The organism is Fretibacterium sp. OH1220_COT-178, from assembly GCF_003860125.1.
Taxonomy (GTDB): domain Bacteria; phylum Synergistota; class Synergistia; order Synergistales; family Aminobacteriaceae; genus CAJPSE01.
On record NZ_RQYL01000023.1, the window covers coordinates 1 to 50,072 of the forward strand.

Consider the following 50,072-nt stretch of genomic DNA (forward strand, 5'->3'; position numbering starts at 1 on the left):
CGGGGTATTGCTACACGGTATGCAAAAAATGCCGCATCCTTTGTTGCCGCGGTACAAATTCGCTGCATTGCTCTTTGGGCTAACATCTTGTGACGACAATATCTAAGGGAAATTAGGAGGCGGATGGCGTCGGTACGCGTTTGGGGAGAGAAAATGTAAGGCGGCCGGGCGACGTCTCGCTCCTTCCTCTCCATTTTACTGCAATGAAATGGTATATTTGAACGTATCACGAGCGGCGGACAGCCGAGAGGGGTTGATAGGAAGTGGGCTTTGTCGATCGGTACTTCAAGCTTTCCGAGCGGGGCAGCAACTTCAGGACGGAGCTGGTGGCGGGGGTGACCACCTTCATGACCATGTCCTACATCCTGATCGTCCACCCGACCTTCATGTCGGTGGGGGCGGGGATGGACAAGACGGCCTGCGTCGTGGCGGTAGCCTTCGTCTGCGGGCTGGTGACGCTGGCCATGGGGCTCTACGCCAACCTGCCCTTCGCCCTGGCGCCGGGCATGGGCGGCAACGCGTTCTTCGCTTTCACGCTGGTGAAGGGCGGCATCGTCCCCTGGCAGGTGGGGATGGGAATGGTCTTCATCTCCGGCGCGGTGTTCATCCTCCTGACGGTGTTCGGGGTCCGGGAGGTCGTCGTCCGGCTCATGCCGCGGTCGATCAAGCTGGCGATCGGCGCGGCGGTCGGCATCTTCATCGCGCAGCTGGGCCTGAAGAGCGCGGGCATCCTGGTCATCGACAAGAGCCTGAGGTTCGGAAACCTGCACGACGCCAAGACGCTGCTCTCGATCATCGGGCTCTTCGTCACGGCCGGCTTCATCATCTTCCGGGTCCGGGGCGCGCTGCTGTGGGGCATCGTCCTGACCTCCATCATCGGCATTCCCATGGGCATCACCAAGGTGCCGTCGACCCTCCTGTCCACCCCCGCCTCCATCGAGCCCATCTTCCTGAAGCTCGACATCCTGGGTGCGCTCAAGTGGACCTATATCCCGTTCATGTTCACGTTCTTCGTGGGCGACTTCTTCTCGACGCTCGGCACGGTCCTGGGCGTGGGGGGCAAGGCGGGGCTGCTGGACGAGAACGGCGACATGCCGGACATCGGCAAGCCGTTTCTGGTGGACGCCATCGGCACGCTCGTCGGCTCGCTGTTCGGCCTGACGACGGTCACGACGTTCGTGGAGTCCGCCTCGGGCGTCGAGGAGGGCGGCAGGACGGGGCTCACCGCTGTCGTCACGGCCGTGTGCTTCTTCCTCATGCTGCTGCTCGTTCCCCTGGCCTCCTGCGTTCCGGAGCAGGCCACCGCTCCCGTGCTGGTGATCATCGGCCTGATGATGATGCCGGCGGTGCAGAACATCGACTTCAACGACTTTACGGAGTCGTTCCCCGCGTTCATGACCATCCTGATGGCGGCCTACCTGGGGCTGGCCAACGGGATCAGCTCGGGCATCCTGTGCTACACCGCGGCCAAGGTCCTGGCGGGGCGCGGGCGCGAGCTGCACTGGGGCACCTACGTCCTGTGCGTCCCGATCATCGGGTACTTCCTGAACCTGTAGCGGGGAGGACGAGACGATGCAGCTGCATCCCCGGGACCGGGCGCGATTGGTGGACGCGGCGATGGGACGCGTGCCCTGCGACCTCGCCATCCGCAACGTGAGGCTGTTCAATGTTCTGACGTGGGAGACCTACGAGGCGGAGGTCGGGATCGTCGACGGGTTCGTGGCCTGTGTGTCCGCGGACCCCGACGGGACGGGCGGCCGCTTTCCCATCGAGGCGGCGGAGAGCTTCGACGGCGGGGGAGGGCTTTTGATCCCCGGCTTCATCGACAGCCATCTGCACATCGAGAGCAGCATGCTGACCCCGGCGCATATGGCCGAGGCCGTGCTGCCGCAGGGGACGACGACGCTCATCACGGACCCCCACGAGGTGGCGAACGTCGGGGGCGTCGAGGCAGTGGAGTACATGCTGGAGGCCAGCGAGGGCCTGCCGATGCGGCAGTTCGTGCTGGTCCCGTCCTGCGTCCCGGCCGTCCCCGAGCTGGGGAACGCGGGCGCGAGCTTCGGCCGGGACGAGGTGGAGCGGCTGCTGGACCATCCCCGGGTCCTGGGGCTGGCCGAGCTGATGGACTACCCCGGCATCCTCGCCAACAGCGCGCGGATGCGCGCGATCATGGACGCCTGCGAGCGGCGCGGGGGGTTCATGCAGGGGCACGCTCCGTTTCTCGCGGACCGGGATCTGAACGCCTACGCCGCGTCGGGCGTGCGCAGCGATCACGAGACGCGCACGGGGCGCGAGGCGCGCGACAAGCTGAGGCTCGGGATGCACGTCGACATGCGGGAGAGCTCCATGTCGCTGAACGCTGCGGCCATCGCCCCCGCGGTGAAGGACTTCCGCAACCTGTCGACCCTGTCGCTCTGCACGGACGACCTGGAGCCGGAGGACATCCTGACGACGGGGCACGTCAGCCGCGTCGTGGCGCGCGCCGTGGAGTGCGGACTGTCGCCGGAGCAGGCGATCACCTGTGCGACGCTGAACGCGGCGCGGGAGATCGGCATCACGAACCTCGGGGCCGTCGCTCCGGGTTTCGCCGCGGACCTTCAGATCGTGTCCGACCTGGCGCGCCCGCGCCCCTCGGCCGTCTTCGCGATGGGGCGTCTGGTGGCCAGGGACGGGCGGATGCTGGCCGCTGTCCCGAGGCGCAGCTTTCCGCAGGAGGAGCGCAACACGGTGCGGCTGGAGATCCCCTCCGAGGAGGCGCTTCGGATCCCGGCGGAGGGGACGTCGGCCCGAGTGCGGGTGGTGAAGTACGACTCCCTGAACGGCTCGACGACCTCCTTCTCCATGGAGGACCTGCCTGTGGAGGACGGGTACCTGAGCCTGGGCGGGGACCGGGACCTCAAGTTCGTCGCGGTCCTGAACCGCCACGGCGGGGGGACGCGGTTCGTCGGGGTCGTGCGCAATTTCGGAACGGCGCGGGGCGCCTACGGGGCCACGGTCTCGCACGACAGTCACAACCTGGTCGTGGTCTACGACCGGCCCTCCGACGCGCTGGCCGTGATCCGGGCCCTGAAAGAGTGCGGCGGGGGCAAGATCGCCGCGGTGGACGGGGCGGTGGTCGGCAGGCTGGAGCTCCCGATCTACGGCCTGATCTCCCGTCTGGATGCCGACGGGCTGGCCCGCGAGATATCGGGAATGAAAAAAATTCTGCGCAGCGCGCTGGGCCTGGAGGTCCCGAACCCCCTGATGCGCATCGTGTCCCTGGCCCTGCCCGTCATCCCCAAGGCCAAGTTCTCGGACATCGGACTGGTCGACGTGCTGGCACAGAAAATCGTACCGCTGATGGAGTGAGGTGGGAGGGGTTTAGGTGCCCCAGAGAGGACCTCCATCGGTCTCCGGTCCCAACAGGAAAACGGCCTTCTTGTGTGCTGCAGCCCTCGGGGTTTGGCCCGAGGGCTGTCTTATGGGATCATCATTTCAACTTGGCCTTTGAACCGGGATCCAGAAGGGCCCCCACCTGTTCTTCGAGTGACTCTGGCTGTGACTCTGGCTGTAAAGCTGAGGGGGGCGCGACGTTGCGATACTTTTGCAAGCGGCTCTGAGGCTTGTCGGGCAGGGTTCGTTCAATCCTGCGCGCTTCCAGAAGTTTACGGACAACCTTGTTGAGCTGACCGGACACCTTTTGCTGGCCCAGGGCTGCCGCAAGTTCGGCTTTGGCCTTTGGACCGGAGTTCAGAAGGGCCAAAACCTGTTCTTCGAGCGACCCCGGTTCTGGTTTTGGGCCCAGAGGAGCCGCGGTGGTGTGGATGGGAAACTCCAGCCAGAGGCCGTTTCCCTCGTAGCGCAAAGTGGGCGGAGAACCTCCTGCCGCCTTGCAGGATGTGAAGATATGCTCTATGCCGCGTCCCCAGGCCTCAATCATTCCCGCCCGAAACAAGGTATTGGCGATGTCGGGATTGGGCGGTTGGGACGCATGCTTGCCGGTCAACGTCTCGACCGTCCAGTTCGGGGCGAGCTCGCCGTTGTTCCAAAAGAGGAGCCGGTCCTCATAAACGCTGATCTGTATTGGTATGCCACTGGCATAGTCCTTGTGGGCAATGGCATTGAGCAAGGCTTCGCGCAGGGCGTCCTCGGGGATGGGATAGCGTTCCAGCCTCTGAAGCCCGTCATAGCTCACGATGGCTTTCAAATATTTGGTCAAGAGCAGGTCCATCGTCCTGTCGATCTGAGCAAAGAGGGAGCCTCGGATTTCGTCGTGGAAGAGAAGGTCGCTGTTGGTCCGGAAATAGGCGATTTTGACGAAAGCTCCCGTGATGAAGCGCTCCGGGTCCGGATGGAAAAGAAGAACGGCTGCGCGCTTTAAATGATTGCCTTGTCTCAGGTGCAACTTGTCGATAAGATTGGAGTCGCTCTCCTTCAGAACCTCGGCCGTCAGCCGTTTGCTCAGAGATGCCCGATCATCGGCCACGGCGTGGCCTATCAGGAATCCTCCGGCAGGAAGTCTAGTTTCTGAACAGGAGGATATGTAGACCGGCACATCCTATCAAGGGGGCTGTGGTCCGTCCTTGACAAACGCTCCCTCGGCTGTCACCATAGGGTGCACATCGGGGGAGCTGTCGCTGAGAGGGGGCCGAAATCGGGCCTCGACCCTGGAACCTGAACCGGATAATGCCGGCGTAGGAAGATGTCCGTCTCGCCGCTTCAGCCCTTTCTCTCGGCTCGTGGTTTAACCGCTCCCTCCTCCGTGCAGGGGTGCTGCCTGCAGTATTTTTCGAGGAGGTTTTTTGTATGTCCCGTTCGTCGCGTACCGTGATTTTGGTGGAGGGCGCCCTGTGCATCGCCCTCTCCGTGGTGCTGTCCTACATCCGCCTGTTTCGTCTGCCCCAGGGCGGTTCCGTGAACCTGGAACTGGTTCCGTTGATCCTGTTCGCCTGGCGGCGGGGCCTGTTCTGGGGCTGCGGCGCCGGGGTGCTCGCCGGGGTGCTGAACCTCCTGCTGGGCGGCTACGTGACGCATCCCGTCCAGGCGGTCCTGGACTACCCCGCGGCCTACGGAGCCATGGGGCTGGCTGCGCTGTTTCCCCGCCAGAAGCTCTCCGGGCTGCTCGTGGCGGCCCTGGCGCAGTTTGCGTGCCATTTGCTCTCCGGCGCCATCTTCTTCGCCAGCTATGCCCCGGAGGGGACCAACCCCTGGGTCTATTCCGCGGTCTACAACGGGTCGTTCCTGGCGCCCAAGGTGATCCTCTCGGCGGTCGTCACTTGGTTTCTGCTGCGGAAGCTGGAGCGGATCCATCCCGCCCGGGGTCAGTGAGGAGAGGGGCTGCGCCCCGAATGGAAACGCTCCGTCCATCCCAAACGCCCGTCCTTCCAGCCTCTGGAGGATGGGCGTTCGCTTATGTACGGTTACCGTGGGCCGCAGGGCAGCCCTTCGCCCAAGGGCACTCCCGGCAGTGCTCGGTCCGGGGCGGCCAGTCCCCCAGTGCGGCGCTCTGGGCCGCCGCCAGCACCCTCGCCCTCAGACCGTCCCATCCAAAGTTTCGGGGGAAGGCCTGCCGGTGCCCCATGCGACCGCCCTCCCGCAGGAACACCAGCCCCACGTCGACCTCCTCGAAGGGCTCGCCGCGGCGATCGGCCAGCTCCCGAACCACCAGCGCGTAGAAGGCCAGCTGCGCCCGGTAGAGCTCCGAGGGCGCATCCTCCGGCAGGGTGATCTTGTAGTCCAGCACGCGCCAGCGTCCGGGTCCGTCCGGGGAGCGCCACGCCACGTCCATGGCCCCGACCAGCGGCAGGCCGCCGACCCGGACCCGAAAGGGCGCCTCGCGCCGTGCCCTGTCCATCCGGAGCGCACGCCGGATCTCCATTCCCGCCTCGGAGCCCTCGAACCGGCCCAGCCAGTCGGCCAGGGTCTCCCTGGCGGCCGGATCGCGCCACACGTCCCGAAGGCCGGCGGGCAGCCGCGCCGGAACGCGCGGGTCCGACAGCCAGTAGGACAGCGTGTCCCGCTCGCCGGGCCGCACCCGTTCCGAGGGCCAGCGTGCCAGAATCCAGTGGGCCAGGGTCCCCAGCTCCGCGCCTCCGCTCCCCGCGGGGGGCGGTGCGCCCGACGGGTCCGGCACGCCCTCGTCGGGCACCTCCCAGCGGAGGTCCAGGCCCTGCCTATAGCGCCTTCGCCAGGCCAGCGGGCACCACTCGAACAGGGCGAACGACGTCGCCGAGAAGGACGCCAGCGTCGTCCCGCTGCGGTCCGGTGCCGGGATCGCCGTGGGGACCGGCGCCGCGGCGGGGGGGGCGTCCCGCAGCCCGGGAGCGCTCGGCGCCGCCGCGTGCGCCCCATCCTCGCCCACGTACCGGACCTCGGGGTCGACCAGGTCCGGCCAGCCGCAGCCCTCCTCGTCGGCCAGCCAGGCGAGGGCCAGGGACGTCCAGCGGCCCCGGGGCAGGGTACGGTTTCCCTGAGCGTCCTCACCGACGACCCCGCAGAGCCACAGGGCGTCCTGGGCCCGGGTGGCCGCGACGTAGAAGAGCCGCATGTCCTCCTCCCGGTCCCCCTGCGAGGAGAGCAGCCGCTCCCACCGCATCGTACGGGGCTCCTCCCCGGCGTCGTCGTGGGGTTCCCCGGGGCCGGGCAGGAACTCGGGGAGCCCGGAGAAGGCCAGGCCCAGCTTGCGGGAGGGGACCAGGGAGGCGGGGCGCTCGCGCCTGGCGGTGTCGAATATGGCGACGACGGGGTACTCCAGTCCCTTGGAGGCATGGACGGTGGCGATCAGGACGGCGTCCGCATCCCGGTCCATCCAGCGCGGCTCCTCCAGCCGGGTCCCGCCTCGAAGGGAGCGCTCCATCCATCGGGCGCAACCGGTCAGGCTGAGGGCGAGCCCCCTCTGATAGGCGCGGGCCAGGGAGAGGGCGCGCCGGACGTTCCGGAGCGCGCGCAGCCGGTAGCGTGGGTCGTAGCCCGAAAGCCAGCGGCGGTCGCGCACCAGGTCCTCCAGAAGCGCTGCCGGGCCCTTGTGGCGTCCCAACAGCTCCAGCCGCGAGAGCCGGGAGGCCGCCTCGGGGAGCCGCTCGCGCAGCAAGTCGGCCAGCGCTGTCGGGCTTCCGCCCCGAGGGGGATCGGCACGAGCCTCGAGACACCGAAGCGCCTCCGCCTCCGGCACGCCGGAGAGCGGGGAGAGCAGCCAGCCCGCCAGGGCCGTCTCGTCGCCCGGGTCCGCGGCGGTGCGCATCAGGGCGATGACGTCGCCCACCTCGCCGCGGGCGAAATAGTCCGTGCTCCGGTCCGGGAGCACCGGGACGCCCTCCTCCGCAAAGATGTGCTCCAGGAGGTCGTGGTTGTTTCGGTTCCGCAGCAGCACGGCGAAGTCCCTCCACCGTACGGGCCTCAGCGCCCCCTGCGCCTTGTCCCACACCGTCTGCCCGGATCGGACGGCGCCGGCGATGTGGGCGGCGAGCGCTCGCGCCAGGCGTTCGCGGGCCGGGCGCTCGCCGCGCCCCCGGCGAACGGAGAGCAGGACCGAGAAGGGGGACAGGGTCCCCGCGTCGCGCTCCGGTGGAGCCTCGACCGGGGAGAGGGGGTCGAAGGCCAGCCCCTCCATCCCCTCCGCAGCGCCGAGCCCGGAGGCCCAGATATGGGCGAACAGGGCGTTGACGCGTTTCAGCAGGGCGGCCCGGGTCCGGAAGCTGACGTTCAGCTCGACCCGCACGTCGGCCTCCGCGATGGTGCGGGCGAAAAGCGCCGGGTCCGCGTGGCGGAAGCGGTAGATGGACTGCTTGGGATCCCCGACGGCGAAGAGCCCGGCCCCTTCGTGCTCGCGCAGGGTCTCCAGCATGGAGAACTGCAGGGGGTCCGTGTCCTGGAACTCGTCCACCAGGATGTGCCGGAACTCCCGGGAGACGCGTGCGTCCTCCACCGCTTCGCGGGCGTGGAGGATCATGTCGGAGAACGACAAGAGCCCCCGGCGCCGCTTCATCCCGTCCCAGAGCCCCCAGGCCGTGCCGCAGAACCGGAGGAGCGCGGCGCGCAGGCGCCGCTCCGGCTCCGCCAGCGGCTCGTCCGGTGCGAAGGCGGAGAGCCCGGTCCGGTCGCCGTCGCGGTCCTGCTCCTTCTGCCAGTCCCCGACCGTCATGCCCAGGATCTCCTTGACGGCCCCGAACAGGGGGCCGGAGGCGCCCTTGACGTTGTGCGCGACGTCGACGTAGAAGAGGCGCAGCGCCTCGTCGTCGGGCCCTTCCGGGGCCGCCATCCGCCGTGTCCAGCGGTCCGCACAGGCGGCGAGCAGGGCGGCGGCCCCCTCGCTCTTTCCCTCCTCGCGGGCCTTTTGCCCCCTCGCGGCGATCTCGTCCCCAAGGGCCCGGAACACCAGGCTCCAGACCTCCCAGGCCGCGGTCCAGTGCGGCCGCAGAAGCGCCGTCACGGCCGCCTGGGCAGCGCGCACCTGCGGGGCGTCGGGGCGTGGCGCATCGTCGGCCCAGTCCAGCATGAGCGTCCAGGTATGACCCAGGGAAGCGTGCAGTTCCGTCGCCTCCCGGGCCAGGGTGCGGAGCCCGTCGGCGCCCCAGCGGCCCAGTGCCGCGCCGAGCGTCGGGTCGGCGTCCAGGGCCTCGGCGGCCCGTCGAAGCCGATCGTCCCCGTAGATCTGGGCCAGGGCACGGAGCTCTGCGGCCTCCAGGGCGTCCTCGAGCTCGTTCCAGAACTCCTCCTCCTGGGGGCTGCTGACGAGAGAGGCGCGGGGGTCGACGTTCAGCGAGAGGCCGGACTCCCGGATCAGGCGGGCCGCAAAAGCGTGGATGGTCGAGATCCAGCCCTCCCCGAACCCGTCGAGCAGGGCCTGGACGCGCTCCGTCGAGACGGGGGCGCCGGGCGCCGAGAGGAGCTCACGGACGCGCCGCTCGATACGCTCGCGCATCTCGGCGGCCGCGGCCTCGGTGTAGGTCAGGGTCAGGATGTCGCGCGGCAGGCGGTCCGGGTCGGTAAGAAGCAGACGGGCGTAGCGGCTGGAGAGGACCCAGGTCTTGCCCGTACCGGCCCCGGCCCCGACCGTCACCCGGCCGCCCTCGGCCGTCACGGCCGCCCTCTGCCCGCCGGGCGTGCCCGGGGGCAGCAGAAGCCGGTCCCAGAAGTCCGTCGTCCTGCTCATGCGGTTGGTCCTCCCTCCTCGTTGCCGAGGGTATCTTACCGCATGGGGGCGCAGGAGACAAAGGGGAGGGGAAAGGGGGGAGAAAAACGGAAGGGGCGGACCCGAGGTCCGCCCCCAATTTTTGTTTGAAACCGATCCGCCGTTACGGCTGGATGGCGTCGTCCATCTCCTGCGCGATCGTCACCGCGGCGTCCGGGACGGGGGGCGCGTAGAACTCCGGCGCGCTCTCCACCTCGGGAATCGCCTCCGGCGCGTCCTCGCCCGGCAGGGGCAGATCGCCGCCGCCCAGGTCCAAAACGTCGTCCGCCGTCAGGCCGCCCAGCTCCGGAGCCCCTTCGTCCGCCGCGTCGGACCCCATGTCCGCGACGCCATTCAGGTCCAGCGCGTCCTCTGCGGGGGCGTTGCCCAGATCCGGCGCATCCTCGCCGGCCGTTTCCGCAGGGGCCACCTCGGCCGCGTCCACCGACGGCACATCGTCCAAGTCCGGCCCGGGCTCGGACACGGCGTCGGCCGCGTCCGCCAGCGGTGCGTCGTCCAGGTCCGGAAGGTTGTCCGCCGGTACACCGGCCTCCGTCCCCGTGTCGACCGGGTCGATGGGATCCGGGGCGGGAAGGTCCGCCGTTCCAGCAGGCTCCCCGACCGCGGCTGACGTATCCGCCGCTCCGTCCGCGAGGTCCGGAAGGGCCGTTCCCTCCGCCGGCTCGCTCGTCCCGGAGTCCGCCGTGTCCGGAAGGTCCGGGATGTCGGTGTTCGTCGCGTCGGCGCCCACCGGAAGCAGCGCCGCGGCCTCGTCGATCGCCGCCTCGGCCTCCGCATCGGTCCCCTCCGGAAGGTTGTTGGCCTCCCCGAGCAGCGAGGCGCCAAGGGCCGCTGCCGCCGGGTCCAGGGTTGGGTCGATCGGGTTCCCGTCCGCGTCGAGGATCGGCTCCATCCCCTCCGCACCCTCCGGGAGCGCGGAGAAGAAGGCCGAACGCCCCGTGATTCCCGACGGCGCAGTCCCCGGCTTGATGTCCACCTGGAAGCTGCTGCTGACAGCGGCGGACGTGTCGCCGTTGGAGGTCTCCACGGTCTTGGCCGTGACGTTCACCGTTCCGCTCATGGGGGCGTTCCTGGTGAAGGCCAGCTCGGGAACCTTATTGTAGGCGATGCCCGAGACCGTGTAGGTGTCGGTGTGCACATCGTAGGATGCGGAGCCGTTGTTGAAGGTGACCCCCGCTCCCAGGCCCTTCAGGGCCACGGTCACGGTCTCGGAGCCGTCCGTGTCCCTCACCGTCGCGTTCAGGTGGATGGGGATGCTCTCGCCCGCCTTGCCGAAGGTCTGGGTGGGGTTGATCGTCAGGCCGTCGGCCACCGCTTCGACCTTCACGTCGAACACGGCCTCGTTGGCCTTGACGGTGGTCTGCCCCTTCTCGCCGGAGTAGACCGTCAGCTTGACGGCCGCTGCGGTCTCGCTGATGTTCTGGGGCGCCTGGACGGCGATGTAGCCGGGCAGCTTGCCGTCCGGGGTCAGCGTGAGGGCCCAGGTGCCGCCGCCCACGTTCTTGGCCTCCTGAGCGGACCCCGCATCGGCCCCGACGAAGACCTTGTAGTCGTCCGGGACGTTGGTCAGCGTCGCCGAGACGACCTGCTCCGACCCGTCGGCATCCACCAGGCCCGTGCCGCCGACCTGGATCTGTATCCTCGTGTCCTCCTGACCGGCAGCGTTGCCCACCGTAAGGTCGTAGCCGCTGTTGACGGCGTTGACGTGCACGGTCTGCTCGACCGTACTTGCCACGGTATTCGCCGCGCCGGTCTCCTGCGAGACGACGTGGGCCGTGACCTTGAAGTCGCCCGAGGCGTGCGCCGCCGGCCTGTAGGTGAGCGACACGGTGCCGCTGCCCTGGTCGCCGCCGACGTTGACGCCCTCCACGACGTAGTACCGGCCGTTGTCCACGCCCGGGACGCCGTTCACGTTCGTCTGGGCGATCGCCGTCCCCTGGTACTCCAGCGTACCCCCGGTTCCGTGGGCGGGCTCCTGGATCTGGACGTACATCTTGCCGCCGACGATCGTCGCGCTGGCGCCGTCGGCCTCGTTGGTCAGATCGATGGTGATGGGCACGCCTCCCGCGGCCCCCTCGTCCACGACCGGGGCGTCGAGCGTCATCGTCGCTTCGTCCGTCACGGGGGTGACCCCCGCCGGCCTGATGTCCGTCACGTCGGCCGAAGCGTAGGTATCCGGCCTATTCGGATTGCTGGCCACGGTGTAGCCCCTGACGGACGCGTCGAACTGGATGTCGAGGCCGTCGCCGGCCTTGTTGTCGTTCCAGTGTTCGGGCAGCTTCAGCTTGATGCTGTCCAGCAGGTGATCCATTCCGTTTTGCGTGGCGGGCACGGTAGTGTCCCCCGGAGCGGATGCCGTCCAGACCGTTTCGCCGTCGATCGTGGTCTTGGTCATCCCCTCCACCTCGATCCGGGGGTCCAAGCCCTTGAGGGAGATGACGTAGCTCGCGGCGGGGTCGTTGCCGATGTTGGTGATTTCGACCTTCAGCAGCTCCTTCAGGGCGATCTCCAGGTCCTCCGTCGCCGTGGGGCTCAGTTTTTGGGCCGTCAGGGTCGGGGGCTCGTAGTTCACGTCCCCCTGGTTGAGGATGGCCGTCTCCAGCTTCCATTCCGCGTCGGACTCCGCGAGCTCGATGGCCTTTCCGTCCTTGCTGAAGGCCGTGGCCCGCATCGTGTAGCTTCGGAACGCGTTGTCGAAGCTGCCGCTGTTGTTGTCGAGCGTGAACTCCAAGGTCTTGGAGAAGGTTCCGCCCGTAAAGGCGCCCGTCCCCTCCGGGACCTCGACCACCCAGCGGTTGACCGGGAAGTCCCCGCTGAGGTCCCCCGCCTCCGGCGTGCCCTTCCCCACCAGGGTGCCGCCCTTGATGCTGACGCCGTAGGGCACGTTGTCCACGACGAAGTAGGCCAGCTGCTCGCTGCCGTCCGTGTCCGCCGTGTTCCCGGCATTCGGGTCCGGCTGCTGGTCCACCTTGATGTCGACCGAAAAGGTCGCCTGCCCCTTGTTGGGGCCCGCGTCGGCGACGTCGGTGATCTTGAGCCCCGCCGTGCCATTGAGCGTCATCGTCCCGACTCCCTGACTGATGGCGGTCACGTCCGAATCGGTCGCGTCCGTCACGGGGGCCAGCTTCAGGGTGTAGCTGCCGTCGAACTGCTGGGTCTCCATGCCCAGGGTCCCGTCCGCCGGGGCGTCGCCCACCGTATATTTGACGCCGAAGCTGAAGTCGCCGTCCTTATTCGCCGGGCCCTTGGCGAAGACGTTCTCCAGGTCGGCCTTCTGGATCTTGTACCAGCCGTCGGCGTCCGCCGCGAGAGCGGCCCCGGCCGCGCCCAGCGTCAGGGTGATGTTCTGGCTGTCGACGTCCGCAGCCTTGATCCAGACGGCCTCGAGCGTCTCGTCCGCGTCGTCGTTCTGGGGCTGGATGGTGAAGTCGAGCTTCGCCGGAGCGTCCTCCTTCCCGGAGGCCTCGAGGTTCATCTTCGCCTCCGGGGTCGCGGCCACCTCGATTTGGACGTTTTTCTCGGCGGCGTTGGGGTTGGCGTTGCCGTCGTTCTCCACGGTGACGGCCGTCGCCTTCAGGTTGATCGTCCCGCTGTAGTTTTTCTTCACTACCACGGACGCGCTCTCGTCGTCGAGGGCTTCCTTGGTGACCAGCCACCTGCGCCCCTCTCCCGAGCCGCCCAGGAATTTGGCGCCGGCCATGTCGAACTGCTCCGCGAGGCCGGAGATGACCAGGGACACGGTCTCCGACCCGTCCGCATCCTTCGGGGCGATCGTCTGGAAGGCGTTCTTGAGGGCGATCTTGCCGTCGTTGGCCTCGGCGGTCCCCTCCGTCGTCGCCAGAGGCGCGGTGACGAGCGTCGCGGGGTCGGCCACGCCCTTGACCTCGACAAGAAGGTCGAGCGTCGTGGCGACAGGGTTTGTGCTGGTAATTGTCTCGGTCTGGCCGGGGATGGGGTTGCCCGAACCGTCCAGCTTCGGGACCGTGACCGTGTCCACGCTCACCGCGCTGACCTGCAGGGTGAAATTCGTGTTGTCGTTGAGCGGCGGCTTGACCGAGAAATCCGCGTTCTTGTCGAAGCCGTCGATCTTGTACGAGCCGTCGGGCTGGGCCGTCAGGACGGCCCCCTTGTAGGTCAGCACGGCGCCCGCCGGGACGTTCCGGATCGTGATGTTGAAGGTCTCGTCCGGGTCCGGGCTGATGGGGTTGATCTTCCCCTTCAGGTCGATGTTCGAGTCCTCGAAGCCCTTCACCTGGGCGGACGCGAAGGTTACGTCGTCCGCCTTGGGAGCGACGATCAGGTTCTTCAGCCACGCCTCGCCGGACAGCTGAGTATTGGCCTGGCTGTTGTCCCCGGGGGCATCCGCGTCGAAGTCCTTCGTATAGGCCTGAACCTTGATCTGGAAGGCACCGGCCGCGTTCTTCGGCGCCTCGAACTTGACCGAGTCGAGCTTGTCCATCGGGATGTTCACGCCCGAGCCGCGGTAGGTCCCCGACCCGCCGTCCCACGTGAACTTGGCCCCGACCGCATCGACGAACTTGCCCGCCTTGGCGTCCCAGATCTGCGGGGTCAGCCGGGCGAAGGTCTGTTCGTCGGCGTCCTGGTTGGCCCAGCCCTGGCTGAAGACGAATCCGTCCTGGTTGATGGTGAAGGGCGTGTCCTCCAGGGCCCGGGTCGTGTAGATCTTGCCGCCGCCCATCGTCAGATCGGAGGTGCCGTCCCCGTCGAGGTCCTGCGTCACCCAGCTGTCTCCGACCTTCTTCAGGGCCTCCGCTCTGGGCGTGACCTTGATCGTGACGTCCACGGCCTGGGTGCCGGTGGCCGGGCCGAATCCGGGGGCCGTGTCCGTGGTCGTGACGGTGACCCGGACGACCTCGTCCTTGCTGGAGTGGTTCGGGGCCACTGCGGTGTAGTTTTTGTATTGGGCCATATCGACCGTATGCCCCGCATTGACGGTCTGGCCGTTGTGGTCCTTGAGCACCCAGCCCGCGGGGATCGCGTCGATCGTGATGCCGGTGATCGTCTCGCTGCCGTCGTTGTCCGTCAGGGCGATGTTCGCCAGGAACTTCGCGCCGCTCGTCTCTGCGGTGCGCCCCGCGTCCTCGACCATTTGGGCCGATGCGTTGGGGGCAACGTCGCCCGCAATGGGCGCCACCTTCAGGTTCAGCGTGACCTCGGCCACCTTGGACTCGGCCCGGTCCTCCGCCTCCGTGACGCCCGCCAAGCCGTGATGGGGATCCTGCGTGGTCCCCCCGGGGTTCAGGGTCGAGTCGCCGTCCCGGTCCTGCGCCACGAGCTTCAGCTTGATCCCGTCCAGGTTGCCGCTGACGTTTCCGGCCGCGCCGAGCTCGATGGCCGGAAGCGCCGTGCCGGTGCTGAGCGACGGGACGGGGATCTTGACCTGCTCCCCGGCTGCCGCAACGTAGTCCACACCGCCGATGCGGACCCGGACGCCGCCGCCCGCCGGAGCCTCGAGGACCAGCCAGCGGTCCTCGCTGCCGTCCAGATCGTCGAACTGGGCGGTCAGGCGATCAGTAACGTTGATCAGTCCGTCCTCGTTCTGCTGGCCCAGGTCCGGGTTGGTGACCGTCAGGGACACGTCGTCCGTCACGGCCTTGACCTCGACGTGGGCGGTCGTCGTACTGGTCGCGCCGGGCACGCCTGGAAGCACGTTTCCGGCGTCGTCCACCTCGTACTCGGTCACCGAGACCTTGATGTCGATGTCCTCGTGCCGGTGCGCGGGTGGGGTGATCGTCAGGGCCTCGTACTGGGCCTTGGTCATGGCCACGACCCCGGGCGTCGCGCCGGCGCCGGCGACGTGATCGTTCGGGTCGTCGGTGAGGACGATCTTGAGGACGCCGCCTGCCGGGACCAGTTCGTCCGCGCCGTTGAAGATCTTCGCGCCCGCGGGGATGGCGGAGAGCGTGATGACGCCCAGGCGCTCGGGGTTGTCGTGGTTGTCCGCGCCGCCCGTCAGGTCCGTCCTGTCCGTGATGGTCGGAGCCTTCAGCCCCAGCGCCACGGTATTGTCCTCCAGCACGTCCTTCGACGAGGCCGTGAGCCCCGGTGCGTCGGACACGGGGTTGACGGTGATGTCCAGCGTGCGCGTGTCGGTACCGACGCCGTGGATGTTTGCCGTGAACGTGACCTGCGGTACGGGGCCGCTGTAATTGGTCTTCGGCTCGAAGGTGTAGGCACCGTCGGACTGGATGGTCAGCGTGCCGATGACCTCGTTCGCCGCGTTGGTGACGTTGACGGGGGTCCCCACGGCATGCGTCCCCGCCATGCCGTCGATCGTGAAGTCCCGGACCGCCAGCGACTCGCCTTGGTCCGGGTCCTGAACGAATCCGGCGCCGTCGGTGAGGACGTTTCCGCTCGTTATGTTCGTGTCCTCGTTGGTATTTCTGACGATGTTGCCGCCCAGAGTACCGGTGTCGTTGATGCCCGTGATGACGATCTTGACCACCTGCGTGTCCGAGGCGTTGTGGGGGTCCGTGGCCTTCACGGTGTAGTCGAGCACCAGCGTCTGATCTTTGGGCAGGAACTTGAAGGCCTCGACCTCCGCCGGAAGGTCCGCGTCGCCCGAGTTGAAGCTCCACCGGATCACGTTAGGCACGCTGCTTTGGGTGCCGTCCAGGCCGCCGGCGACGGTGAACATCTTCAGGAGCTCCGCCTCGGTGAGCCCGGCGGGCAGCGGGCCCGTGTAGGTGCTCTCGCCCGTGTTGACCGATACGCCCGTCTTGGCCACCGCCACGACGTCGTGGGTGTCCACGTCCTCCAGCGAAAGGGTGCCGTCCGCGGTCAAAGGGGCGTTGGTCTCCGTCAGGTTTGCCCGGTCGCTGTCCCCGGCGTCGACCGTGATGTCCGGCACGTCGTTCGTCCCGTTGATGGTGATGGTCAGCGTAGTGTGCTTCATTGCTCCGCTTGGGTCGACGACCGTGTAGGTAAATTTTTCCGTCAGGGTCTCCCCGACGGCCAGGGCCTGGACCTCGGGCTTGCCGTTGTCCAGCGTGTAGGTGTAGTTGCCGTATCGGTCGATCTTTATGGTGCCGTGGTCCCCGGCGATGTTGCTTCCGATCGTGGCGGGGGCATCAAGGTCGGTGCCGGTGTCGCCCTTGGCCAGGCCGACGACGGTGAGGTCGTCCCCGACCGGCGTGCTGTCGTTCCGCAGCACGTTGTCGGCGGCGACCGGTTTGCTGTCCTCGGTGACGGTGTTGGCGTCGGGGGTGACGCCGAACTCGGTGTCGGCGCCGTTGATGGTGATGGTGACGGTGGTGGTGGCGGTGCCGCCCTTGCCGTCCGAGATCGTGTAGGTGAAGGTGTCGGTGAGGGTGTTGCCGCCGGCCAGGCTCTGCACGTCCGGATTGGTGTTGTCCAGCTTGTAGGTATAGGTTCCGTCGGGGTTGATGACGATGGTGCCGTAGTCGCCGGACACCCCGCCGCCGACGTTGCCGCTGGCCGAGGGCTGGTTCCCCGCGACGACGCCGACAACGCTGAGGGGATTGCCCTCCGGGTCGCTGTCGTTGGGGATCACGTTGCCGGCCACGACCGTGGTCGCGGCGCTACCGTCCTCGTAGCCGGGCTGGTCCGCGGCGTTCTTCGTCACCGTGTTGACGTCGGGCTGAGCCTCGGGCGCATCGTTGGTGCCGTTGATGGTGATGGTGACGGTGGTGGTGGCGGTGCCGCCCTTCCCGTCCGAGATCGTGTAGGTGAAGGTGTCGGTGAGGGTGTCGCCCTCACCCAGCTTCTGCACGTCCGGGTTGCTGTTGTCCGGCGTGTAGGTGTAGCTGCCGTCCGGGTTGATCTTAATGGTACCGTAGTCGCCCGGCACGTTCGTCCCCACGTTGCCGGTGGCCGTGCCCGTGTCGCCCTTGGCCACGCCGACGACCGTCAGCGGGTCGTTCTCCGGGTCGCTGTCGGCCCGATCCCCCGGGCTCTGGGGCACGATGACGTTGCCCGTCACCGCGGGCCCGTCCTCCGTCGCCGTGTTGGTGTCGGGGACCGCCGTGGGCGGGGTGTTCGCCGTGGCGCCGATGGTGATGGTGACGGTGGTGGTGGCGGTGCCGCCCTTCCCGTCCGAGATGGTGTAGGTGAAGGTGTCGGTCAGGGTGTTCGTGCCGGTCAGCCCCTGCACGGCCGGGTTGGTGTTGTCCAGCGCGTAGGTGTAAGTGCCGTCGGGGTTGACGACGATGGTGCCGTAGGTGCCCGGCACCCCTGTGCCGACGCCGACGTCGCCCGTGGGCGGCGTCCCCGGGGTGCCTGCGGCGACGCCGACGACCGTCAGCGGGTCGCCCTCCGGGTCGGTGTCGTTGGGGATCACGTTGCCGGCCACGACGGACGTGTTCGGGTTGCCGTCGTCGTGGCCCGACGCGTCGTCCGCGCCCCGCACCGCCAGGTTGACGTCGGGCCGCGCCACGGGCGCGTCGTTGGCGCCGTTGATGGTGATGGTGACGGTGGTGGTGTCGGTGCCGCCGTGTCCGTCCGAGATGGTGTAGGTGAAGGTGTCGGTGAGGGTTTCGCCGCCGCCCAGGCCCTGCACGTCCGGGTTGTTCGGGTCCGGTGTGTAGGTGTAGCTGCCGTCGGGATTGATGACGATGGTGCCGTACTCGCCCGGCACGTTCGACCCCACGTTGCCGGTGGCCGAGGGCTGGTTGCCCGGGACGACGCCCACCACCGTCAGGGTGTCGCCGTCCGGGTCGCTGTCGTTCGGGATGACGTTGCCCGTGGCCGCGGGCCCGTCCTCCGGCACCGTGTTGGTGTCGGGGTCCGCCGTGGGCGGGGTGTTCGCCGTGGCGCCGATGGTGATGGTGACGGTGGTGGTGGCGGTGCCGCCCTTCCCGTCCGAGACCGTGTAGGTGAAGGTGTCCGTCAGACGGTCCGTTCCGGTCAGGGCCTGCACGGCCGGGTTGGTGTTGTCCAGCGTGTAGGTGTAGGTTCCATCGGGGTTGATCTTGATGCTGCCGTAGGCGCCTCCCACACCGCCGCCCACGCCGCCGCTGGCCGAGGGCTGGGTGCCGGGGACGACGCCGACCACCGTCAGCGTATCGCCGTCCGGGTCGTTGTCGTTGGGGATCACGTTGCCCGCCACGATCGTCGTTGCGTTGCTGCCGTCGTCATGTCCCGGCGCGTCGGGCCCGCCGCGCACGACCGTGTTGACGTCGGGCTGCGCCGTGGGGGGCGTGTTGAGGCCGGGCGGAGGCGGGGGCGGGGTCGGCCCGCCGGGGCCTCCGGGGGTACCGGGGTCGGGCTGTGGCCCGGGCTGAGGACCGGGCTGCGGTTCGGGTCCCGGCTGGGGACCGGGGGCGGGCTGCGGTCCCGGCTGAGGGCCGGGTTGGGGCCCAGGCTGAGGTCCCGGTTGAGGGCCGGGCTGCGGCCCGGGCGCAGGCGGCAGCGGCTTCACCGGGGGGACGTCGGTGAACTGGTCGCGGGGATGGTTCGGCAGGTAGCTGTCCGGACGCCCGGCCTGGGGGTAGTCGATCTCCACCCCGTAGAGCGGGAACTTGACGCGGTCCAGGTCGAACTCGTACGCGATGCGCGGGTTCTCGGTGTGCCGGTCCGAGAACCGGAAGATTTCGTTGACGTCGCGGCCCAGGTTCCCCTGGTCGAAGAAACGCATGTCCTGCAGGTAGTCCACGCGGGGCGCGCGGAACGACCCGAAACCGCCCATGTTGTGGGACGGGGAGGACTCCACGTCCTCCTCGGGCGTCGGCAGCGCGGTGCTCGCCGATGCGCGCGGGGCCCCCGCATCTATGTCCTCCTCGGGCTGGGGAGCCAGGTTCTCCGGCTGGATGGAGAACGACCGGTACGGCGGGATCCCGAAGACGTCGCCCTCGGGCCCCTCGAAATAGACGCTTCCGCCCCGGGTGACCAGGACGTCGCCCTTGTGAAGGACGTCCCCCTCCCTGATGGGGACCAGCGAGCCGTTCGGCCGGCGGACGAACGCCTCGCCCTCCACCCTCAGTACTTTCACTGCCAAAATCGTCTGTGCCATAGAATGACCTCCTGAAATTTTTGAAAACGGGGCGGCAGCCCCATCGTTTCCCCTTGCGCTTATGGCTTGTGCGGCCTGCGCCCCCGGCTCGTTGCGGGGGTCCCCCGGCCTGTTCGGCTCGGCGGTGCATCCACGATCTATATCAAACAAGCCCCTCCAGGATATCGGTCCCGGAGAGGCGGTTCTTTATCGAACAAACCGTCCCTTACCTCTCCCTGAGGGCGCTGGATTTGGCGCGAAGAAGCGGCCGGAGCAGATAGCTCAGGATCGTCCTCCTGCCCGTCTTGATGTCCACCTGGGCGACCATGCCCGGGAGGATGGGAAGGTCCTTGCCGAAGTCGCTCTTGCCGATCCGCACGCGGCCCCGGTAGTAGGTGTTTCCCCTCTCGTCCGTGATGGTGTCCGGAGTGATCGAGTCGATCGTTCCGTCGATGCCCCCGTAGACGGCGTACTCGTAGGCCGTGAACTTCACCACCGCCTCCTGGCCGGGCCGGATGAACGCCCGGTCCTTGGGGGAGAGCTGGGCCTCGACGAACAGGGTCTGCTCGTCCGGGACGATCTCCGCGACCAATCCGCCGGGCATGATGACGGCCCCCGTCGAGTTGACGGACAGACGCTTCACCGTGCCCGCTATGGGGGACCGGACCTCGGAGTGGACGATGCGGTCCGAAAGGGCCCTGTTGCCCTCGGCCAGCCCCTCCATCTCGCCCAGCGTTTCGCTGAGCTGGTTCCTCCACTGCGCCTGAGAACGAAATTCCAGCTCCTTGAGCTGCCCCTCCCCCTCCTGGATGGAGGCCTTGATGCGGGAGATCTGGGCGCTTGCCTGGCTCCGGTCCGCCCGGGCCTGGGCCGCGGCCTTCTCGAGGCGCATGACCTCCAGCTTGGGGACGGCGCCGCTCGCGAGAAGGGGCCGCGTTATGTCCAGTTCCTGCGCCGCCAGGCTGTAGGAGTGGTTGGCGTGGGAGTACCGTGCGCTGGCGTCCGCCAGCTCCTGCTGGCGCTGGCGGTTCTGGTCCCGGATGACGCTCATCCGGGAGGCGATCTCCTGACGGCTCGTCTCGTAGAGCTTGCGCTCGCTCGCCACGATATCGGGGATCGCCTGGATCAGGTCCTCGGAGACCGCAAACGGGGTCCCCGAGCTCAGGGCCTCCAGCCGGGCGGCCCTGACCCGAAGGGTCAGCAGCTTGACCTGCTGCTGGCCGAGCATCGAACCGACCCGCACGGGGTCCAGGCGCAGCAGAACCGTGCCCTTCTCCACCCGCTCGGCCTCCTTCACCAGAATGGCCTCGACCACCCCGCCGTCCACGGACTGCACGGGCTGGGTCCCCGAAGGGGCCACGGCCTTCCCGGTGCCGCTCACGACCTCGTCGATGGGGGCCACCCCGGCCCAGACCAGGAGGGCGATCAGGGTCGCCGCTATGGCGTAGATCAGCCCGCGGCCCTTCGCGGGGTTCTGTTCCTCGAAGGCCCACGCGCTGTCGACCGTCCAGTTGTCGGGGGTCCCGGAGGAGCCGGGGGCGGAAAGACGGGCGGCGAGGTTCCCCGTGGCCTTCCTGCCGCAGCGCTCCATGCCCTCAACCAGATCTCCGATACGCTCGAATCCCTTCTTGTCCACGGGTTGGAACACGTCAGGCCCCCCTTTCGAGCTTGGGTCTGGACCTGTAAAGTGCGTTCAGGACCTCTCCCTTGGGTCCGTCGGCGACCACCCTTCCCTCGTCGAGGACGATGATCCGGTCCACCAGCTCCAGCAGGGCCGTGCGGTGGGTGACGAGGAGCAGGGTCCGATCGGCCACGAACGAGGCCAGGTGGGCCCGCACGTGGTCCTCGGTCGCGTTGTCCATCGAGGCCGTCGGCTCGTCCAGAAGCAGGATGGGCGCACGCTTCAGCAGTGCCCTGGCGACGGCGATCGTCTGGCGCTGGCCGGAGGAAAGGCATTCCCCGCGCTCCCCGACCTGCATGTCGAAGCCGCGCGGGTGCAGGTTGGCGAAGCGGTCGACCCCGGCGGCCTCCGCGGCCCTGAGGATCTCGTCGTCGCCGCGCGGGGGGTTGCCGAACATCAGGTTCTCCTTGAGGGTTCCGAAGAAGAGCGTCACATCCTGGGGCACGGACGCCACGTTGCGCCGGATCTCCGCGGGATCGATGGAGCGGATGTCCGCCCCGTCCAGGAGCACGGTGCCCTCCTGAGGCTGGTAGAGCCCCAGGATCAGCTTGCTGACGGTGCTCTTTCCCGATCCGACCCGGCCGACCAGCGCCACCCGCTCCCCCCGGGCGATCCTGAAGGAGACCCCGGAGAGTGCGGCCCGCTCCTGCCCCGGATAGGTGAAGGTCACCCCCCGAAGCTCCACGTCGCCCTCCAGATGGGGGCGGGTGAGAAAGGCGGACTCCGACGGGCGCTCCGTCTCCTTCCGCATGATGCCGTCCAGGGCGGCCAGGGAGCGGGAGGCCGAGTGATACTGCATCATCAGGCCCGCGGCCTTGCCGACGGGCGCGATGCAGCGGGACGAGAGCATGGAGACCGCGATGAGGGCGCCCATGCTCAGATTGTTGCTCACCACAAGATAGACTCCCACCACCATGGTGATCACGGATACCGACTGCTGCACCCACTGGATTCCGCTGATGACGGAACCGGAGAGCAGCCGGAGGCGGGTGTTGGTCAGCTCCAGGAACGAGACCGCGCGCTCCCAGCGCATCTGCACGTGCGATTCGGCCCCCTGGGACTTCACGGTCTCCATCCCCACCAGGCTCTCGATGAGCGTGGCGTTCTTCAGGGCGCTGGCGCGGTTCGTCGTCTCCGCGAGGTCGCGCATGGTCCCCTGGATCAGGGCCGCGTGGAGCAGGATCAGAAGCGAGCCGACCGCCAGAGGAATCGCGAGCGGCCAGGCGATGATCGCGATGACCACAAGGAAGAAGATCGAGAAGGGCAGGTCGACGTAGGCGAACAGGGTCGCCGAGGAGATGAAGTTGCGCACCGACTCGAAGCCCTGGATGACGTTGGCGAAGGACCCCACCGACGGGGGGCGGTCCGCCGCCCTCAGCGCCAGGATCTGCTCCATCAGCAGGGCCGAGAGCTTGGCGTTCGTCCTCGCCGCCGCGTTGTCGACCAGCCGGCTCCGCGTCGCGTTCAGCAGAAAATCCGCGGCGACCATGATGAGCACCCCGATGGCGGTGACCCACAGGGAGTTCATCGCCCGATTTGGGATGATCCGGTTGTAGACGTTCATCGTGAAAAGCGGCATCGCCAGGGCGAAGATGTTTCCGACCGCCGAGGCGGTGATGACGTCCCGATAGAGGGCGCGGTTCTCGGATATGGAGCTCCAGAACCAATTGGCGCTCCGGTCCCTCTTGTACGAGGGGGCGCGCTCGTCGAACCGGAACACCGGCTTGACGTAGAAGGCGTACCCGGAGTACCGCGCCTCCAGCTCCTCCAGCGAAAGCGCCGCCTCGCCCTCCCCCAGCTCGGGAAAGAGCACCCGGGCCGTTCCGGCCCTGGAGTCGAGGGAGAGCAGCACGCAGGCGCTGTTCTCGGAGAGGATCAGAATCATGGGCGCCAGCGCCGCGTTCAGCTTCCCCAGGGGGGCGCGGACGGCGCGGGCGACCATCCCGGCCCGAGCTGCGGCACGGTCCAGGCACGAGGGCACAAGCACATCGTTCTCCAGCGGGAGCCCCGCGAGCAGCCTGTCGGCCGAGACCGACAGGCCGTGCATCGAGGCCACCCGAAGCAGACAGAAGGCCAGAGGACCGCCCCTTTCCGCATCCCGATCGGACTCGAATCGGACGTCCTGTCCCTGCGGCGTCTCGGGGGAGGGCATCGCTATTTTTTAGGCGCCTTGTCGGGTTTTCCCCCGGCCTTTGCCTCGGCGACCTTGAGTCCCAGCTCCTCCGGGGTCGGTACGCCCTCGCGCACGATGTTGTAGGCCGAGATCAGCGCCCCCACCTCGTGAAGGTAGCTGGCCTTGGCCCCCTCGTAGCCGAAGAGCGCATTGACGTAGGCCCTCTTGGCCTGGAAGGCCTCGTTCTGGGCGTCCAGAAGGTCGAGCAGGCTGCGCCGGCCCACCGCGAACTGCTGCCGGTAGGCGGCCTCCATGGCCTCGGCGGACTTCTGGTGCTGCTCCAGATGTTCCAGCTGCTTGTAGATGGTGTCGATGTCGTTGTAGGCGACCAGAAGGGCCTGGGCGACCTCCCGCTCCGTCTCCTTCAGGATCTCCTCGGACTGCTTGTAGAGCTCCACGAAGCGGCGGATCGTGGCCTCGTCGGTGCCCCCGTTGTAGAGGTTGTAACGGATGACGAGCTCGATCATGGCCTTGTCCTTGCGGCCCTTGGTCCCGTCGGTGTCGTTCTCGAGGTTCAAGCCGCCGCGGAGGTCGATGCGGGGGCGGAGCTTGGCCTTCTGCTCCTCCAGGGCGAACAGGGTGGAGCGCACGCTCTGGGAGACGCTGTTCCAGCGCGGGCTCGTCTTCATCCCGAGATTCAGCGCGGTCTCCGGCGTCTCGGGCCGCTTGAGCTCCAGGGCCCCCCGCTCCAGATCCTCGCCCGGCATCTCCCCCACGGTGCGGAGGTACTGGGTGGACGCATCGTGAAGGTTGCCCTCCTCGGTGAGCAGGTTGACGCGGGCCAGGGCCAGGCGCCCCTTGACGACCTCCATGTTGGCGGAGCTCTCGAGTCCGGCGCGGGAACGGGCCTGAACCAGCTTCATGATCTCCTCGTGCCGCTCGAGATTCTGCTGGGCCAGCCGGATCATCTCCCGGTAGCGGTTGACGTCGTCATGGCTGCGGAAGGCCAGCAGGGCGATCTTCTCCATCGAGGCCCGAAGGTCGTAGTACTTGGCGTTCTTGGCGGCCCCGAATTTCTTCACCTGGCTCCGCGTCAGGCCGCCGTCGTAGAGCATCTGGCTGAGCGTGAGGTAGGCGCCCTGGCGGAAGTAGTCGTGGTCGTCCCGGCCGTCGTAGCCCGAGCCGCCGAGGCGTTCCCAGCCCGCGGAGGCGGAGAGGTCCACCCGGGGACGATAGCCGCCCCGTGCGGCCTCCTGCTCCTCGTCCGAGGCGCGGAAGGCGTGCCAGGCGGCCTGCACGTCGGGATGGGTAAGGACCGCCTGGTTGACGCTGTCCCTCATGCTCTTGGCCAGAGCGGGCGAAGCCAGAACCATGGATGCGAAAAGCATGGCGCAGGTACTCTTAAACGTAGCTTTCAAGGTGTTCCCTCCTGATGGTAGTCCCTGTCGGGGGTCCTGCCGTAGTGCGAGTACCTCTTCGTAACCCGGATACGGCCCGAAAACAAAAGGCATGCAGCAGCCTCGTAATCCGCATATGTCTTGCCTGGGCCTCCGCGACGGGCAAACAGCCATGGGCCCCGCAGGGGCCGGCCCGTTCGTCGGCCTTTCACGTGGAACCGCTCTGCAACTGAAAACCGGCTACGCCCCTCCTTTTCATTGGGAATTGTTTTGAAATCTTAGCGTGTTAGTATAGATTAAGTGGCCTGGACAAAAATCCGTAAATACCACGATAGGGGAGGCGAAGGCAACGCTTTTTCGCCTCCTCGGCCTTTGACCGGTTCCCTGGGCATTGGCGGCAAGGACCGAGTCCATGCTTCTTCTCTTCTTAATTATCAGTCTTTTTTCGTTTTGTCAATAGGTCCTGAGGCTTTTCTCGGCTGGGGCTCCGGTTGCGGTCCCCGAAACGTTCCCTTCGTGTCCGGCGGAGGAGCGTGCTATCATGGCAACAGGAAAATAGGGGGCTCCGGCGGCCCCGGAAGGGAGTATCGACTTGGTCATGGATGAGAGAGAGCGCGTTCTGGCAAAGCTCGACGAGCTGGGGGTCTCCTACGAACTGGACGTCCACGAGCCGGTTTACACCATAGACGCCATGGTGGCCCTGGGCCTCGACAAGAAGGGTGAGGTCGTCAAGAACCTTTTTTTGAGGGATGCGAAGGGAAAGCGGCATTTCCTGGTCGTGTTGCCCGGCGACAGGCAGGGGGACCTGAAGGCGATCCGGGCCCGGCTGGGGAGCACGGCGCTCAGTTTCGGCTCGGAGGAGCGCCTGATGCGGTGCCTGAAGCTGAGCAAGGGGGCCGTGTCGCCTTTGGGGGTCCTCAACGACGCGGATCGTGCCGTGGAGGTGGTGTTCGACCGGGCGCTGGCGGGCGCGCCGCGCCTGGGCGTCCATCCCAACGACAACACCGCCACGGTCTGGATCTCCTACGAGGGGCTCCGAAAGATCGTGGAGCACTGCGGCAATGCGATTCACGTCATCGATATGGAGTGAATCAGATTCTCTTCACTCGGATGTCGGGGAAAAAATCAAGACTTGATTTTTGGAGCCTCTTGGGTTCTTCCACACGGTCCACTTATCCACAATATCGCTTGAAATGGGGCGTTCATAGGGAATTTGGGAAATTTGTCCACGGTTTTATCCACTTATCCACAGGGAGATTTTTTTAAGGTCATTCGAGTGGGCAAAGTGGAGGAAAACAACGCACGCACTGTATAATGGTCGGCATCCGACGGCGGGTGCCCTTTTGCGTCCCGGCCCGTTCCGGGGCGTTTTTATTTCGGGTGGGGGATAGACAGTCCGGAACGAAACGAGGTTGCAGCGTGGTTAAAAAAATTCTGTATCGTACGACGCAGTTCCTTCTCGTGCTGACCGCGGCGGCGGCCGGGCTCGTCTGGCTGCCGACCGGCTCGTGGCTGGTCCTGCCCCTGGCCCGTCACCTCGGGGGATCGGGCGTGCCCTCCCTGAGGCTGGAGGACGTTCAGGGGTCCCTGTACGGGGGGTACTCCCTGACGGGCGTGGAGGTCGTCTCGGGGGACGCCGTGCTGCTTTCCCTGCACCGGCTTGCCGTGCGGCCCGATTGGCCGTCGGTCCTGAACGGAGTCCCCTGGCTGGAGTTCCTGGAGGCGGAGGGCCTGAGCGGCGACCTGCAAAGCCTTCAGTCCCTGGCCGAACGCTTCGGGGGGGGGGAGTCCTCGTCCGAACCCCTCCGGCTCCTGCCGATGCGCGTCTCGGTTCGGGATGCGACGGTCGCCTCCCCGCAGGGGCCCCTGCACCTGGCGTCGCTCGAGCTCTCTGAGCAGGGACACCTGGCTCTGCGCTCGACCCTGGCGGGACTGCCCCTCGACGTCGACGCGCTCGTCGGCTTCTCACCCCTCTCCGTGGTCTCGGGCGATCTGCGGCTCGGGGAGGGAAAGGGCTCGTTCAAGGGGCGGCTGGCGGCGCCCTTCGACTTTCGCGGGGATCTGGCGGCCCTGCCGCTGAAATCCGTTCTGCCCTTCGTCCCCGGCGCTCCCCTCCGGGGATCGGGCCGCGTCGACGGCCGTTTCACCCTCACGGGACCGGCGGAGGCGCCCGAGCTGAGGGGCGTGATTGCGTTGACGCGCGGCGTCGTGATGGACGTGCCCGTGGACCTGCGGGTGCCCTGGAGCTGGTCCGGGGGCGTCTTTGCCGTTCAGGACGCGAAGCTCCGGAGCCTGTCCGCCGAGATGGCGCTGGCCCTCTCCGCGGACCTGAGCGGGGAGGCGTGGCGCCTGTCCGCGCGGGGCTCCGCGAAGGACGTCTCCGTCGGGAACATCGGACGCATCCTTGCGCCGCAGGCTCGACTGGCTGGGGAGCGGGGGCGGCTGCGGTTCGACCTCACCGCCGATGCCGCGGGCACCGTGGCCGGCGAGCTCTCCGTCAGCCTGCCCGAGGTGGCTGCGGCGGGGAAACGGGTGGTCCGGAACCTGAATGCGGACATTCGCCTGGTCCCCGGGGAGGCGCCCCAGATCGTCTGCGACGGCGAGGTCTTCGGCGGGCGGGTTCTGGGCAAGGGGGAGGTCGTCCGTAAGGACGGAGCCCTGCGTCCGGAGATGGTCTTCACGGCTACCGATGTCGACACCGCCCTGATGGCCGCGGCCCTTCCCGCACTGTCGGCCGCCGCCCCCTCCGGAAAGCTGGCCCTGACCGTACGGGTCGACGGGGCGCTGGAGGCCTCGAGCACCCTGAGCTCCTCCAAATTGACGGTCGGAGGGGTGACGGTCCAGGACCTGAGGGCCTCGGCACGCTACATCGGGGGACAGGCGATCCTGGAGCGGCTGGACGGACGCATCGGAAAGGCCCCGCTGTTCCTCTCGGGGGCTGCGGACGTCCGGCGCTCGACGCTGGCCTTCGAGGGGAGCGTCCAGGGGCTCGACCCCAGATCCGTGCCGCAGATCGCGACTCGGATCAAGGGGACCTGCGACGTCAGGGCCTTTGTCGGCGGCACGTTTTCGGACCCGCGCGTGACGGTTCGCGTGAGCGGAAAGGACAACCGGGTGGCGGGGGTCCCCCTGCGCAACCTGGGGCTCTCGGTCACCTACTCCGACGATCGGATCACCCTGCCCGAGACCGTGCTGCCCCTGCCCGGCGGGACGCTGACCCTTCGGGGGACCGTAGCCCTGCCTGGGGGATCCGAGCCGCGCCTGGACCTGTCCGGGAAGCTGACGAGCCTGAGCCTCGCCCCCCTGGCCAAGGCCCTCGGGCTGCGACAGCCCCTGAAGGGCGAGGTGCGGGGCTCCTTCAAGGTCTCGGGGCCTCTCGGGACGGCAGCCGTGTCCGCCTCCCTCCACGGGTCCGGCATCCGGGCCGCCGGCGTCTCCATCCCGAAGTTCGAACTGGATGCACGGGGGACCGCCAGGGAGGTTCGGGTCGACCGGCTGTCGGCCACGGTCGGCGAGGGGACCGTCGAGGGGCGGGGGGTCGTCTCCCTTTCGGCCGGGAACCCCATGCACAGCAAGACCGACGTCAAGCTGGCCGTGAAGGGGCTGGAGGTCCGTCCGATCCTGAGTCCGTTCGTCCCCGACGTCCCCGTGGGCGGGATCCTCAACGGCTCCCTGACGCTTCAGGGGTCGCCCGCAAAGCCCTCGGTCACCCTGAGGGTCGATTCGCCGCTGACGATCCGGGAGACGATCGTCGACCGGATGGCCCTGTCCGTGCAGGGGAGGGGCAAGGACCGATTTGCGCTGCACGCCAGCGGCCAGCTGGGCGACTTTCGCCTTGCGGCCAAGGGGGACGTCCGGCGCGAGGGGAACGGCTGGCGCTATGCCATGACGACGGAGCCGCTGGATCTGGACCGGATGCTCTCGGCAAAATCCCCCTCGATGAGGGGCAAGCTCGCCGGCCAGGTGACGGTGAAGCTGACGGGGTCCACGCACTCGGGCAAGAAGGGGGACCTGCGCCCCGTGGCGATGCACCTGTCCATCCCCAAGCTGTCGGCTTCTGGCCTCACCGTGACGGACATCTTCCTGCCGCTCCAGGTCGCCGGGGGGAGGGCCCAGCTCACCGGGGGCAGGGCGATGCTCTACAAGGGGGCCGTCCGGGCCAACGCGGAGGTGTTTCTGGCGGATTCGAAATGGCAGGGGACCGTCAGCGTGCGGGGGCTGGACATGGGGGAGATGGCCCGGCCCTTCCTGCCCCAGGGGGAGCTCGTCGGCAGCGCGGACGCCAACGTGAGGCTGAAGGGGAACTTCGGGACCCTGATGATGGTGTTCGCCAACGGCGACTTCTCGACGGGCAAGGGGTACCTGCACAAGATGAAGGTCATCGACGCCGTGTCCCCCATCAAGCGCATCACCTTCGAGACGATCCGGGGGACGTTCTTCTGGGACGGATCCGACCTGCGTCTGAACCCCGGCACCCAGGCCACGGCCGGCCCGCGGGACCCGCTCTATCGCTATTTTTCGGTCAGCGGGCCTCTGGGGATCCCCGGCGAAGGGCTGAAGCTGATCTGCAAGGGGCGCTTCGACGTCCAGATGCTGGACAAGGTCCTGGGGGCGCTGAAGGGCGTGTTTCAGTACTTCACCGGCGGGCTCTCCGGCGGCGGCAGCGGCCTGATCAAGGGGGCCGTGGGCAAATTGCTGGGCATCGAGAAGCGGGACTTTCAGGATGTCTCCTTCGTGCTGGCGGGCAGCTGGTCGGCGCCTCAGCTGCTGAACCTCAGGATAGACAAGCCCATCCAGAACTATCTTCCCCTGGACAAGCTGAACAAGACCGAGGAACAGAAAGCGGAGGACAAGAAGTTCCGTCTGAACCTGAAGATACCGACCGGCCCCGGCGCAAAGGACAGGGAAAACCGGACCGAGGACCAGCTCAAGGAACAGATGCTGGACAACCTGTTCAACATCGGGGTGGATTAGTCCCACAAGAAATTGAGACTGTTGGTGCGTATGTTGACACGACGGAGGAAACCTCTATAATGAATATGCCCTGAAGGGGCACACAAGTAAGTTGTATTCCGGTGCGGGAGAGGGCTTCAAGCCCTCTCCCGCAAAAATTTGGGGACAGAGGTGGGGGGCGTGTCGCAGGAAATGGTGGGCATTTTTGTAGATTGGCAAAATCTTTATAACGACATCAGAACGGCTCTGAAAAAATGCGCTCCCCCTCCAATATTCAATCCCAACGATACTGTGCAATTGAGCTATCTTTTTCATTCCTTCCTTCTTCCTGAGGAAAAGTTGTTCCGCATCTATCTTTATACGGCATTGCCGATGGCTTCGGAGGAGGTGGAACGCTATGTGAACACCACTCCGCGCTTCAGCAGCCAGCGGGAGATGTTCAGGAAATATTGGGAGAGCCCTGCCGTGGATGGCCGGTCCCCCAAGGAGCGACAGGATCTTACGCATCGTGAAGCCGGAAAATTTCAGGAGCGTCTCATGCGTAGCAACTGTTACGCCTTGCGGTTGGGGCAACAGCGATGCCAGAATCTTGAGGCAAACGGACGTCCCAACCTCGTGCAAAAGCAGGTGGATATGCTGATTGGCATAGATATTTCGCACGCCTCGTTTTACAGACAGGTCGACAAGGTGATGATCTTCTCCAAGGATACGGATATCGCTCCAGCCCTGAAGGTTGCAAGGATACATGGCCTTCAAACGATCGTCGCGACGATAGATTCCGTCGATTATCCCGATATCCGCTTGCAAAAACACGCTGATTATCGGAGATCGCTCGACCTGTCGCAGATTGCGGCGGAGGGATCGGAACATGGATGGGACTCCACGAAAATCGACAGGAAAGGGAACGATTTTCGATAAGCCGACCTCCTGTCGGCCTGACTGCCGCTTTCCGCAGCTCGCCCTCAAATATTGGGAGGTGTGGACACCGTTCTCGAGGGCGGTGGTTTTCTCGCTACTCCCGATGACGCCTCCTCAATCTTCCTTCGTCATTTGACCCTGCCTTTTCTCCAACTCGGATTCAGAGCCCGTCCCGCAGCCTCGTGTAGAGCCTTTCCCGCGCGTCCCAGCCCAGGGCCGAGGCGGCGTGGTCCGCCATGTCCGCCAGGGCGCCGGGGGCCCCCATGCGTGCCCGGCCCGCCGAGCTCATCCTCTCGTAGAGCCCGGGGTCGGCGAGCACCCGCAGCGCGCATTCCGCCAGGGCCTCGGGCGTCGCCTCCACGAGGATCTCCGCGTCCCCCAGCAGCTTCTTCTGGACCCTTTTGCCCTTCTCGTCGATCGAGACCACGGGGATCCCGAGCCCCGCGCAGAGCTGGTTGGCCGTCCCCCCGAGTCCGATCAGCAGGTCCGCGCCCCGCGCCGCCGTCGAGACGGGCTCCGTCGTGAGGTCGAGGCGAAGCGTCCCCCGCCTCAGGGCACGGGGCTTCTCCTCCGGCCCCTCGGGCGTCCAGCCCGCGCAGGAGGCGATCAGCCGGCTCGCCGACAGGGTCGGGGCCAGGACCATGCGAAAGCGGCAGGGCCGGGCCCCGTTCAGGCGTCCGGCGGCGTCCAGCAGGAGCCGGACGTCCTCGTAGGCCCGAAGACGGCTGCCCGGGAGCAGCAGGACCAGCGGCACGTCGCCCGGCCCCGGGGGCCCGGGCGGGGGGGCGGGCGGCGCGTCGCCCAGGAGGTCCATGATGGGGCTGCCGGCGTAGACCGCATCGGCCCCGGAGCGTTGCAGCTGTTCGGCGCTCTCGGGGTCCCGCGTCCAGGTCCGGAGCACGAAGCGGCGGATCAGGGCGCGCTCCAGGCGCCAGTGCCCGCTCAGGTGGACGGTCTTGGCGGTCGCGACGAAGAGGGGCCGGACGCCGCAGCCCCAGAGCGTGTGGAGGAGCAGATAGACGTCCCCCACGCACAGCGGTGTGCGCACGGAGTCGCGCAGCGCCGCCCAGGCCCGGAGCTGATCGCGCACGTGGCGCAGCAGGCCGGCGCGCATGTCGCCCCACAGGTCGCGGAGCCGATATTTCACCACCCCCCCCGACGGCGTGACCGACGGGGCGGAACGGACCGGAAAGCCGGAGGCGCGATAGGCGTCGCCGCGCCCCACCAGGGGAAAGGCCAGAACCTCGGAGGCGGGAAAACGGGTGCGGAGCCGCTCCGCCAGGAGCACGCCGATCGCGTCCTCCCCGTAGCCGTTCGAGGCCACGACCAGGCGCGGCCTCAGCGCCTCGGTCAGGAGGGCGAAGAAACGCTCGGGCTCGTCCAGGACCGAAGCCACCCGGGGAACCCGGAGCGGCAGCGGGGGGCGCCAGGACGCGGGGAGGTTGTAGAGGTCCTTCTCGGTACAGGCCAGGAAGGAGGCCCCGGCCCCGGTCCCCTCGGCGAGAAGCGCCTCCAGGTCGTGCGGCCGGTAGCGGTGATGGTCCTTGAAGCGGTGCTCCCCGACGATCCGGAGCCCCTCGTCCCTCAGGGACCGGGCGAAGCTCTCCGGATTGCCGATCGCCGAGAAGGCCAGGACGGGGCTCCCGGGCGCGGGCGGATCGCAGGGGCGCAGAGCGCCGTCCCATTCGCCCCAGCCGTCGATCCGCAGGCGGGAGGTGAAGATGCGCTCCGCGGGGACGTGGCGCTCCACCGCCGTGCGGAGCGCGCTCAGGGCTTCGGGGCCGGCCTGGTCGACCTTCGTCAGGACGACGACGTGGGCCCGCGCCAGGGCGGAGGGGGGTTCCCGAAGGATGCCCGAGGGGATCAGGGTTCCGTTTCCGAAAGGGCAGGCCGCGTCGATGAGGACCACGTCGACGTCGCGGCCCAGCCGACGGTGCTGGAAGGCGTCGTCGGCGATCGTCAGCTCGACGCCGCGCCGGCGCAGCTCGCGGACTCCCTCGATGCGGCGCCGCGCGATGGCGACGGGCACGTCGGCCAGCCGCTCGGAGAGGAGCAGGGGCTCGTCGCCCGCCGCGGCCCGGTCCCCGTCCCCGCCCTCGACGACCAGGACCGACCCGGACCGGGAGCGGCCCCCGCCGTACCCGCGGCTGACGATTCCGACCCGGACGCCGCGGTCCCGCATGGTGCGGGCCAGCATCTCGACGAAGGGGGTCTTGTTCGTCCCTCCGTAGGTCAGGTTTCCCACGCTGATCAGGGGCAGGGGCGGCTCGTCCGAGCGTTTCAGCCCGTGGCGGTGGAGAAAGCCCCAGGAGCCGACGATCAGCCGGTTCAGCCAGGACGCGGGCGTCAGGAGCGCCCAGAGGGGCGAGAAGCGCTCTCCCCGGACGTGGGCCATGTAGTTTCGGACGATCGCTCCGCCCAGGCGCGTCATGTCCGCTCCCCGGCGGTGTCCTCGAACTGCAGGCGATGGAGCCGGGCGTAGAGCCCGCCCTCCCGGACCAGGGCGTCGTGCGTGCCCTCCTGGACGATCCGGCCGTCCTCCAGCACCAGGATGCGGTCGGCCGAGCGTACGGTGGAGAGCCGATGCGCGATGACGAAGGCGGTCCGGCCCGCCATAGCGCGGTTCATCGCCTCCTGGACCTGCCGTTCCACGGCCAGGTCCAGGGACGAGGTCGCCTCGTCCAGGATCAGGATGCGGGGGTCGCGGACGACGGCCCGCGCGATGGCGATGCGCTGCCTCTGCCCTCCGGACAGGGTGACGCCGCGCTCGCCGACCTCCGTGGCGTAGCCCTCGGGCAGGCCCTCGATGAAGCCGTCGATGTCGGCCACGTGCGCCGCCCTCCGGATCGCCGACATGAGTTCCGGGTCGGACAGGGGGTCGTGGCCCGGCGCCGGAAGCCCGTAGGCGATGTTGAAGGCGATGGAGCCCTTCATCAGGACGGACTCCTGCGGGACGATGCCGATCTGCCGGCGGAGCCGGGGCAGAAGCAGGGTGGCCGCATCGTGCCCGTCGATGAGGACGCGGCCCGACGTGGGGTCGTAGAAGCGCGGGATGAGGTCCACCAGGGTCGACTTGCCCGAGCCGGTGGGGCCGACGACGGCGATCCGCTCGCCCGGTCGGACGGAGAGGCTGATCCCCTTCAGGATCTCCCGCCCCTCGGTATAGGAGAACCGGACGTCCTCGAAGGTGACCTCGCCGCGGAGCCGTCCGGGGTCGGTCCGGGAGCGGTCCGTCGGCTCCGTGGGGGTGTCCAGCATGGCGAAGATGCGCTCCGCCGCGGCCAGGCCGGTCTGGAGCGCTCCCATGCGGCTCATGACGGTACGGATGGGCTGGACCATGAAGGCGATGTAGCCGATGAAGGCGATCAGCTCGCCGGGCGACAGGGCCCCGCCGATCACGCTCCGGCCCCCGAACCAGAAGACGACGGCGAGCGCGCAGATCAAAAAGATCTCGATCACGCCGGAGAGAAACGCCTGGATGCGCACCGCGCGGAGCAGCGCGTCGAAGTTCTCGACGTTGCCTCGCCGGAAGCGCTCCAGCTCCTGCTCCTCCGTCGCGAAGGCGCGCACGACGCGGATCGCCGAGAACGCCTCGGTGGCGATGGCGGTCAGGTCCGCCAGACGCTCCTGGACGCGGTGCCCGGCCCTGCGGAGCCGTCGGGCCGCAAAGGCCAGAAGCCAGGCCACAACGGGCAGCACGACGACGATCAGCAGGGTGAGACGCCAGTTGAGGTAGAGGATGAAGGAGAACATCCCGACGAAGGTCACGGCGTTGAAGACCAGGTCCACGAAGGTGTTGGTGACGAGGTTCTGAAGCGTCGCCACGTCGCCCGTGATGCGGCTCATCAGCTCGCCCACCCGGGCCGCGTGCAGCGTGCGCAGCGACATGCGCTGCATGTGGTCGTAGAGCACGATGCGGATGTCCATCACGACCCGCTGTCCGACGTCGTTCATCAGGTACTGCTGCCCGTAGAGCGTCATGGCCTTGAGGACGAAGATCAGGACGACCGAGACGCAGATCAGGTTCAGGGCGAACAGGTTCTTGGAGATCAGGACGTCGTCGACCACGCTCTTGAAGAGCCAGGGGGGCAGGATGTTCAGCCCCGAGGATGCGAGCATGAAGAACACCGCCCCCGCGAGACGATAACGGTAGGGCGCGGTATGGGCGGCCAGCCGACGCACGGCGCCGGGGCGGGAGGGGGTCGTCTTTTCCTGCGTCGGCATGAGATACCTCCTAAAAATGGGCTTGACCTCGGGGGCCTGCCGCCCTGCCGGGTCGGGGTCCGCCAGGCTCCCCTTCCGGGGAAGGGCGGATGCGTCCCGGGGCCGCTACGTTCTCTTGGGGGACTCCAGGGCGTCGCACAGCCGTGCGGCGGCCCCCGGCCCGCCCGACAGGGCCAGGAGCGCTCTCCGCGTCCGCACGCGCGCCTCCGGGTCCCTCAGCGCGGCGGCGATTCCAAGGGCGATCTCCCGCGGGGCGATGTCCCCGTAAAGCTCGTCCATTATGGGGCTCCCGGCCATGCGGTTCGGAAGGGAGATGGCGCCCTTGTAGCGTTTCAGGACGCGCTCCAGGGCCATGTTGCGGAGCCTTTTCCCGACGAGGGGCATCGAGGCGACGATCCCCCGCAGCCCGGCGACGGGAATGTGTTCCAGAAAGGCGCGCGGCGCGGCCACCAGCCCGGGCAGCCCGCAGTGCAGCATCTCCAGCGTGTTCGTCCCCGGCTGGGTCAGGGCGTAGTCGGCGGCCCGCATGGCGACCCCCGCCCCGGCCCGGACGGGCTCCAGACCCGCCTCGCGCCAGGGCGCAAGCTCGGGGTCCGGCATGAACGGCGGAAAGAGCGTCCGGACCCGCAGCCCGGGGAACTCCGGCCGCAGCTCCGCGACGATCGACTGGAGCCAGCTCAGGGCCGCGTTCCGAATGCCCGGACGGCTTCCCGGGAACAGGAGGAGCCGCGGCGAGTCGGGCTCCTCCGGCCAGTCCCAGCACGCGGCCGAGGGGTCGCGGGCGTCCAGCTCCAGGGCGTCCCGGACGAGGTCCCCGATGGCGGTCGCGCCGCGGATGGCCCGCGCCGTCGCCGGGAAGGCCGTGAAGGTCTCGGCCCGCTCCGCGCCCTTCTTGGGGCCGTAGGTGTAGCAGAGGAGGGGCGCCCCCGCGGCGCGCGCGAGCCGCGCCCCGAAGATCAGGTCGCCCCCGAGCTGCAAAACGCGGTCGGTCCGTTCGTTTCCGAGCTCGCGCCAGGTCCGGAGGGGACCGTGGGGGCCCTTCAGCACGTCGGGCGCAAGCCGCAGGGCGGCGGCACGCTCGTGTCCCGAGGCGAAGGGGCAGGACAGCAGCCGGAGGGAGACGGAGTGACCCCGGCGGCGAAGCTCCGCCGACACGGGACGCGCCCAGCCCCAGAGCTCGCCGGGGCCGTTGGTCAGTATCGAAACCCTCACGGCCCGTCCCCTCCCCCCTCCAGGATGCACCGTGCCCAGAACGCGGCCGCATCCCCGGTCCCCATGGCCCTGCGGGCCGCCTCCATCCGCCGGTCCGCCTCGGCTCTCACGCCGGGGTCGTCCGTATAGCGGTAGAGCTCCCGGACGATCCGGTCGGGCCGCGCGTCGCCCCGCAGCAGCTCCGGGTAGATCGGGCCGTCGGTCAGGTAGTTCGGGATCGAGATGTAGGGAATCCGTACGAGCGCGCGCGCCAAGGCCCAGGACAGCGCGTTTCCGTTGTAGATCACCACCATGTACCGGCGCAGGAGCATCGCCTCCACCGATACCGTCCCGCTGACCCCGGCCACGGCCTCCGCGGCGTCCATGAGCTCCCTTCCCTCGCCCTCCCAGGTCTCGAAGCCCGAGAGCCGCTCCCTCAGCTCCGCGGCGAGCGGGGGCGACAGTCCCGGGGCGATGGAGAAGACGGGGAGCCGGCCGTCCGCCCGAAGGAGCCGCGCCGTCTCCACGAGGGTCTCCAGGTGGTAGCGGATGTCGTACCGGCGGCTCCCCGGCATGAGGGCCACGGCCCGGGCCCCCTCGATGCGGCGGCGGAGCCCGTCGGGGGCACGGGTGTCCCGGAGCTCCGCGAGCAGGGGGTGGACCTTCCAGCGCGAGTTCACGCCCCGCTCCGCCAGGTAGCGGTGCTCGAAGCCGAAGAGGGGCAGGCACAGGTCGAAGTCCCGGCGCAGGGCGCGGACGCGCCCGCTTCGCCAGGCCCAGACGGTCGGGGGGACCAGACAGACGGCCCTGCCCGTGTAGCCCGAGCGACGCAGCTTCGAGACGAGCCCCAGGTGGAAGTCGGGGCTGTCGATCACCACGACGGTCTCCGGCCTCCGCTCCAGAATGGCGCGGACCATGCCGCGCCTCAGCCGGAGGATGCGGGGGATCGCGGGGAGCACCTCCGTGATGCCCATGAGCTTGAGCTCCTCGTAGCTCCAGTGGGGCAGCCCCGGATCGGCCGCCCCGCGGGCGGCCTCGGCGCGCGGCCCCATCATGCCCCATATCCTTCCCCTCAGCGCCGGGTCGTGCGCCAGGAGCGCCCGGATGAGCCCGGCGGCGTAGAGGTCCCCGCTGATCTCCCCGCAGCTCACGAAGAGGGACACGCTTGGATCCCCCACACGGCTATGCCGCAGGCGTCCGCCTGGGCGAGCGTCCGCTCGGGCTCGAGGACCAGGGTCCGCCCCGCCTCGACGGCCAGGCAGGTCAGGCCGGCGCGCCTCATGGACTCGATGGTCCCGGGCCCGACGGTCGGAAGGTCGTAGCGCGCGTCCTGGTCGGTCCGCATCATCTTGACCAGGACGCCCCGGCCCGAGAGTGCCCCGCACCGCTCGATCATCGCGTCGGTCCCCTCCATCGCCTCGATCGCCACGACCGCGAGGTCCGCCACCACGATCGCCTGACCGAAGGAGCAGGGCAGGGTGACGCGCAGGATGTCGGCGCCGTACCGGACGTCCTGGCGCTCGGCCTCGGTCGGGGCCCGCGTCCCCAGCCGCCCCTCCGGCGCGAGGAACTCCGGGAGGATCTGCCAGTAGGGGAGCACGTCGATCCCCTCGCGTTCGAACGCCGCGACGATCGTCCCCAGGAGCGCGTGGTCGTCCCGGCGCCTCTCGGAGAGCACGGAGCGGGTCAGCGGGTCGAACAGCGCGGGCAGGAGATAGATCGTGCGCTTGGGAATGTTCCCGGCCATGATCAGGCTCTTTGCGCCGTGGCGCTTCGCCTCGCGGACGACGCGTCCCAGGGAGGGGAAGCGGAGGCGGACCACCGCCTCGGACAGGGGGCCGAAGGTCTCGGGGTCGTCCCTGAGGGTGATGACGACGACGGAGGAGCCCCGGTCGCGAAGGCGCCTCGCGATCTCCAGGGGCAGCCCGCCCTCCCCGGCGATCAGGGCGATTTTCTCGGGGGGAGCGGCCGTCATCAGTCCACCCGGCGCGCGAAGAACACCGCGACGGCCATGAATGCCAGGTTGGGCGTCCATGCGGCCACGGAGGGCCAGATCGCGCCGGCCTCGCCCAGGGCGCGGCACATGGACATCACGACGTAGTAGGCGAAGACGATGACGACGCTGATGCCGAAGCCCGTCCCCGAGCCCGATCGGCCCCGGCGCGACGCGCCGAACCCCGCTCCCAGCACGGCCATGATGACGCAGGCCCAGGGGACCGCCAGCTTCAGGTGAAACATCACCCACAGCCTCGAGAGGTCCGTCCCGATCATGCTGGCCTGACGGATGTAGGCCCACAGCTCGCGGGCGCTCATGTCGACCGGGCGCCGCGTGCTGCGCTGGATCTGGTCGGGCGAGAGGTTCAGGGCCAGCTTCTGCCGCTCGAAGCGGAAGAGCAGATTGATCTCGCCCTGCTTGTTGACGTCGTAGACCCGGCCGTCCTCGATCCACCACTGCCCGTCCCTCCAGATTCCCTCCTGCGCGATGGAGGTGCGCGCCAGACGGCCCCCCTCGAACTCGTGGACCATGACGCCCTTCATGATTCCCCGCCTGGCGTCCATCTGGTCGACGTAGAGGACCCGGCGGAGCTCCCCGCCGCTCTCGTCGCGCAGAAAGACCTTCTCCTGCAGTGCGGAGGCCTGGTTCTTCATCACCTCGTACTTGAGCAGACGGTCCGCGGCGATGGAGGTGATGGGCACCACCGTCTCGTTGAATGCCAGCGTGCCGACGGAGACGAGCAGCGCGGCGGCGACGATGGGGCGCAGCACGCGGGAAAAGGGGATGCCCAGGGACCGCAGGGCGATCAGCTCGCTGCCGGCGGCCAGGGTCGTCATCCCGAGGAGCGTGGCCAGCAGGGAGGACATGGGAAAGGTCATGGCGACGACCTCCGGCAGCCTGTAGAGGAAGAGGCGCACCACGACCCCCAGGGACACGCCCTGCTCGATGATCAGGCGCGCGGCCTGAAACAGCAGGTCGCCCGCCACGAAGATCAGGGTGAAGATCAGCACTCCGAATATGAAGGGGCCGCCGGTCGCCCTCAGGATGAGGCGGTCCAGAATGTGCAGGCCCGGCAGGGAGATCGTCTGAGCGTTCTTCATGAGCGTTCTTCAGGCGTTGAGCGTGTACTTGGATTGAAGGGCCTCGTCGAACCGGTCCAGCAGGCCCTTCGCGTCGGGAACGTCCATTTCGCCGTCGATGGAGGCCGCCCAGCGGAGGAGCGTGGCGGAGGAGAGCGCGGGGTGGACGGTTCCGAGCGTCGACATGAGGCCGTCCAGTTTGGCGATGACGGCCTCCGCCGCGTCGTCCGCCCCCTCGGGAAGGAGCAGGAAGATGTCGCGCGGCCCCGAGAGAAAGGCGATGTCCGAGGCGCGCAGGCTGCCGCTCACCGCGCGGCAGTAGGCTTTGAAGGCCGTTTCCGCCTGGGCCTCCCCCTGGGGGGTGCTCGGGAACGCGACGCGCACGAGGGCGGCGGAAAGGCGGTCCTTGTAGCGTCCGACGCGGTAAAGCTCCTCCTCCAGGCGCCGCATGGCGTAGTCGTAGGAGCAGAGGCCCGTCTCCGGATCGACGAAGGCGTCCGCCGGGGGCTGCGGAAGGTCGCCGAGCGTCCTCGGCTCGAGCTGGAAGTAGAACCGGTCGTCCTTCATGGGCTGCTGGAGGACGTTCCACGTCCTGTCCGCGAGCCTCACGGTGTCCTCTCCCGGGGAGAGGAAGCGCGTGATTCCGACGGTCGGGACGGCCTCTCGAGGCACGCCGGCGAGGTGGAGGAGGGCGTCGCTGATGGAGAGGATGTTCCCGTCCCGGTCGGTGATCGCGAAGGGAACCGGCAGGTCGGTGTCCCGCACGGTCTCCTCCGGTTCCTCGACGGGGGGCTCGGGGTCGCCGAGGTGCCGGTAGTAGAGGGCCAACAGGACGACCGCACCGCAGACGGCCATGGTGACGCCGAGCCACTGGAGCATCCGGGCCCCGAGGCTGAGGGCGAGGGGACAGAGCAGAATGCCCTGGGCCATCAGCTGGACCGGCACGAACCCCGTCCTGCGCCCCTGAAGGATGAACAGGGCGTACAGGACGGTCAGGACGACGAACAACAGGCCCGCGAGCCCCCAAAGGGAGGTGTCCACCGGCTCCGCCGCCGAGGGGGACCCGAGGGACCGGGCGGCGAGGACCGTCGGGATCGCCACGAAGGGGGGCAGAAAAACCCACTGCAGAAGGCTGCCGCTGGACGTCATGGGCTATCGGTACTCCAGGTTCTGGCCGGAGGGATAGGTGAGGGAGTACTCCACGAGGATCCTTCGGGTCTCGCCGGGCTTTAGGGACAGCTTCCACGTCAGGCGGTTCTCGGCGTCGCGCTCCGTCGGCTCGGGGTCCATTTTCTTGACCTCCAGCTTGATCCTCTCGTCCACGGGAATCGGAAGACGGTCGCGCACCGAGACCTCCCGCTCGGCATCCAGGCCGCTCGTGATCTCCAGCACGTAGCCTCCCTTGAAGATGCCCGAACCGCCCAGCCAGGAGCTGCCCGTGCTCTCGACGAGCGGGACCTTCTTTGCGGTGAGCCGCGGAACGGATCCGAAGGGAAGCTGGGTCTGCCCCAGCCCGTATTCCGGGATCCGGGTCCGCCCGGACGGGCGGCCGTCCACCATCAGCTCCGCCGCCCCGGGCATCAGGGGGGCCGGGATGGAGTCCATGCTGGCGACGATCCATGCCTCGGACCGCTGTTCGGGGATCAGGACCAGGACGGGCGTGCTGGCGAGCGAGAGCTCGCCGAGCGCGACGTCCGCAGGGGAGCCGTCCCCCTCGAGCGTCCCCCGGCCGCGAACGGTCACATTCGAAAGGGTCGACTCGATCTCCGGGAGGTCGGCGGCGTCCTCCATCTCCTTGGCCGCCATCATGGGCGCGTTGACCGCCCTCTGCGAGTCTTTGAGGACGAAGTTCCGGTGCCGGTCGTCCTCCTTCCGCTCCAGGGCCACACGGAGCGGGTTCAGGGCGGGGGGAGATACGGAGTCCGCGGGACGCCGGGAGTGGAAGAGCACGTCGCCGGAGTAGTCGAGACCCGTCCCCTGTGCGGCGGAGGCGATCATCCGGACGTCGATGGCGCCGGTCGTGCTGTTCAGGTCCATGACGTAGTGCAGGCCCCAGCGGGCGGCTCCCGTGTGCGCCTCGAAGAGCAGCGGCTCGCGCAGGGTCGTTCGCCCGGAGACCCGGACGAACCGGTCGGCGTCCGCGGGGCTCCGCTCCTCGAGTTCCCGCTCCAGGCGTTCCAGCTCCTCATGGGCGGTTCGCAAGGACTCGGCCAGCTCCGCCAGCTCGTTCTCGACCCGAAGCCGCAGGTTTTGGGCGTTCTCGATATAGGAGAGCAGGTCCTTGGCCTCGGCCTCCTTGGGGTGGATGGCGTTGAGCATGGTCCGGGTCTGCTCCAGGGACGTTTTTTGGGCGTTCAGGGCGTCGATGGACCGTCCCTGGGCATCGATCCGCTCCCTGAGGGAAACGAGGGAGGGCGGAACCCAGCCCTTGCGCGCCTGGCCGAGGACCTTGAGGTCCGTCACGCCCCTGGGGTTCAGAAGGCGGACGCTCTCCGGGATGAAGGCGCCCGGAAGCTCGAACTGAAATTCATCCTCTGTGGGAAGGTGTCTGAAGACGAACCTCGCACCCCTGGGGTAGACGTCGACGGACCGGACGGGCGGGGTGTCCGCCGCGGAGGGGAGGGCAAAAAAGACGAGGGCCCCCGAGAACAAAATCGTCTTGGCGAGCATGGACAACATGAATGAACCTCCTTGTCGCTTGTCGTCGTTTTCGTTGCGGCGAGCAAAACAAAAACCGACATGCCTCCGTCTCCGAAAGCACGCCCGGAACACAAAAAGCACGGGAGAGCGGGCGGTTGCTGTGCACTGCGCCCTCTGCATGCAAGCGTATTTTAACACGCCGACCCGGAAGTCCTTGCCTGTCGGGACGAAGTATGCTATAGTTCCGCGGTATGTTTCGTGCTAAGCAGAGGCTGCCCTCTCGCCCGATGCGGCGCCCCTTTGGGGCTGTTGCCGGGCTCGCGAAAGATAAAATGTGCGGTCGTCCTTCAAGGGCTTGTTTTTGCGGACGGCTTGAAGCGCAAGTTATCGGGGGCGGTCTTGGGGCCGCCCCCTTCGCCTGTTTCGGGGCCCCCGATTCGTGTCGCAAAGGGCGAAAGACGGTTTTCGAGCGGTGCGGAACCGCCGAAGGCATGTGGGGGCTCGGCCCCCGAATCAAAAGATGGAGGTGAGGCGTTATATTCCCCAGGACTGACGAGGATGCGCCGAGGGTCAACGAGGAGATCTCCGCGCCGCAGGTGTTGTTGGTGGACGAGAACGGGGTGAAGGTTGGCCAGATCGCTACGGCGGAGGCCCTTTCGATGGCGGAGGAGAGGCATCTGGACCTCGTCGAGGTCGCGCCCCTGGCCAAGCCGCCCGTCTGCCGGATCATGGATTACGGCAAGTACCGCTACCAGCTCCAGAAGAAGGAGAAGGACGCCCGCAAGAAGCAGAAGGTCCAGACCCTCAAGGAGATCAAGATGCGCCCCAAGATCGACGAGCACGACTTCAACTTCAAGGTCAAGGCGATCAAGGGCTTCCTCGAGGAAGGACATCGCGTGAAGGTCTCCGTCTTCTTCCGGGGCCGCGAAATGGCCTTCCTGTCCCGAGGCGAAGAGGTTCTGAACCGGGTGATGGCCGAATGCGGCGCCCTGGGCAAGAGCGAGGGCAGTCCGCGGATGGAGGGGCGCTACATGCGCATCATGGTCACCCCCGTGTCCCAGGCCGCGAAGCCGGCCGCGCCCAAGGAGGGGTCGGCCCCCAAGAAGGAGGCGGGCTCGCCCGCCCCGAAGCCGGCCGGGAAGGAAGATCCGGGGAAGGCCGCGCCGGAGGCGTAGCCGCGTTTTCGCTCGATTTTTTCGGGGTTCCGCGTCCCTTCGGGGCGGGATCACCATCGATATTTTTCGGGAAGTCGTTGCCTCCCGTTCACGAAAGAAGGAGAATTGTCCCATGCCCAAGTTGAAGTCGCACTCCGGTGCAAAGAAGAGGTTCAGCCGTACGGCATCCGGCAAGCTGTCCTACCGCAAGGTCGGCCGCTCTCACATCATGGTGCACAAGAGTCCCAAGCGGCTGCGCTCCCTGCGCAAGACGGGGTACGTCAGCGACACTCTGATGGACCAGATGAACAGGATGCTCCCCTACGCCTAGTGTGGCGGGGGCCGAGATTCGGGAGAGGATGAGTGAGAAATGCGCGTCAAGGGTGCATCGACAAGCAATAAAAAGAGAAAGAAACTGTTTTCCATCACCAAGGGCTATTGGGGCCAGCACAAGAACGTCTTCCGCCGGGCCAAGGAGGCCTACCTCGCGGCGCTCTCCCGCGCCTACGGGGACCGCAAGCGCAAGAAGCGCGACTACCGCCGCCTGTGGATCACCCGCATCAGCGCGGCCGTCCGCTCCGAGGGGATGAGCTACAGCGTGTTCATGAACGGGCTGAAGAAGGCCGGGATCGTCATGAACCGCAAGATGCTCTCCGAGCTGGCCATCCACGACATGGAGGCGTTCCGCAGCCTTTTGAACCAGGCCCGGGCGGCCCTGAACTAGCGCCCCGGGACCGTACGCCTCGGACCTGCCGCGATGGTCGGGACGTACAGCTCTGTTTGCGTGAAGAGAACGACCGTATGGGGGTTCCTGTCGCCGATCGCGGCAGGAGCCTCGTTTTTTCTTTGAAAGTTCGGGGGACTGCGGAGTCCCCGCGGCGGGCGCCGGTTGCCGGCGCCGGAGGACGGAGACGAGCCGCGCGGAAGAAAAGCGGAAAGACGGGAAGGGGGCAGACGGTTGAACGCGTTGATTGAGGAAATGGAGAAGGTTCGGGCCTCCTTTGGCGAGGCCTTGTCGTCGGTTGCCTCGACGGAGGCGCTGGACGAGCTGCGGGTGCGGAACCTGGGGAAGAAGGGCGGCCTTACGGTGCTGCTGAAGTCCCTGGGCAAGCTGAGCCCCGAGGAGCGCCCGGCGGCCGGAGAACGGCTGAACCTGCTTCGCGACGAGATGGAGCGGTCCATAGAGGCGAAGAAACGGGAACTGCGCGCGCGGGAGAACGAGGCGCGCGAGGCGGGCGAGCGCATCGATGTGACGCTGCCCGCTCGGGGCCGGACGGGCGGGGCCTTTCATCCGGTCTCTCAGACGATGCACGAGATCGTGGAGATCATGCAGGGGATGGGGTACTCCGTCGCCCTGGGGCCGGAGAAGGAGGAGGAGCTCTACAACTTCGAGAGCCTGAACATGCCCTCCTGGCATCCGGCCCGGGACATGCAGGACACCTTCTACTTTCCGGACGGGAGCCTGCTGCGCACGCACACCTCTCCCGTGCAGGTCCGGGCGATGCTGCAGTACGGCGCCCCCTTGAGGATCGTCTGCCCCGGCAAGGTCTATCGGCGGGACAACGACCCCACGCACTCCCCCATGTTCAACCAGATCGAGGGGCTGCTGATCGACAAGGACGTGTCCTTCCCGGTCCTCAAGGGTACCCTGCGCGAGCTGATGAACGCCTTCTTCGGCCGGAGCCTGAAGAACCGCTTCCGCGCCAGCTACTTCCCCTTCACGGAGCCCTCCATGGAGCTGGACATCGAGTGCGTGGAGTGCGGCGGGGCGAACGCGCGCTGCCGCGTCTGCAAGGGGACCGGCTGGCTCGAGGTCTGCGGGATGGGGATGGTGCACCCGTCGGTCGTCCGGGCCGGGGGCATCGATCCGGAGAGGTACAACGGCTTCGCCTTCGGCATGGGGCTCGACCGCATGGCGATGCTGAAGTACGGCATCAACGACCTGCGCCTGCTGTTCGACGGGAACGTCTCCTACTTTCTTTCGGGGAGGGACGCTTAAATGCTGGTATCCTGGAACCTCTTGAAGGAGTTCATCACCCTGTCGGCCTCGCCCGAGGAGGCCGCGGAGCGGCTGACGATGGCGGGCGCCGAGGTGGAGCGTATCGAACACACGGCCCGGGCCCTCGAGGGGGTCGTTGCGGCCCGCATCCTCTCGCTCTCGCCCCACCCGGAGCGGGAGACGCTGCTCGTCGCGAAGCTGGACACGGGCCGCGGCGAGGCGGTCTGCGTGACCAACGCCGACAACATGAAGGCCGGCGACCGGGTCCTCTACGCGCCGCCCGGCTCCACCCTGCCCGACGGGACCCGGCTGGCCGTCCGGGATTTCCACGGGTTCGCGAGCGCGGGCATGATGCTCTCCGCCCTCGAGCTGGGGCTTCCCGAGGTCGGCACGGCCGACGGCATCCTGATCCTCCCCGCCGACGCCCCCGTGGGGACGGAGGCCCGGACGCTCTACGGCATCTCGGACACGGTCCTGGACCTCTCCATTACCCCGAACCGGGGCGACCTCCTCAGCATCCTGGGCGTCGCCCGGGAGCTCCGGGGCCTCTTCCCGGACTCCGAGCTGCATGCGCCCCGGTGGCCGGAGGCTCCTGGGAGCGCCGCGGACTGGCCGGAGACGTTCGGAACGATCTCGCTTCCCGACCCCGGCTGCCTTTGCTACCACCTCGGCCTGGCGACGGACGTCGCGATGGGCCCGTCGCCCCTGGCGGTCCGGGTGGCCCTGGCCCACATGGGCATGAGGCCCTTGTCGAACGTCGTGGACGCGACCAACTACGTGATGCTGATGCTGGGTCAGCCCCTGCACGCGTTCGACCTGAACACCCTGCCCGCGCGGGAGATCACCGTGAGGGCGGCGAAGGACGGCGAGCGCATGACGACCCTGGACGGGCGGGAGCGCATCCTCTCGGACCGGGACATGCTGATCACGAGCGGCGGCGAGCCCATCGCCCTCGCGGGGGTCATGGGCGGGGACCGGACGGAGATCCGCGACGGCACCCGGACCGTGGTTCTGGAGAGCGCCGCATTCTCCCCGCTGCGCGTGGGACACACGGCCCGGCGTCTGGGCATCGCGTCGGAGGCCGCTTTCCGGTTCGCCCGCACCGTGGACCCCACCCTCAGCGCGCGCGCCCTGGCGCTCGCCCTCGAACTGATCCGCGACTGGAGCGGCGCCGGGGTCGGTTACGGCGTGCTCTCCGCATCCAACGCGCTCCCGGTCCCCGAGCCCGTGACCCTGACGCGCCGCAAGCTCGGGACGTACCTCGCCTGGGACGACATGGACGCCTCGGAAAAAATCCTGGAGGGCTTCGGGATCCGTCGCGAGGGGGGCACGGGGGACGCGCGCACCTTCCTGCCGCCGACGTGGCGGCCGGACATCGCCATCGAGGAGGATCTGATCGAGGAGATCGGTCGTTTTCGCGGCTACGACGATGCCCCCTCCCGCCTGCCGGGCGAACAGCCTCGGGGCGGGGACCAGGGGCTTCCGACCCGCCTGGCCGCGTTCGTGCGGCAGGCCCTGGTGGCTCGGGGTTACGTGGAGGCGGTCACCTACAGCTTCCTCCCGGAGGACTTCCCCAGGCGTCTGCTCCTGCCCGAGGACGATCCCCGCTCCGCACCCCTGACCCTGGCCAACCCCATCAGCCAGGAGCAGATCGCCATGCGCACCACGATGGTCCCCGGCCTTCTGGGCGGCCTGAAGGCGAGCGCCGCCTCGGGGTGGCGCGGGGCCGTCCGGCTCTTCGAGCAGGGGCGCATCTTCCTGCGGACCGGGTCCGGGCACGTGGAGCACGACGTCGTCGCGGGGCTCGTCTTCGACGGGACGGACCCCAGGACCCCATGGAAGGGCCAGGGGGAGGACTTCTACAGCGTCAAGGGGGACGTCGCCGCCCTGCTGGAGGGGCGCGGGCTCGTCCCGCAGTTCGTCGCCGGGCATCAGCCCTTCGGGCACGCGGGCCAGACCGCGGAGGTCCGGGCCCTCGCCCCGGATGGGAGCCCCCGGACGGTGGGGTGGCTTGCGCGGCTCAAGCCGGTTCTGGAGCAGGACCTGGGCCTTGGGGGCGGGGCGGTGTTCCTCTTCGAGCTGCGCCTCGCGGCCCTGGAGGAGCGCTTCCGTCCCGAGCTGCGCCCGGCGAGCGCATTCCCGGCCTCGCTGCGCGACGTCTCGATGCTCGTTCCGTCGGATCGGACCCAGGACGAGGTGGCGTCCGACATCCGGACGGCGGCGCACGACGCTGCGGGATGGGACATCCTGAGGGAGCTGCGCCTCTTCGACGTCTACGAGGGCAAGGGCATTCCCGAGGGGTTCCGCAGCCTGGCGTTCTCCCTGACCTACCGGGCGCCGGACCGGACCCTCAACGACGAGGAGGTCGAGCGGGTCCACGGCGCGGTGCGAGACACGCTGGTCCAAAAAGGGTACAATATGCGGTAGAGATGGAGGCGGCTCGGCGGGGGATCCCCGTCGGGTGGAAGGAGGGATGGGCTTGGCGGAGCTGACGGGCATCGAGAGCCTGATCGATCGGCTCGGAGAGAAGATCGATGTGTTGATTCAGGAGCGGGACGATCTGAGGAGGGAGATCGATCGCCTCAGCGCGTACGCCGCCCAGCGGGACGAGGAATGCGTGAGGGCCAGGCAGGAGATGCACCGGGCCCTCGAGGCCGCGAGCGAGGAGGCGCTGCGCGCGGAGCGCGGCGGGGCGGAGATCGAGGCGAAGCTGCGGAGCCTGAACGACCGCCTGATCGACCTCGTGAGGGAAAGACGGCGGGGTTGAGCCGGTGAATGCTCCCAGAGAGGTCTTCGTCACGGTCGGAAAGAAGAGCTACAGCATCAGGACGCCCCTGAACGACGCCACCCTGGACCGGCTCAAGGCGCTGATTGCGTCGGCCAACGGCTCCATGGTCAAGGGGCTCGATCAGGAGGAGCTTCTGATGCTCACGTGCCTGCAGCTCGCCTACTCCCTGGACAAGGCCGCCGAGGCCGTCGAGGGGCTGCTGAGGGGGCTGGAGCGGGCGGCGGACTGACTTTTTTGATCCGCAACGAAAGGGGAGCGGGGGGATCACCCCGTTCCCCTTTGCGTATGGCCGGGGACTACGGTTTCAGCGACACGCCGTTCAGCAGCTCGTAGTACCTGCCGAGGGCCCCGTGGTCCAGAGCGCCGCAGCCCCGGGCCATGAGGTTCTGCATCATCTCCATCACCTGGGCCGCCAGGGGCATGGCGACGTGCAGGTCCCGGCCGGTCTGGAGCACGTTGTTCAGATCCTTGGCGTGCAGCTCGACGCGGAACCCCGGCTCGTAGCGCTCCTCCAGCATGCGGGGCGCCTTGTCCTCCAGGCACTGGCTGCCGGCCAGACCGCCCCGGATGGCCCGGAAAACGCGCTCCGGGTCGGCCCCCGCCCGCCTGGCGAACGCCAGCCCCTCCGCTACCGCGGCGATGTTCGCCGCCACGATCGTCTGGTTCACGAGCTTCGTCACCTGGCCGGCGCCGCACACCCCGACGTGGAGGCTCCTGCCCATCAGGTCCAGGACGTCCCGTACCCGTTCGTATACGGCCTCGCGGCCGCCGACCATGATGGCCAGGGTCCCCTTCTCCGCCTTCTCCTGTCCGCCGCTCACGGGGGCGTCCAGCATGTCCGCCCCGCGCTCCTCGACGAGGGCGCAGAGCTCCCGGGAGACGGTCGGAGCGATGGAGCTCATGTCCACGACCACCTTGCCGGGGGAGAGCCCCTCCAGGACCCCGTCGGGCCCGCAGAGGACCGATCGGACGTCCGGGGAGTCCGGCAGCATCGTGACGACGACGCCGCAGCGCTCCGCGACCTCGCGGGGGGATCCGGCCGCATGGGCCCCGGCGGAGACGAGCGCCTCGACCGCGGGGCGGGACCGATTGAAGACCGTCAGTGCACGGCCGCCCTTCAACAGATTTTCCGCCATGGGTTTGCCCATGACGCCCAGCCCGATGAATCCGATCCTCATGTCGCCCTCCCCGTTTCTATGGTTTTGCGGTTCCGGTCTCGATCGGGTTTTCGGGGTTCCGGGACCAGTCGGTCATGCTGCCGGTGTAGTTCTTCACGCGGCTGGGGTCGAAGCCGAACGAGCCCACGAGGCGGTCGATGAAGCGGGCGCTCTGCCTCCCCGTGTTGCAGTAGACGATGATCTCCGCGTCCCGCGTCAGGCCCGCCCTCGCCAGGGCCTCGGATGCGTCGGGCCTGTCGAGGTCCGCCAGAGGGAAGTTGATCGCGCCCGGAATGTGCCCGCCGGGTATGCCTGCCCTTGGCGACAGGCCGCCGTAGACCTCGGGCGACCGCACGTCCGCCAGGACCACCCCGGTCCGACCGGCGTGCGCCTTGACGTAGTCCTGGTCCACCGCCTCGACGCCCGCGGCGGACGCCCCCGGAACCCCCAGCAGGATGCCGGCCGCCAGCGTCCCAAGGCAGGCGAATAGCGTTTTCATTGTCTCCATCGACTCCTCTCGGTTGATTCTGAAAAGTTGTGGCGCTCCTCATCCGCAGGGGATGATGTTAAATATATCATCCGGGGCGGTCTGGAGCCAAATGGCCGAGGACACCTGCCAGGACTCCTTGCTTCGCGTTCCATCACGTTATCCGGTTCTGCAATGAAATGGCTGGTTATTTTCCAGAGGTTATTTCACCAAATAACCGCCGTCGACGGGAATAATTGCACCGCCGAGGTAATCGCTTGCTGCCGAGGCCAAGAAGATTGTGGCTCCCTTCATGTCCTTCTCTGTGCCCCAACGATGGGCAGGAATACGCGCTAAAATCTGCATATTCCTCGTCTCATCAGCCATAAGAATGGAATTCATCTCCGTAGCCATATAGCCAGGGGCTATGGCATTGACGTTAATGCCGCGGCCGATCCAATCGTTGGACAATGCCTTGGTGAGTTGCGCCACCCCCCCTTTGGATGCCGCATAAGCCGGGATGGTCTGACCTCCGAAGAAACTGATCATGGAGGCTATGTTGATGATCTTCCCATACCCCTTAGGCAACATGATTCGTCCGGCGAGCTGACATTGGATAAAAACTGCGTTCAGATTGACGCTCATGACGGCATCCCATTCCTCGATCGGGAACTCCTCGGCAGAATGACGGCTCTGAACCCCCGCGGCGGTGATCAGGATATCCAAATCGTCTCCCAGTTCTTTCAGCGCTGCCTCAAAGGAGCTGAATATCTCCTCGCGTATGCTCAGATCGGCCTTGACTGCGGAGCACCTCCAGCCCTTCTTCAGAAAAATATCTCGTGTCCGAAAGACTCCGTCCGAGGAGCCGATAAGGACGACTGTGCAGCCGGCCTCCAGTAATGCCTCGGCCATACCCTTGCCGAGACCGCGTGTCCCTCCGGTAACGATGGCCTTTTTCCCCGTAATATCAAAAAGTGGATGTATCATCTTTGTCCCCCTTCTGCATTTTGAGGTCATCCCGAGGACAGGCGAACCTCCCCTGGTTTGGTGCAAAGTTTCGGTTTTCCGATAAGAAAATGGGTTCCTCGTTATTCTGTGTGGGTAAGGAACTATTCAGTCAAATTCAAATGTCCTGCGACGAGGTAAATCATATCGATGAAGGTCTGTTTGTTTCGAT

Annotated in this window: 30 protein-coding genes, 1 pseudogene and 1 riboswitch; of the genes and pseudogenes, 14 read left to right on the forward strand and 17 right to left on the reverse strand. The window is 67.7% G+C overall.

What is annotated here, in order from left to right; all coding sequences use genetic code 11:
- The 3 genes and pseudogenes from EII26_RS09705 to EII26_RS09715 all read left to right on the forward strand — a co-directional run.
- Positions 1 to 93 (forward strand): annotated as a pseudogene (locus EII26_RS09705) (IS5/IS1182 family transposase); the annotation flags it as partial.
- Positions 94 to 263: 170 nt separating this feature from the next.
- The gene (locus tag EII26_RS09710) at positions 264 to 1,556 is read left to right on the forward strand and encodes an NCS2 family permease (RefSeq protein WP_233572697.1); all 1,293 of its coding nucleotides are present in this window, start codon (positions 264 to 266) and stop codon (positions 1,554 to 1,556) included.
- 16 nt (positions 1,557 to 1,572) lie between these two features.
- Positions 1,573 to 3,348, forward strand: a complete 1,776-nt coding sequence (locus tag EII26_RS09715) for an adenine deaminase (protein WP_124888962.1) — start codon at positions 1,573 to 1,575, stop codon at positions 3,346 to 3,348.
- Positions 3,349 to 3,469: 121 nt separating this feature from the next.
- On the opposite strand, the gene EII26_RS09720 is transcribed toward EII26_RS09715, so the two are convergent.
- Positions 3,470 to 4,534, reverse strand: a complete 1,065-nt coding sequence (locus tag EII26_RS09720; protein ID WP_124888963.1) for an ATP-binding protein — start codon at positions 4,532 to 4,534, stop codon at positions 3,470 to 3,472.
- 59 nt (positions 4,535 to 4,593) lie between these two features.
- Positions 4,594 to 4,697: riboswitch (TPP riboswitch) on the forward strand.
- An 88-nt stretch (positions 4,698 to 4,785) separates the two neighbouring features.
- Between EII26_RS09720 and thiT the strand changes: the two genes are divergently transcribed.
- The gene (gene thiT, locus EII26_RS09725; protein ID WP_124888964.1) at positions 4,786 to 5,307 is read left to right on the forward strand and encodes an energy-coupled thiamine transporter ThiT; all 522 of its coding nucleotides are present in this window, start codon (positions 4,786 to 4,788) and stop codon (positions 5,305 to 5,307) included.
- An 82-nt stretch (positions 5,308 to 5,389) separates the two neighbouring features.
- On the opposite strand, the gene EII26_RS09730 is transcribed toward thiT, so the two are convergent.
- From EII26_RS09730 to EII26_RS09750, 5 genes are all read right to left on the reverse strand, one after another.
- On the reverse strand, positions 5,390 to 9,130 hold the full coding sequence (locus tag EII26_RS09730) for a UvrD-helicase domain-containing protein (RefSeq protein WP_124888965.1): 3,741 nt from the start codon (positions 9,128 to 9,130) through the stop codon (positions 5,390 to 5,392).
- Positions 9,131 to 9,272: 142 nt separating this feature from the next.
- Entirely contained in the window at positions 9,273 to 19,160 is a 9,888-nt protein-coding gene (locus tag EII26_RS09735) for a VCBS domain-containing protein (RefSeq protein ID WP_124888966.1), read from the reverse strand.
- Positions 19,161 to 19,365: 205 nt separating this feature from the next.
- Positions 19,366 to 20,787, reverse strand: a complete 1,422-nt coding sequence (locus EII26_RS09740) for an HlyD family type I secretion periplasmic adaptor subunit (RefSeq protein ID WP_124888967.1) — start codon at positions 20,785 to 20,787, stop codon at positions 19,366 to 19,368.
- A 1-nt stretch (position 20,788) separates the two neighbouring features.
- Entirely contained in the window at positions 20,789 to 22,972 is a 2,184-nt protein-coding gene (locus EII26_RS09745) for a type I secretion system permease/ATPase (RefSeq protein WP_124888968.1), read from the reverse strand.
- A 2-nt stretch (positions 22,973 to 22,974) separates the two neighbouring features.
- Complete coding sequence (locus tag EII26_RS09750; protein ID WP_158612254.1) at positions 22,975 to 24,351, reverse strand: TolC family outer membrane protein; 1,377 nt, start codon at positions 24,349 to 24,351, stop codon at positions 22,975 to 22,977.
- Between the two features lie 577 nt (positions 24,352 to 24,928).
- Here EII26_RS09750 and EII26_RS09755 point away from each other — a divergent pair.
- From EII26_RS09755 to EII26_RS09765, 3 genes are all read left to right on the forward strand, one after another.
- Complete coding sequence (locus EII26_RS09755) at positions 24,929 to 25,420, forward strand: prolyl-tRNA synthetase associated domain-containing protein (protein WP_124888970.1); 492 nt, start codon at positions 24,929 to 24,931, stop codon at positions 25,418 to 25,420.
- A 329-nt stretch (positions 25,421 to 25,749) separates the two neighbouring features.
- The gene (locus tag EII26_RS09760) at positions 25,750 to 29,304 is read left to right on the forward strand and encodes an AsmA-like C-terminal region-containing protein (protein WP_158612255.1); all 3,555 of its coding nucleotides are present in this window, start codon (positions 25,750 to 25,752) and stop codon (positions 29,302 to 29,304) included.
- A gap of 159 nt (positions 29,305 to 29,463) precedes the next feature.
- Positions 29,464 to 30,201: an NYN domain-containing protein gene (locus EII26_RS09765; protein ID WP_124888972.1), complete on the forward strand. Its 738-nt coding sequence runs from the start codon at positions 29,464 to 29,466 to the stop codon at positions 30,199 to 30,201.
- A 160-nt stretch (positions 30,202 to 30,361) separates the two neighbouring features.
- Here the strand turns inward: EII26_RS09765 and lpxK are convergent, their stop codons facing one another.
- The 8 genes from lpxK to EII26_RS09805 all read right to left on the reverse strand — a co-directional run bounded on the left by lpxK (position 30,362) and on the right by EII26_RS09805 (position 41,370).
- Complete coding sequence (gene lpxK, locus EII26_RS09770) at positions 30,362 to 32,632, reverse strand: tetraacyldisaccharide 4'-kinase (protein WP_124888973.1); 2,271 nt, start codon at positions 32,630 to 32,632, stop codon at positions 30,362 to 30,364.
- On the reverse strand, positions 32,629 to 34,425 hold the full coding sequence (locus tag EII26_RS09775) for an ABC transporter ATP-binding protein (RefSeq protein ID WP_124888974.1): 1,797 nt from the start codon (positions 34,423 to 34,425) through the stop codon (positions 32,629 to 32,631). Before EII26_RS09775 ends, lpxK begins: the two co-directional genes overlap by 4 nt.
- A gap of 105 nt (positions 34,426 to 34,530) precedes the next feature.
- Positions 34,531 to 35,637 (reverse strand): hypothetical protein, encoded by a 1,107-nt coding sequence (locus EII26_RS09780; RefSeq protein WP_124888975.1) that lies wholly within the window; start codon positions 35,635 to 35,637, stop codon positions 34,531 to 34,533.
- Positions 35,634 to 36,779, reverse strand: a complete 1,146-nt coding sequence (locus tag EII26_RS09785) for a lipid-A-disaccharide synthase (RefSeq protein WP_158612256.1) — start codon at positions 36,777 to 36,779, stop codon at positions 35,634 to 35,636. Before EII26_RS09785 ends, EII26_RS09780 begins: the two co-directional genes overlap by 4 nt.
- A complete protein-coding gene (locus tag EII26_RS09790; protein ID WP_124888977.1) occupies positions 36,764 to 37,591 on the reverse strand; it encodes an LpxI family protein in 828 nt (275 codons plus the stop codon). Before EII26_RS09790 ends, EII26_RS09785 begins: the two co-directional genes overlap by 16 nt.
- Positions 37,591 to 38,712 (reverse strand): LptF/LptG family permease, encoded by a 1,122-nt coding sequence (locus EII26_RS09795; protein ID WP_124888978.1) that lies wholly within the window; start codon positions 38,710 to 38,712, stop codon positions 37,591 to 37,593. Before EII26_RS09795 ends, EII26_RS09790 begins: the two co-directional genes overlap by 1 nt.
- A gap of 9 nt (positions 38,713 to 38,721) precedes the next feature.
- Entirely contained in the window at positions 38,722 to 39,840 is a 1,119-nt protein-coding gene (locus EII26_RS09800) for a PAS domain-containing protein (protein WP_124888979.1), read from the reverse strand.
- 3 nt (positions 39,841 to 39,843) lie between these two features.
- The gene (locus tag EII26_RS09805) at positions 39,844 to 41,370 is read right to left on the reverse strand and encodes a DUF4139 domain-containing protein (protein ID WP_158612257.1); all 1,527 of its coding nucleotides are present in this window, start codon (positions 41,368 to 41,370) and stop codon (positions 39,844 to 39,846) included.
- Between the two features lie 497 nt (positions 41,371 to 41,867).
- Between EII26_RS09805 and infC the strand changes: the two genes are divergently transcribed.
- The 7 genes from infC (at position 41,868) to EII26_RS09840 (ending at position 47,501) form a co-directional block, all read left to right on the forward strand.
- Positions 41,868 to 42,506 carry a translation initiation factor IF-3 gene (gene infC / locus EII26_RS09810; protein ID WP_124888981.1) on the forward strand — a complete coding sequence of 213 codons (639 nt, stop codon included), beginning with the start codon at positions 41,868 to 41,870 and terminating at the stop codon, positions 42,504 to 42,506.
- A gap of 112 nt (positions 42,507 to 42,618) precedes the next feature.
- Positions 42,619 to 42,816: a 50S ribosomal protein L35 gene (rpmI, locus tag EII26_RS09815; RefSeq protein WP_124888982.1), complete on the forward strand. Its 198-nt coding sequence runs from the start codon at positions 42,619 to 42,621 to the stop codon at positions 42,814 to 42,816.
- A gap of 39 nt (positions 42,817 to 42,855) precedes the next feature.
- Complete coding sequence (gene rplT, locus EII26_RS09820) at positions 42,856 to 43,209, forward strand: 50S ribosomal protein L20 (RefSeq protein WP_124888983.1); 354 nt, start codon at positions 42,856 to 42,858, stop codon at positions 43,207 to 43,209.
- Between the two features lie 234 nt (positions 43,210 to 43,443).
- Positions 43,444 to 44,484: a phenylalanine--tRNA ligase subunit alpha gene (gene pheS, locus EII26_RS09825; protein ID WP_446718757.1), complete on the forward strand. Its 1,041-nt coding sequence runs from the start codon at positions 43,444 to 43,446 to the stop codon at positions 44,482 to 44,484.
- Entirely contained in the window at positions 44,485 to 46,911 is a 2,427-nt protein-coding gene (gene pheT, locus EII26_RS09830) for a phenylalanine--tRNA ligase subunit beta (protein WP_124888984.1), read from the forward strand.
- 52 nt (positions 46,912 to 46,963) lie between these two features.
- Positions 46,964 to 47,251 (forward strand): hypothetical protein, encoded by a 288-nt coding sequence (locus tag EII26_RS09835; protein ID WP_124888985.1) that lies wholly within the window; start codon positions 46,964 to 46,966, stop codon positions 47,249 to 47,251.
- Positions 47,252 to 47,255: 4 nt separating this feature from the next.
- Positions 47,256 to 47,501 (forward strand): hypothetical protein, encoded by a 246-nt coding sequence (locus EII26_RS09840; RefSeq protein WP_124888986.1) that lies wholly within the window; start codon positions 47,256 to 47,258, stop codon positions 47,499 to 47,501.
- A 67-nt stretch (positions 47,502 to 47,568) separates the two neighbouring features.
- Here EII26_RS09840 and garR read toward each other — a convergent pair whose 3' ends face one another.
- The 3 genes from garR to EII26_RS09855 all read right to left on the reverse strand — a co-directional run bounded on the left by garR (position 47,569) and on the right by EII26_RS09855 (position 49,882).
- On the reverse strand, positions 47,569 to 48,450 hold the full coding sequence (gene garR, locus EII26_RS09845; protein ID WP_124888987.1) for a 2-hydroxy-3-oxopropionate reductase: 882 nt from the start codon (positions 48,448 to 48,450) through the stop codon (positions 47,569 to 47,571).
- Positions 48,451 to 48,466: 16 nt separating this feature from the next.
- On the reverse strand, positions 48,467 to 48,928 hold the full coding sequence (locus EII26_RS09850) for a sulfurtransferase (protein ID WP_158612258.1): 462 nt from the start codon (positions 48,926 to 48,928) through the stop codon (positions 48,467 to 48,469).
- 189 nt (positions 48,929 to 49,117) lie between these two features.
- Positions 49,118 to 49,882, reverse strand: a complete 765-nt coding sequence (locus EII26_RS09855; RefSeq protein ID WP_124888989.1) for an SDR family NAD(P)-dependent oxidoreductase — start codon at positions 49,880 to 49,882, stop codon at positions 49,118 to 49,120.
- Positions 49,883 to 50,072 lie beyond the last annotated feature (190 nt).

Coding starts and splice junctions, on each gene's coding strand:
- EII26_RS09715 (WP_124888962.1), top strand. CDS start 1,573: ATGCAGCTGCATCCCCGGGACCGGGCGCGATTGGTGGACGCGGCGATG.
- thiT (WP_124888964.1), top strand. CDS start 4,786: ATGTCCCGTTCGTCGCGTACCGTGATTTTGGTGGAGGGCGCCCTGTGC.
- EII26_RS09730 (WP_124888965.1), bottom strand. CDS start 9,130: ATGAGCAGGACGACGGACTTCTGGGACCGGCTTCTGCTGCCCCCGGGC.
- EII26_RS09735 (WP_124888966.1), bottom strand. CDS start 19,160: ATGGCACAGACGATTTTGGCAGTGAAAGTACTGAGGGTGGAGGGCGAG.
- EII26_RS09745 (WP_124888968.1), bottom strand. CDS start 22,972: ATGCCCTCCCCCGAGACGCCGCAGGGACAGGACGTCCGATTCGAGTCC.
- EII26_RS09755 (WP_124888970.1), top strand. CDS start 24,929: ATGGATGAGAGAGAGCGCGTTCTGGCAAAGCTCGACGAGCTGGGGGTC.
- lpxK (WP_124888973.1), bottom strand. CDS start 32,632: ATGACGCGCCTGGGCGGAGCGATCGTCCGAAACTACATGGCCCACGTC.
- EII26_RS09775 (WP_124888974.1), bottom strand. CDS start 34,425: ATGCCGACGCAGGAAAAGACGACCCCCTCCCGCCCCGGCGCCGTGCGT.
- EII26_RS09790 (WP_124888977.1), bottom strand. CDS start 37,591: ATGACGGCCGCTCCCCCCGAGAAAATCGCCCTGATCGCCGGGGAGGGC.
- EII26_RS09795 (WP_124888978.1), bottom strand. CDS start 38,712: ATGAAGAACGCTCAGACGATCTCCCTGCCGGGCCTGCACATTCTGGAC.
- EII26_RS09800 (WP_124888979.1), bottom strand. CDS start 39,840: ATGACGTCCAGCGGCAGCCTTCTGCAGTGGGTTTTTCTGCCCCCCTTC.
- EII26_RS09805 (WP_158612257.1), bottom strand. CDS start 41,370: ATGTTGTCCATGCTCGCCAAGACGATTTTGTTCTCGGGGGCCCTCGTC.
- rpmI (WP_124888982.1), top strand. CDS start 42,619: ATGCCCAAGTTGAAGTCGCACTCCGGTGCAAAGAAGAGGTTCAGCCGT.
- rplT (WP_124888983.1), top strand. CDS start 42,856: ATGCGCGTCAAGGGTGCATCGACAAGCAATAAAAAGAGAAAGAAACTG.
- pheT (WP_124888984.1), top strand. CDS start 44,485: ATGCTGGTATCCTGGAACCTCTTGAAGGAGTTCATCACCCTGTCGGCC.
- garR (WP_124888987.1), bottom strand. CDS start 48,450: ATGAGGATCGGATTCATCGGGCTGGGCGTCATGGGCAAACCCATGGCG.
- EII26_RS09850 (WP_158612258.1), bottom strand. CDS start 48,928: ATGAAAACGCTATTCGCCTGCCTTGGGACGCTGGCGGCCGGCATCCTG.
- EII26_RS09855 (WP_124888989.1), bottom strand. CDS start 49,882: ATGATACATCCACTTTTTGATATTACGGGGAAAAAGGCCATCGTTACC.